This is a genomic window from Mariniflexile aquimaris, from assembly GCF_042676825.1.
GTDB lineage: Bacteria > Bacteroidota > Bacteroidia > Flavobacteriales > Flavobacteriaceae > Mariniflexile > Mariniflexile aquimaris.
The window spans coordinates 403,328-460,998 of the sequence record NZ_JBHTIB010000008.1; the positions used below are offsets into that span (position 1 = coordinate 403,328).

A 57,671-nucleotide genomic window follows, 5' to 3' on the forward strand; every position below is an offset into this window, starting at 1 on the left:
GAAACGACTGTTGGTCGTGTGCTTTTCAACCAAAAAGTACCTCAAGCAGCTGGATATATCAATCAGGTTCTTACTAAAAAATCGTTAAGAGATATTATTGGTAATATCTTAAAATATACATCCGTTCCTGAAACGGCAGATTTCCTTGACTCTATTAGAGATTTAGGATTTAAGTTTGCATTTCAAGGCGGATTGTCATTCAGTTTAGGTGATATTATTATTCCACCAGAAAAACAAGGAATGATTGATAAAGCGAATACCTTAGTTGATGGTATTATGGGTAACTATAACATGGGACTTATTACCAACAACGAGCGTTACAACCAGGTTATTGATATCTGGACTTCAACAAATGCGGAATTGACTGAATTGTCTATGAAACGTATTCGTGAAGACCAACAAGGATTTAACTCGGTGTTTATGATGCTTGATTCTGGAGCTCGTGGATCGAAAGAACAGATTCGTCAGCTTACAGGTATGCGTGGATTAATGGCGAAACCTAAAAAATCGAATGCTGGTGGTGGTGAAATTATTGAAAACCCAATTCTTTCTAACTTTAAGGAAGGTCTTTCAATCTTAGAATACTTTATCTCTACACACGGTGCTCGTAAAGGTCTAGCGGATACGGCTCTTAAAACGGCCGATGCTGGTTACTTAACACGTCGTTTAGTAGACGTTTCTCAAGATGTTATCATTAACACTGAGGATTGTGGAACTTTAAGAGGTGTTGAAGTTGAGCCATTAAAGAAAAACGATGAGATTGTTGAAACTCTAGAAGAAAGAATCGTTGGTCGTGTGGCATTGAATGATGTTTACGATCCGTTAACAGACGAGTTGTTAGTAGCTTCAGGACAATTAATTGAAGATGATATTGCTAAAAAGATAGAAAATTCTCCAATTGAAAGTTTAGAAGTACGTTCAGCATTAACCTGTGAAGCATTACAAGGTATTTGTGCTAAATGTTACGGACGTAACTTAGCAACTGGTAAAATGGTTCAACGAGGTGAAGCTGTTGGTGTAGTTGCTGCTCAGTCTATTGGAGAACCTGGTACTCAGTTAACACTTCGTACATTCCACGTGGGTGGTATTGCGGGTAACATTTCAGAGGAAAATAAATTAGCAGTTAAATTTAACGGTATTGCCGAAATTGAAGATTTAAAAACTGTTAAAGGTAAAGATAACGAAGGAAATGATGTAGATATTGTTATTTCTCGTACGTCGGAGCTTAAATTAGTTGATAAGAAAACTGGTATTACATTAAGTACTAATAACATACCTTACGGTTCTACGTTATTAATTAAAAACGGTCAAGAATTACATAGAGGCGATGTTGTTTGTACATGGGATCCATATAACGGTGTTATTATTTCAGAATTTGCTGGAAAAATTAAATACGAAAACATCGAGCAAGGTATTACGTATCAAGTAGAGATTGATGAGCAAACAGGTTTCCAAGAGAAAGTAATTTCAGAATCAAGAAACAAAAAATTAATCCCTACGCTTCATATTGAAGATGCTAGTGGTGAAACGATTCGTTCTTACAACTTACCAGTTGGTTCTCACTTAATGATTAATGATGGCGAGAAAATTAGTGTTGGTAAGATTTTAGTTAAAATACCTCGTAAGTCTGCTAAAGCAGGGGATATTACAGGTGGTCTTCCACGTGTAACCGAGTTATTTGAAGCGCGTAATCCTTCAAACCCAGCAGTAGTTAGTGAGATTGATGGTGTAGTTTCTTTCGGTAAAATTAAACGTGGAAACCGCGAGATTGTTGTAGAATCTAAATTAGGTGAGGTTAAAAGATACTTAGTTAAATTATCAAATCAAATTCTTGTTCAAGAAAACGATTATGTTAAAGCTGGTATGCCTTTATCTGATGGTTCAATAACTCCAGACGATATTTTAAATATTAAAGGCCCATCTGCGGTTCAGCAATACTTAGTGAACGAAGTACAAGAGGTATATCGTTTACAAGGTGTAAAAATTAATGATAAGCACTTTGAAGTTGTTGTAAGACAGATGATGCGTAAAGTTCAAATTATTGATTCTGGTGATACGCTATTCTTAGAAGATCAGTTAGTTCATAAAGATGATTTCATTCAAGAAAATGATGCTATCTTCGGATTAAAAGTAATTGAAGATGCAGGAGATTCTATAAATCTTAAACAAGGTCAGGTGGTAACACCGCGTCAATTAAGAGATGAAAATTCTATTTTAAGAAGAGAAGATAAACAACTTGTTACTGCTAGAGATGCACAACCTGCAACGGCAACACCTATATTGCAAGGTATAACAAGAGCATCGCTTCAAACGAAATCATTTATTTCTGCGGCATCGTTCCAAGAAACAACTAAAGTATTAAACGAAGCAGCAGTGGCTGGTAAAGTTGATAGTTTAGAAGGCTTGAAAGAAAATGTTATTGTTGGACATAGAATTCCAGCAGGTACAGGTATGCGTAGATACACTGATATTATTGTTGGCTCGAAAGAAGAGTTCGACGAAATGATGCAAGTGAAGCAAGAATTAAATTATAATTAATTATTACTCCTGCGAAGGCAGGGAAATATAAAAATAAAGCCTTCTTGTAAATTAACTTGAAGGCTTTTTTTATTTAAATTATTAAGATTATGTCAGACGAAAAAGATAAACTAAAACAAGGACAAATAAATATTGAACTTGACGAAAAAGTGGCCGATGGAATCTATTCTAACTTAGCTATAATTAACCATTCGGTATCAGAGTTTGTTATAGATTTTGTAAATATTATGCCAGGTGTTCCAAAAAGTAAAGTGAAATCTAGAATTATTTTAACTCCGCAACATGCCAAACGCTTATTAAAAGCTTTAGGAGAAAATGTGGCAAGATTTGAAAATGCTCATGGTGAAATTAAAGATTACGAGCAACCACCCATACCTTTAAACTTTGGTCCTACGGGGCAAGCATAGTTAATAAAAAGAGAAAAAGTAAGATTCGTTTTTTACTTTAAAAAGGTTGCTCGAAATGTTTTGTAGAGCAACCACCTATACCATTAAACGTGTGTCCTACGGGGCAAGCATAAAAAACAAAAAATCCCTTTGAGCGTTCAAAGGGATTTTTTATTTAATTAAGATGCACGTTTTTTAAAATTTTTCCGATAGGTTAGTGCCCCAGACGGACAACGTTTTATTTGATTAATAATTTTTTTCGTTTCTGTGCCGTCTAAATTTATCCAAGGAATAATACTCAATCTAAAAACTTCGGATAATTCTTTTGCACATTTTTCTGCGTGTACGCATTTACAAGGTTCGTAACAAACGGTTATATCTTTATTACTAAATTCGTTTTTATAAGATTCCATAGGCTTTTAAGTTTGGGGTTCTTAAAATTTAATCAATTTTGAATATCGTAAAATATTACTACGAAAATAATAATTTAATAATATTTCACACATAAAATTATGAATATCTTATTTTCTTAAGAATAAAAATCGATGAATGACTAAAATTCTGAGGTAAAATGGAATTTAACACTCGGATAGGTTTGTTGCGTCATTTGTAATGAAAAGGCAGAATCGGCTAAAAATACCAATTGATTCTGTTTGTCTTTGGCTAAAAATCGCTGTTTTACACGAATAAATTCCTTGTATTCATCAGTTTTAGAATTTTTAGGATCTACCCAGCAAGCTTTGAATACATTTAAATTTTCATAAGTACATTTAGCACCGTATTCATGTTCTAATCGGTATTGTATTACTTCATACTGTAACGCACCAACAGTACCAATTACCTTTCGGCCATTAAGTTCTAAAGTAAATAACTGAGCAACACCTTCATCCATTAATTGGTCGATGCCTTTAAATAATTGTTTAGATTTAAGTGGGTCGGCATTATTAATATACCTAAAATGTTCTGGCGAAAAGCTTGGAATACCTTTATAATTAATAAGTTCGCCTTCGGTTAAGGTGTCTCCAATTTTAAAGTTACCGGTATCATGTAAGCCAACAATATCACCAGGGTAGGAGATATCTACAATCTCTTTTTTTTCTGCAAAAAAAGCATTGGGGCTCGAGAATTTTAATTTTTTACCATGACGAACATGTAAATAGGGTTTATTCCGTTCAAACGTTCCAGAAACGATTTTTACAAACGCCAAACGGTCGCGATGATTTGGATCCATGTTAGCGTGAATTTTAAATACGAATCCTGTAAAATTCTTTTCGTCAGGTTTTACCAATCGTTCTTCACTCTGTTTTGGCCGTGGTTTTGGTGCAATCTCAATAAAACAATCAAGCAATTCTCTAACACCAAAATTGTTTAAGGCAGAACCAAAAAATACGGGTTGTAAATGCCCATCTAAATAGGTTTGTTTGTCAAATTCAGGATAGATGCCTTCCACTAATTCTATTTCATCACGAAGAGTTTTAGCGGCTTTATCGCCCACTAATTTATTCAATTCTGGCGACTGCAAATCAGAAATCTCAATAGTTTCTTCAATATTTTTTCTGCTATCGCCACTAAATAAATTAATGTTTTTCTCCCAGATATTATAAATACCTTTAAAATCGTATCCCATTCCTATTGGGAAGCTTAAAGGCACTACTTTTAATCCTAATTTTTGTTCAATTTCATCCAATAAATCGAAGGCATCTTTACCTTCTCTATCCATTTTATTAATGAAAACAATCATAGGGATGTTACGCATTCTACAAACCTCAACCAGTTTTTCAGTTTGTTCCTCAACACCTTTGGCAACATCAATTACAACAATAACACTATCTACGGCGGTTAACGTTCTAAAGGTGTCTTCAGCAAAATCTTTATGTCCAGGCGTATCAAGTATATTTATTTTTACACCATCATATTCAAAAGCTAAAACCGAAGTAGCTACCGAAATACCACGTTGGCGTTCAATTTCCATAAAATCGCTGGTAGCTCCTTTTTTAATTTTATTACTTTTTACGGCGCCAGCTTCTTGTATAGCACCACCAAATAATAATAGCTTTTCAGTTAAGGTTGTTTTACCAGCATCGGGGTGGGAAATAATTCCAAAAGTTCGTCTACGTTGTATTTCTTTTATAAAACTCATAATTATCTTTCAAATAGTTTGCAAAGATAAACTTATTGTAGAATTTTAAGAGTGCTTATTGCTTATTACTTTTTATCAGTTTTTAATCTAAAATGATCCGTCATTTTTAATAACAAATATTTAAGAAATTTTAAATTAAAAGTGACTTTTTGTTATTAAATGCGTCATATTATATATATCTTGTATATCGATATCGATGTCTAAACCATAGAGTTGTTGAATTGGATATTTATTCTGAATTTTAAGCGGTTATATGTTAAATAAAAAAGGAATTACTAGTTACAGTACTTCATTTATGCTATAGCCATTTCGCTTTTCTCTCAAAATGCAGATCAAATATTTATTTAAAATTTTGTTAATTTTAGAAATCTTACCGATTCTAACTTCAAACAAAATTTTAAATCATACAACTGTGAATAAAATATATGTTACTTTTTTAAATCTCCCTAAGAAATCTTATGAAAAACATTACAAAGCTATTTTTATTTTTTCTGTTATTTTTTGCTTTACTTACTAATTCTTTACACGCACAATTAGATAGTGAACACTTTTTGCCACCATTAAAACAGGCTTTTAATAATGTTGCGATACAGCAACAAGAAATTTATCTATCAACTTCAGAAACAACTCCATTTTCAGTGCAGGTTTATAGAGGAAACAACCCAGTACCCATTGGGACTATAACAGGTTTGGCAAATGGAGCGCCAAAATTGTTTTCATCGTTTATATCATTACCAGACGGTGATAATGATATTACTTTAGTTACAAATGCAAATACTGGTGTGGTGCTTTCTAATAGTGGGTTGCGTTTTTTGGCACCTGGAGGGCAAAAATTTTATGTAAACTATCGGGGAAGAAGTGGCGCGCAGGCGGGGTCTTTAACAGCAAAAGGTAGAAGGGCTTTAGGTTTAGAGTTTAGATGGGGAGGTATACCTAACAGGGCCAGTAATGCAAATTTAACTACGTCGCTAGGTATAATGGCTAGCGAAGACAATACGGTGGTTAATGTGTTTGGTTATAATCCTAACTGTCAATTTAGGGTTGGGAACAATGCCGGAGGAAATACAGCAGATAGTTTTTCAATTACTTTAAATGCAGGACAAACATATGTAATTGAAGCGGCTACAAATCAAACATCGGCGAATGTGGATGGATGGCTAGGTGCCACAATTACTTCTGATAAACCAATAGCAATTAGCAACGGCGGGTTAAATGTTGGAATTAGAAATGGATCTCAATCAAGGGATGTTGGTATCGACCAACCTGTTCCGGTAAGTATATTAGGAAAGGAATATGTTTTTGTTAGAGGAAATGGTAGCGATGAAAGCGAATTCCCAATAATTGTTGGTACAAAAAATAGTACAGATGTTTTTGTTGGAGGAACCTATTTTGCGACTATTAACGACGGTGAATATGTAGAAATCCCGGGATCTAATTATTCAGGATCATCAGCTGGGGCAAATATGTTTGTAAGAACATCAAAAGATGCCTATGCTTTTCAATGTCTTACAGGTTTGCCTAATGCCATTCAAACAATTGGAATGAATTTTATCGCGCCATTAAATTGTTTGCTTCCTAGCATTTTGGATGAAATTCCTGCTATTAATTTAATTGCAGGTTCGGCTACAAATGAATCAGCAATCACAATTATCGCATCATCGGCAACATCTGATGCAAATATTACAGTAACAGATAGTAATGGCGCAGTTGTGTTGCCAGCTTCAAAGCCAGCACTCGGAACTTCAGAATGGAAAACCTTTTTTGTTAATGGTTTAACAGGGCAAGTAAAAGTGAATTCTACAGGTCCTATAGCTGTAGGCACTTTTGGAAGTCAAGGTTCAAATGCCGGTTTTGCGGGTTATTTTTCTGGATTCGATACGGTTCCCACTGTTGGATTAAGTGTTTCAGGTAGTGGGTGTTTTCCTAGTACCATTTTACAAGAAAATTCAGGAACTTTTGACGCGTATCAATGGTATAAAGATGATGTTTTAATTCCTGGAGCAACAGCAAATACCTATACACCGCTAAGTATAGGTGATTATTTTGTTAAAGTAACAAAAGGATCATGTACTTATGATTCAGGTCTTTTAGAAGTTTATAACTGCGATCCGGATATTTTAATTACCAAAACAGATAATCAAGATCCTATTGATGAATTAGAAAATGTTACTTTCACTATTAGAGTTAAGAGTTTAGGCGTTAACCCAGTAACCAACGTAGTTATTCAAGATGTGTTGCCAGCCGGTTTTACACTTGTAAGTGCTACACCAAGTTCTGGAACGTGGACAAATCCAAATTGGACAATCGGAACCATGACAGCGGGCCAAATCCGAAATTTGGTTATTGTAGCGAAGGCTGATTATGGAACTGGTGGAACAACAATAACAAATACGATTACAAATACTCAAGATCAGGTTGATAGTAATGCTTCTGTCGATGATCCTAACGAACCCGTTACCATTCTTATAATTGACAATGATGGCGATGGCGTAACCAATGCGGATGAAATTTCAAATGGTACAGACCCTAATGACTCATGTAGTTTTGTATTAGCTAATGCCACGGTGCCGCCAAGTGCTGCGTGGAACGCTGGAGATTGTGATGGTGATGGCGTAACTAACCAGCAAGAAATTACCGACGGAACAAATCCATTAAATGACTGTTCTTATGTTTCAATAAATATAAGTTTAACAGTAACATCTTCCGCCGATTGTGATGGTGATGGTGTAACTAATGCCAATGAAGCAACAGACGGAACAGATGGCCAAAATCCATGTAGTTTTGTACTAGCAAGTGCAACTGTGGCTCCAAATGCAACGTGGATTGCAGCCGATTGCGATGGAGACGGCGTAACTAACGGTCAAGAAGTAACAGATAATACAAGTCCATTAGACGATTGTTTGTTTGTCACAGCCAATATCACAGCAACTGTAACTTCAACAGCCGATTGTGATGGCGACGGTGTAACAAATGCCAATGAAGCCACGGACGGAACAGACGGTCAAGACCCATGTAGTTTTGTGTTAGCAAGCGCCAGTGTAGCCCCAAGTGCTGCATGGAACGCTACCGATTGCGATGAAGATGGCGCAACTAACGGACAAGAAATTACAAATGGAACCAACCCATTAATTCCAAACACATTACCAGATAGTTTAATTGTTACTGAAGGATTTAATGGTACAGTAAATGTATTAGCTAATGATGATTTTTTACCAGGAGCAAACACAAGTTTGGTAGATGCAGGAACAGGAACAGCAGGTGGGACCATAAGTTTTGATTCCTCAACTGGAGTATTGACTTACACACCGTTGGCGGGAGAAGAAGGCACTACAGTAACAATTAATTATACAGTATGTAATACAGCAGCTCTTCCGCAAGTATGCCGCACTAATACCGTTACGATTACCGTGTTAGATGATTCTGATAATGATGGAATCCCCGATGTAACAGACCTAGATGACGACAACGACGGAATACCAGACACCTATGAAGCTGGAGGAAATAATCCGAATACCGATGCTGATAACGATGGTGTTCCCGCTTATTTAGATGAAGACGATACTAATAATACCATTGGTAATGATACGCCTGGAATAGCAAAATTATACGATTTCGATGGCGATGGCATACCAAATCACTTGGATTTAGATTCAGACAATGATGCCATTCCAGATGTTATTGAAGCAGGGTATTCAGACACTAATAATGATGGTTTATACGATTCAGTAAATTACGGTACAAATGGTTTAATTAACGAGGTGGAAACAGCGCCAGATAGTGGAATATTAATTTCAAGCCCTATAAATACGGATGCAACATCCGATGTATCTCCTGGGTATACCTTATATAATTTTCTAGATGTCGATTCAGATAACGACGGAATCACAGATACTACCGAAGCATTTTCGAATAATTCAAATTATAATGATGTTAATAATGATGGTCAAGTTGATGGTTTTTTAGTAGATTTTACAGATGCTGATAGAAATGGTTGGTACGATCCAATGGATGCAGAAGCTGTTTTTCCAACGCCTTTAAATTCAGATGCAGATGCCCTTCCAAATTATTTAGATTTAGATTCAGATGGCGACGGATTACCAGATACATTCGAAGGAAATTTTCAGGTAACTGATGGAGACAATGATGGGATTGTAGGGACGGGTATACCAGCAGATTCAGATGGTGACGGTTTAGCAGATACAAACGATCCGAATGCTGTAGGGAATTTTGTTTGTGCAAATCCTTCTTGTTTTGGTTTTAACCAAGACAGAGATAACGATGGCTTCAAGAATTATTTAGATATCGATATTGATAACGATGGCATTTTAGATAATATAGAAGGTCAATCAACATTTTCCTATAGACCACCTACTGGTTTAGATACAGATGGAGACGGAATTGATGATGCATATGATGTAAATAACGGTGGGGTTGGTATAGGTTATACGAATACAGATGGAGGAAGCGCACCAGATTATGCCGATACAAATTCAGATGGCGTTGATGGGGTTGGAGATGCCTTTGATATTCTTGAAAATGCTACAGCTAATGCTATAGATGGCCCATTAGATTTGGTAGATAATGGGAATGGTTCTGCAGTGCCAGACGGGATGGTAGATCCAGCACAATTTGTGGATGCTGATGGTGATGGTCTGCATGATGATTTTGAATATGCAAATCCTGCAACAGATTTAACGAATAACACTTCTAATCCGTTAAATGCAACAAACAATAATCAATTACCAACAAATCACCCGGATTCTGATCCTGTAGGAGGCGATAGAGATTGGCGTGAATTATCAGCTCAAGATAAAGACAATGATGGAATTCCAGATGTTACAGATTTAGATGACGATAACGATGGGATACTAGATACTGTTGAAGATGAAAATCTCGATTTAGACGGAGATCCCAGAACAAATCCAACAGATACTGACGGAGATGGAATACCAGATTATTTCGATTTAGATTCAGATAATGATGGTATTCCAGACTATACCGAAGCTGGAGGAACTAACGATCCGGATGGTAATGGACAGGAAGGTTCTGGGGTTCTTGGGAGTGCAGATGTAGATGCTCAAGGGAGACCTTTAGATACAGCACCTGGAGGATTGATTCCTATCGATACAGATGGTGATGGTATACCAGATTATAAAGATTTGGATTCAGACAACGATGGTATTGCCGATGTAATTGAAGCTGGTGGAATTGATGGTAACGGAAACGGACAATATGGATCAGGAATTGCAAATGACGCCGATGCCGATGGATTAATTGATGCTATTGATCCATCTTTAGGAGGAACTCCTCTTATTATTTTGGATACCGATGGTGATGGTAAATTTAATTATGTTGATTTAGATTCAGACAACGATACAATTCCTGATAATGTGGAAGGACAATCAACGGTTGGTTATTTAGCTCCAAGCGGAATAGATACAGATAAGGATGGTTTAGATAATACCTATGATACTAATAATGGCGGAACCGCTTTAGTTGTTGTTGATACAGATGGTGATACCACACCAGACTATTTAGATTTAGATTCAGATAATGATGGTGCTTTTGATATTGTAGAAGCTGGAAATGGAGTAGCGGATACCAATACTGATGGTAGAACAAACAGAGCAGTTGGTAACAATGGATTAGATAACTTAATTGAAACTATAGATAACTTTTCAGATCCAAATGGTAATTATAATAATCCAAAAGTAGATTTCCCTGATGCAGATGGCGATGTACTAATTGGCGGCGATGTAGATTATCGTGATAACACGTTTACCGATACAGATGGTGATGGTTTAGGAGATGGAAACGATTCAGATCCAAATAATCCATGCGATCCGGTACAGGTCGCGGGTTATACTGGTTATGATAGCACGAATGCTATTTGGCAAGCAGCCGATTGTGATGGCGATGGTGTAACTAATGGTAATGAATTTACTAATGGTACCGACCCGTATGCAACCACAGATACTGATGGAGATGGGGTGAGTGATGAACTGGAAGATGCAGGACCTGATGGTAATCCAGCAACTACTGTTGATAATACAGATAAAAACAATCCATGCGATCCAGTGCAAGCTGCAAGCTATACAGGTTTCGATAACACGAATGCCATTTGGCAAGCCGCCGATTGTGATGGCGATGGCGTCATTAATGGTAACGAGTTTACTAATGGTACCAATCCGTATGCGACTACAGATACTGATGGTGATGGGATAAGTGATGAGCTGGAAGATGCAGGGCCTGATGGTAATCCAACAACTATAAGTGACAATACCGACAAAAATAATCCATGTGATCCAGCACAAGCAGCAGGCTATACAGGCTATGTTGCTACCAATGCCATCTGGCAAGCGGCGGATTGTGATGGTGATACAGTAACCAACGGTCAAGAAGTAACCAACGGCACGGATCCATATTCGAATGTAGACACCGATGGAGATGGTATAAATGATGATTTAGAAATCCAAAATGGCACGGACGAGACTAATCCATGTGATCCAGTTCAAGCAGCAGGCTATACAGGCTATGTTGCTGCCAATGCCATTTGGCAAGCAGCGGATTGTGACGGTGATACAGTAACCAACGGTCAAGAAGTAACCAACGGTACCGATCCATATTCGAATATCGATACTGATGGAGATGGTATAAATGATGATTTAGAAATCCAAAATGGCACGGACGAGAACAATCCATGTGATCCAGCACAAGCAGCGGGCTATACAGGCTATGTTGCTACCAATGCCATCTGGCAAGCAGCCGATTGTGATGGTGATACTGTATTTAATGGCGATGAAGTAACCAATGGTACCGATCCATATTCCAATGTAGACACCGATGGTGATGGTATTAATGATGATTTAGAGAATAGCGACGGTAATGATGCAGCTAATCCATGTGATCCAGCACAAGCAGCGGGCTATACAGGCTATGTTGCTACCAATGCCATCTGGCAAGCCGCCGATTGTGATGGCGATGGCGTTCCCAACAGTCAAGAAGTAACCAACGGTACCGACCCATATTCGAATGTAGACACAGACGGAGATGGTATAAATGATGATCTAGAAATCCAAAATGGTACGGACGAGGCCAACCCATGTGATCCATTACAATCAGCAGGCTATACAGGCTATGTTGCTACCAATGCCATTTGGCAAGCCGCCGATTGTGATGGCGATGGCGTAAACAACGGTCAAGAAGTAACCAACGGTACCGATCCATATTCCAATGTAGACACCGATGGTGATGGTATAAATGATGATTTAGAAATCCAAAATGGTACGGACGAGACCAATCCATGTGATCCGGTTCAAGCAGCAGGTTATACAGGCTATGTTGCTACCAATGCCATCTGGCAAGCCGCCGATTGTGATGGCGATGGCGTAAACAACGGTCAAGAAGTAACCAACGGTACCGATCCATATTCGAATGTAGACACAGACGGAGATGGTATAAATGATGATTTAGAAATCCAAAATGGTACGGACGAGGCCAATCCATGTGATCCATTACAAGCAGCAGGCTATACTGGCTATGTTGCAAGCAATGTGATTTGGGCAGCCGCCGATTGTGATGGCGATGGCGTAAACAATGGTCAAGAAGTAACCAACGGTACCGATCCATATTCGAATGTAGACACAGACGGAGATGGTATTAATGACGATTTAGAAATTCAAAATGGCACGGACGAGACCAATCCATGTGATCCAGCACAAGCAGCGGGCTATACAGGCTATGTTGCTACCAATGCCATCTGGCAAGCCGCCGATTGTGATGGCGATGGCGTTCCCAACAGTCAAGAAGTAACCAACGGTACCGACCCATATTCGAATGTAGACACAGACGGAGATGGTATAAATGATGATTTAGAAATCCAAAATGGCACGGACGAGGCCAATCCATGTGATCCATTACAAGCAGCGGGCTATACAGGCTATGTTGCTACCAATGCCATCTGGCAAGCCGCCGATTGTGATGGCGATGGCGTAAACAACGGTCAAGAAGTAACCAACGGTACCGACCCATATTCGAATGTAGACACAGACGGAGATGGTATAAATGACGATTTAGAAATCCAAAATGGCACGGACGAGACTAACCCATGTGATCCATCACAATCCCCAGGCTATACAGGCTATGTTGCTACCAATGTTATTTGGGCAGCAGCCGATTGTGATGGCGATGGCGTAAACAACGGTCAAGAAGTAACCAACGGTACCGACCCATATTCGAATGTAGACACAGACGGAGATGGTATAAATGATGATTTAGAAATCCAAAATGGCACGGACGAGGCCAATCCATGTGATCCATTACAAGCAGCAGGCTATACAGGCTATGTTGCTACCAATGTGATTTGGGCAGCAGCGGATTGTGATGGCGATGGCGTAAACAATGGTCAAGAAGTAACCAACGGTACCGATCCATATTCAAATGTAGACACAGACGGAGATGGTATAAATGATGATCTAGAAATCCAAAATGGTACGGACGAGACTAATCCATGTGATCCGGTTCAAGTAGCTGGTTATACAGGCTATGTTGCAAGCAATGCCATCTGGCAAGCCGCCGATTGTGATGGCGATGGCGTAAACAACGGTCAAGAAGTAACCAACGGTACCGATCCATATTCGAATGTAGACACAGACGGAGATGGTATAAATGACGATTTAGAAATCCAAAATGGCACGGACGAGGCCAATCCATGTGATCCAGCACAAGCAGCAGGCTATACAGGCTATGTTGCAAGCAATGCCATTTGGCAAGCCGCCGATTGTGATGGTGATGGCGTAAACAACGGTCAAGAAGTAACCGATAATACAGATCCATTAGACGACTGTTCTTATGTAACATCCAGTATCAGTGTGGTAGTAACATCCACTGCAGATTGCGATGGCGATGGTGTAACCAATGCCTATGAAGCAACCGATGGCACCGACGGACAGGACCCATGTAGTTTTGTGTTAGCAAGTGCTACCGTAGCACCAAGTGCTGCTTGGAATACTGCGGATTGTGATGGCGATGGCGTTACTAACGGACAAGAAGTCACCGATAATACAGACCCATTAGATGACTGTTCTTATGTAACAGCGAGTATTACTTCACCAGTAAACTCAACAGGTGATTGTGATGGCGATGGCGTTATCGATGCTACAGAAATAGCGAATGGAACCAATCCAAAAGATGCTTGTTCTTATAATGTAGCCGATATTACAGAGCCAGTAACGGCAGCCACAGATTGCGATGGCGATGGTGTTATTGATGCTACAGAAATAGCAAATGGCACAGATCCTAAAGATTCATGTTCCTATAATGTAGCAGATATTACGGAGTCAATAACTTCAACTTCAGATTGCGATGGGGATGGTGTTATCGATGCTACAGAAATTGCAAATGGCACCAATCCAAAAGATGCTTGTTCTTATGATGTAGCAGATATTACAGAGCCCGTAACAGCAACCTCAGATTGCGATGGCGATGGCGTTATTGATGCTACAGAAATTGCAAATGGCACAGATCCTAAAGATGCTTGTTCATACAATGTATCGGATATCACAGTACCTGTAACCACAATCGCTGATTGTACAGCTGAAATTGAAGTAACAAAAATAGCCGATTACTTTGGAGTTCGATTAGGAGATGTTATTAATTACACCATTACAGTTGAGAATATTGGAAACGTTAGAATTACAAACTTGTTTTTAGTGGATAATTTTATAGATGCTCAAGGTAATGTAATCAGTTTGTCAACGCCTGTAACTTTTGAAAGTTCAGATTTAGATAGTCCAGAAGGTACATTGTTAGTTGGAGAGACTGCTACGTATACCGCTTCTTTTGTTATTTCACAACAAGCAATTAATGCAAGTGGCGTGAGTAATAGTGTAGTTGCAACAGGTAATGCTCCAAACGGAGATACCGTAAGCGATATTAGTGACGATGGAGATGACTTTGATGGAAATACTTTTGATGACCCGACTGAAACACAATTAGGGTGTTTAATTACTTATAATGAGTTTTCACCAAATAATGATGGTGTGAATGATACGTTTGTAATTGGTTGTATTGAAAATTATCCAAATAATAAACTTGAAATCTATAATCGTTGGGGTAATATCGTGTATTCAAAACGTAATTATAACAACGAATTTGATGGCACATCTAATGGTAGAGCCACAGTGAATACTTCTGAAAAACTTCCAGACGGTACGTATTATTATGTTCTGGATTTAGGAGACGGTTCGAAACCTAAAGTAGGATGGTTATACATAAATAGATAGTAAAAAGACTAAAAAGAAATTAAAATGATACAAAAATCATCGTTCATAAAAAGTTTAATTTTAGTGTTTATTACACTAGTAAGTATAAACGTTTGCGCACAGCAAGATCCGCAGTATACGCAGTATATGTATAATACCATGAGTGTGAATCCTGGGTATGCTGGTCAAAGAGAGGTGCTCAGTGCCACGGCACTGTATAGAACCCAATGGGTTGGAATAGATGGAGCTCCCAAGACGGTTACATTCGGAATTCATTCGCCATTAGAAAATAACCGGTTAGGACTGGGATTGAATATTGTAAGTGATCAAATTGGTCCAGCGGTTGAAACCACCATGGATGCCAATTTTTCATATACAATCCCAGTCGATCCTTTTGGTGAAACCGAATTATCATTCGGTATTAAAGGAGGTTTACATGTTCTTGATACCGATTGGAGTAAAGGAATATATAGAAATCCAGATGCGGCTTTTAACGAAAATGTTAATTTGATTTCCCCAACCTTAGGAGCTGGTTTGTACTTGCATTCCAACAGTTGGTATGTAGGGCTGGCAATTCCTAACTTTTTAAATACTAATCATTATGATGATTTTCAAGAATCCTTAGCAACCGAGCGGATGCACTATTTTCTAATTGGAGGTTATGTGTTTGATGTTAGTAATGATCTCAAGCTAAAACCAGCATTTTTAGCGAAAGCTGTAAAGGGTGCGCCCATGATTGCAGACCTATCCATAAATGCATTAATTAAAGAATCCTTAACACTAGGGATGGCATACAGATGGGATGATTCAGTGAGTGGGTTGTTAGGGTTTCAAATTAATGATGGGTTATATATTGGCTATGCCTACGATGTAACCACAACCAATTTGAACAATTACAATAGCGGATCGCATGAAATTATGCTCCGCTTCGAATTAAGGTCGGCTGGCAAAATATTATCACCAAGGTTCTTTTAATACAACAGGTTATGAAAATTAAATTATACAATATACTTTTTACTTTTTTATCAATTATTGCAATTAATAGTTATGCCCAAAAGGGAACAATAAATAGGGCTTCTCAAGATTACGAGAACTTTTCGTATGTTAAAACTACTGAAATCTTGCTGGACGTAGCTAATAAGGGGTTTAAATCGGTTGAATTGTTTCAGAAACTAGGAAACTCCTTTTATTTCAATAATAAAATGGAAGACGCCGCCAAATGGTATGGTGAATTAATGAAGTTAGAAGAAAGCATCGATCCAGAGTATTATTACAGATATGCGCAAGCTTTGAAGTCTATTCAAAATTACACAGAATCTGATAAATGGATGCAAAAATTTTCAGAATCTAGTAAAAATGATAGCAGAGCAACTAATTTTAAAACGAGTCGTAATTATTTAAAAGAAATTGAATCACAAAGTGAAGCGATCGAATTGGTAAATTTACCATTCAATTCGCCACAGTCAGATTTTGGTACTGCCATTAATGCTTCTGATTTCGTGTTTGCATCTGCTAGAGAGTCGGGTAAAAATCATTTATGGAATAATAAGCCTTTTTTAGAGTTGTATGCTATTTCAATTGCAAATGATGGTACTTTCGAAAATCTGAAAAAATTTAATAGAGACATAAATACAAAATACCACGAGTCGTCTGTCGCGTTTACACCAAATAGCCAAATGATGTATTTCACAAGAAATAATTTCTTTAAAAGTAAATTAAAGAGAGATAAAGATGGCGTAAACAGGTTACAATTATATGCTGCCAAAAAAGGCGCTGACAATACTTGGGAAGCGATTAAGCCCGTTCATTTTAATGATAAATCATATAGTGTAGCGCATCCAACCATTAATTCTAAAGGCGATAAATTAATTTTTGCTTCAGACATGCCTGGAAGCTTAGGGCAATCAGATTTATATATTGTTGATATAAACCAAGATGGAACCTTAGGCACGCCTATTAATTTAGGAGCTGCAATCAATACAGAAGCTCAAGAAACCTTTCCGTTTATAAATGAAAAAGGCGATTTGTATTTTTCTTCTAATGGCTATGCGGGCTTAGGTGGACTAGATATTTATAGAATTCATGATTTTGAAAATAGATTTAAAACTAACCAGTCACTTTCCGTAGAAAACGTAGGGAAACCTATTAATAGTCCGAACGATGATTTTGCTTATTACGAAAATTTAAATACTAAGGAAGGGTATTTTTCTTCCAATAGAGCAGGAGGACAGGGCGATGATGATATTTATTGGTTTAAAGTTACAGATTGCACACAAAAATTAGCTGGTAAAGTTTTCGACGAAAAATCAAATCAGCTATTAAAAGGAGCCAAAGTAGTGTTGTTAAATAATGACGGCGAAATAGTAGCAGAGCAAATAGTTGATGATGCGGCCATATATAATTTTGAAGCATTGCGTTGCGATAGTCAATATTTGGTTCGTGCTTCAAAAGACTACTACGAGACTTCCGAAAAGCGCATTGTATCAACGTCTAAAAGAAAAGAACAATTGCAACTAGATATACCACTTGCCATGGCGGAAGTTGTGATAGTAGAAGGAACAAACTTAAGAGATGCGTTTAATCTAAGTCCGATTTATTTTGATTTAGATAAATCGAATATACGTCCTGATGCTGCCGTAGAATTACAAAAAATTGTAGCGGTGTTAAATAAATATCCTACCATGAAACTAGATGTAAGGTCGCATACAGATAGTAGAGCATCGGCCGCTTATAATAAGGCGCTTTCTACACGACGTACCAATGCAACAATTAAGTATTTGGTTAAAGTTGGAAAAATTAATGCCGATAGACTTACAGGAAAAGGATACGGAGAAAGCGAACTAATTAATAAATGTAAAGATGGCGTACCATGTACCAAAGAAGAGCATCAATTAAACAGACGAAGCGATTTTATAATAATTAAAATGTAAAATAATTGAGAAGATTATAAGAGGCTATCGCGAGATAGCCTTTTTTATTATGCTATAATTTAGATTTAAGTTAGTATTTTTGTTGTCTATGGAAGAAGAAAGGGTCATTCTTGTTAACGAAAACGACGAGCAAATAGGCACCATGCCAAAAATGGAGGCGCATGAAAAAGCATTGTTACATCGTGCATTTTCAGTATTTATTTTCAATAAAGCAAATGAATTAATGTTGCAGCAACGCGCTGCACATAAATACCATTCCCCTTTATTATGGACCAATACATGTTGCAGTCATCAACGCGTAGGAGAATCTAATATCGAAGCAGGGAAGCGTCGTTTAATGGAAGAGATGGGTTTTGTGGTAGATTTAGAAGAATCAATTTCATTCATTTATAAAGCACCGTTCGATAACGGTTTAACAGAACATGAATTCGATCATGTTTTAATTGGCCATTATGATGATGTTCCCAATATAAACCTTGATGAGGTTGCCAGCTGGAAATGGATGCCAATTGAAAAAGTAAAAGCAGATATTAAACAGCAGCCAGAATTATATACCGAGTGGTTTAAAATTATTTTTGATAAATTCTACGAACATATAAATATCTTGAAAAAATGAAAGTAACCGTGAGTAGAAAAGCGCATTTTAATGCAGCACACCGCTTGTATAGAAAAGATTGGACGCACGAAAAGAACGATGAAATTTTTGGTAAATGTAATAACCCGAATTTTCATGGGCATAATTACGAGCTAATTGTGAGCGTAACTGGCGAAATTGATCAAGAAACAGGCTATGTTATCGATATGAAGGTTTTAAAGGACATCATTAAAGAAGAAATTGAAGATGCTTTCGATCATAAAAACTTAAATGTTGAAGTGCCCGAGTTTAAAGATTTAAATCCAACTGCAGAAAATATTGTGGTTGTAATTTATAATAAAATTAAAACAAAACTAAGTGCCGACTTAGATTTAGAAATCACCCTTTTTGAAACACCACGTAATTTTGTAACATATTCAGGAAAATAATTATACATGATTAATAACTTATACCCATTAAAATTTACACCCATATTAAAAGATAAAATTTGGGGCGGACAAAAATTAAAAACTATTCTTAATAAAAACAGCGATTTACCAAACGTTGGTGAAAGTTGGGAAATTAGTGATGTTGAAGGCGACACTTCAATAGTTAACAATGGTAGTTTAAAAGGGAAGTCGCTTAAAGATCTTTTAGATGTATATAAAGAAGAACTAATAGGCAAACACAATTATAAAACGTTTAAGAATAAATTTCCTTTATTGATTAAATTTATAGATGCTAAAGAAGATTTGTCTATACAGTTACACCCTAACGATGAATTAGCTGCCAAAAGGCACAATTCCTTTGGAAAAACCGAAATGTGGTACGTTTTTCAGGCAGATCCAGGGTCTAATCTTATTGTTGGGTTTAATCAAGAAATGACTCCCGAGAAGTATTTAAAACATTTAAATGATAAAACGCTAACTCAAATATTAAATTTCGATGAAGTTAAAGAGGGCGATACTTATTTTGTTGAAGTGGGACGCGTTCACGCCATTGGTGCGGGCGTTATGGTTGCCGAAATTCAGCAAACAAGCGATATAACGTATAGAGTTTATGATTGGGATCGTGTAGATTCAGAAGGAAATGAACGCGAATTGCACAACGATTTAGCTATTGATGCATTCGATTTTGATATGCCAGATAACTTTAGAGTTACGTATGATAAAACGCCAAATCAATCCAACGAAATGGTAAGTTGTCCTTATTTTACAACAAATTATTTAAGAATTAATCAAACACTTCAAAAGGAAAATAATCACGATTCTTTCATTATTTATATGTGTGTAGATGGCGATGCCGAAATAACCGCAAATGGTAGTTCAGAACACATTAAAAAGGGAGAAACCATGTTACTTCCAGCCGCTATAAAGCAGTTTGAAATAAGTTCTAAAAACGCAACACTTTTAGAAGTATATGTATAAAAAAAAATTCCCAAGAAAAACACTTGGGAATTTTATTTAACAAGCAGTTCTGTTTGTTTTATAGTATTTGTTTTCTAGAGGAAATTCAAATAGTGCACTACATATCCGCTCCTGGTGGTTTGTAGCATGTTTAGACTTTGTAACGGTTATATTTACCCAATAACTTTCTGTATTTTGTTTTACTAATTGGGCTTGAATGGTAAGCTTATCGTTTACAAAACCATTTTTATACATTTTAAATTTGTAACCTCCAATATCAGGAATGTCTTGTAAATAAAATTCTCTTATAGGGTAAGTCGCGACAGTTTTAATTTTGTCGAATAGGGCATGAGGCAATAAAAAGCCATTGGCATTACTTATTTCTTTTGTTACTAAAAAGGGAACGTTTGTGTTTATAGCGTTTTTCATGAGTTAATAATTTAAGGGTACAACAATAAGGGCATTAAAATAGGGTGGTGATAAGTGTCGTTTATCGCTTTCGAGCAAAAAGTGACATTTACAAAAAGTTGAATTTTCTGGGTAATCGATTTAAGTGTTTTCATAATTTTTAAAGATTAAATGTTAAATATTAAATGGTTTAAAATAAAAAAGGTGCCTTAAAAAAGCACCTTTATTGTTATAGTTATAATTGTATTATGTAACGTTTATTCAAGATGCGTATAGGTTTTGGTTGTAACCACAAAAATTGTTGCCGACTGGTCCTGTTGAAAGGTTCGGTTACACTTTTGCTTATATGACATCTTTATTGCATTCATTTAAAACCAAATATAATAATATTTTTTACAAATTAGTATGCTTTTATGTGAATTTTGTTTAGGATTAGTGTAATTTTGCATGAAAATAAATTATTTGAATTATGGCAAATGTTAGAAACCTAAAAAAGGATATTAATTACGTTTTAGGGGATATTATTGAAGCAGTTTACGTTTGGGAATTAACCAACGCAAGCAAAGACAACAAAAAAAGTGAAGCAATTATTGATGAAGCCATTGCTACATTTGATGAATTAATTACTAAGGTGAATGCAAAAAACGTAGACAACGTAAAAGCGCACTTTAAAGCTATTAATAACGAGCTCGAAGCAAAAGGAAATGCACTAATTGAAAAAATTAATCAATTAGGATAAAATTTTTTATCGGAGTGTTTGGTAATTTCATTTTTGCGATTATATTTGCACCCGTTAAAAACGCCGATGTAGCTCAGCTGGCTAGAGCAGCTGATTTGTAATCAGCAGGTCGTGGGTTCGAGTCCCTCCATCGGCTCTTCATTTAAAAAAAAGACTTTTCATTTTTGAAAAGTCTTTTTTGTTTCTATCCATGGAGTTGCTAATTACACAAATATACGCAACTATTATAGCTAGAATAATAACTATTAATACTCATGAATAGTTGGATTATATAGTTCAATATCCAAAGAAATAATAACCACTGTTGTTAAGGGAGATGAAGCTATTATGAAGTTCACAAAGGATCTTATGACATTAATTTGGTGTGGCGATGTTATGTCTATGTGTAAGGTTGATTTAAAATAAATTCACAGCATAAAAAAAGGATTGTATTAAATACAGTCCTTTTTTATTACTGCTTTTCGCTTTTCTTGACCTCATCAATATACGTTTGTAATTCTTTACCGTATTTAGATGCCTTTACTTTGGGTGTTAAGGTGTTGTTTATGGTGTCTAAATAACTTGTTTTGGCGTCATAAATTTCTGTTAAGGCCAAATAAGGAGCCACTTCACTGTCTTTATTATTTAAAGCGAAATTTACCGTAAACAAATAGCGTCGTTTTATGAGATTATTATATTTTTTTTGAACATTGTTATAAGCCGCAGTATCATCTTTTTGTAGGGCTTCCATGTTTTCCTTAATTAAGTCTAAATTTTGTTCGTTAAAACGCGACATCATTAATTTATAGTCTTCAAACACTTTTTGTTGCGGAGACCCATTAATCTTAGCATCGAAGGCAAAGTGTTTAGCCGTTGTTTTAATTTCGGTAGTGCCTTTGTCTGCAAAAAACACAATTTTATCATTTTCAGAACTTTTTTTATCTAAAAATAAATAAAACACTTCAGCAGATTCTAAAGGGCCATGTAATTCAACTTCAGAATTTCCATTGATTGCCACCGTGTCGATCGTAATCAAATTATTGTTTTTAATTTTTTTCAGATATAGAACCCCTTTTTTCAATCCATCTACGGATACTTTTACCGTTAGGTCGTGTTGTTCATTGCTACATGCCAGAATAAAAAAGGCTAAGAATACTAATGAAATATGTTTCATGAAATTTTTATGTTTTAAAAAAGCAAATATCTTATAATTATAGTTTAAAAGCTATAGGTAAATACAATTTTTACGTTAGTAATTTCATCACTAAATTAAAGAATGAAATTTTTTTATAATATTTTAATTTTTGGCATAAAATTTGGTTACTAAATATAAGTTGCATTTTACAATGTAGTTTATTGAGTGGTTACTTTAAACTTTAAAAATGTAATTCATATTTTAGTTGGTTAGTTAGTAAAAAAGCATCCTTTTTCGGGATGCTTTTTTAGGTTTTATACTATAGTAATTTGTGTGTTTTATCGATGAAATACACAAATTCGACGTTAAGTGTTAAAGTATAGTGTATTTCATCGAAATAATTTGTAGTTAGTCGTTAATATTCAGTTATAATTCTATCTTTGAAGTGTACTAAATAACATACTTTTTAGTTCAATGGATTAATTAATTAATATTTGCATTATGTTGTTGGTATAGAGACCCTAAATCTACATCATAATAGAAAAGCAAATTGAAAGAAAACCGAGTTTGAGGGAACTCGGTTTTTTTGTTTTTATACTTTTTTAAATCTCCTATTTCGGCTTAAAAACCTGAGTTTGTCTTCAAATGTTAAAATAAAGTGTATTTTATCGAAATATTATGTATTTAAACGTTATTATTCAGTTATAATTCTATCTTTGAAGCGTACTAAATAACATACTTTTTAGTTCAATGGATTAATTAATTAATATTTGCATTATGCTGTTGGTATAGAGACCCTAAATCTACTTCATAATAAAAAAAGCAAATTAAAAGAAAACCAAGTTTGAGGGAACTTGGTTTTTTTGTTTTTATAATTCAGGTTCTTAAAAATGAACTTCGATTTTTTACTCTTATCCTAACACATTAAAGCTTCTTGTTTCTTAATTAAATTTCTTATTATTCTAAATAGCTGTAAGCCCAATACATAAGTATAAACTGTAACGGAATTCTTAAAACAACAAACCACTGGGGTATGCCTTCTGATGCTTTTTTATTGTTCAACATATAAATATGTACTAACAAAAACGCTAGTAACATGCCAATTATGGCGCAAAGTGCAAAGTTGTGTAATAAAGGAAGGCATATGCCTACGCCTAAAGCAATTTCAATAGCACCACTTAAATACACCAATAATGTATGATTTGGTAAATAATTAGGCATGATGCGTAGGTAGAGTTTCGGCTTAATAAAATGCATCAAGCCCGCTATTATATAGAGGGCTGCCATGGTGTATAAATGCCAAGAATAGATCATTTTTAAACTTAATTTTCTCTAATTTAGCATAATTTGAATAGTTTATGAAATTAAATGTCGCAATTTTCTTTTTTCTACTTTATGGTTCTGTCTTCGCTCAATTGCCCGATGGCTTTGTTTATGTAAAAACTATTGCACCAGATTTAGATGTAGAATTACGCTATAATACCACTAATAATTTTGTTGGTAAACGTATTGACGGCTATAAATCGAATAGACTTATTTTAACTAAAGAAACAGCGCTCGCATTAAAGAACGTGCAACAAGATTTGCAAAATCGAAATTTGTGTTTAATGGTTTATGATGGGTACAGACCACAGCGCGCTGTTAATCATTTTATGCGATGGGCTAAAGATTTAAACGATACCATTAATAAGAGACTTTATTATCCGTATGTAGATAAAATAAATTTGTTTGCAGAAGATTATATTGCAGTGAGATCTGGACATAGTAAAGGCAGTACGGTAGATGTCACCATTATTGATGGCAATTCAGGTATTCCATTAGATATGGGAAGTAATTACGATTTTTTTGGGGAAGCATCGTGGGTTGATTATAAAAATATAACCGAAAAACAAAAAGCAAACAGGCGCCTTTTACAGGAAGTGATGCTTAAATACGGATTTAAAAATTACCCAAAAGAATGGTGGCACTTTACATTAAAAGATGAACCTTTCCCAAATACTTATTTCGATTTTCCTGTAAAATAAAAACCAGCTTTCGTTGAAACAGATTTTTATTTCATTGTTGAATTTTGTGAAACGCTTGAGACAGCTGATTTCTATTCATTTCGCATTTGTTTGATAGTTAAAGTACTTCCATCATGACTCCATCCAGGTGGTCCAAAGGCATACATGAATTTGTGATATATATTAGAGCTCTTTTTCATGTCATTCCAAATATCTTTGTATTCATGGGTTAGTATCACTAACGGGTTATAGGAATTCGGTGGTTTTGTAACACCATATTCAATAGTAATATCTTCATCTAATTCTTTCCAGGTTCCAAATAGTTTATCAAACATATTTAAAAATCCACCATGGTTTTTATCCATGTATTCTAAATTTTTAGCATGATGTACTTGGTGCATGGTGTGAGTATTGAATACTTTTTCAATAATGCCCAATTTTGGAATATACGTAGAATGTAACTGAAATTGCCAAAGTGCCTCTATGCCTAAGCATACTATCACCATCTCTGGCGGAAAGCCAATGGCGGGTAACCACATATAGAATAAAGGTTTATATAGGATTGTGAACCAGCCATTTCTAACCGCAGTTCCCAGATTAAAATTATCGGAAGAATGATGTACTATATGTGCCGCCCATAAAAAGCGAACCATATGGTTTTGTCTGTGAAACCAATAATAGGTAAAATCGTCTAAAAACTGGCATAATATCCAAACAGGCCAAGAATAACCAAAAGATTGCCAGCCCAAAATATTTGTGCGTATCCCATCAACCATAGGATTACACAATTCATACAAATAATTAAATATGATTATGGCTGAAATAGTTTTAATCAAGGGTGCTAAAACTACCGAACCAACGCCCATAAATAGGCTAGAACCTAAATCTTTCCATTCGTATAGATTTTTCTGTTTATGGGTTTTACTATAAGTAAGCTCCAATAAAATAAGACCTAAAAAACAGGGAATACCATAGACTAACGGGTTTGTAAAATTCATTTATTGTTTAAATGTTGGAAGCGTTAGAATGGATTTTAGAATTTTGATGACGTAAAGTGTTTTTGTGAAAGTTCTTAATGATATAACGGAATTACTAAAGTTTTAGTACCAGCGTTTCTTTTTCTTTTTAGAACCTTCACTTTTTCGGCCTTTTCTATGTTTACTTTTTCCTGGAGTTCTGTGTACTTCTTTTTTAGCTTTCGGGTCTAAAGGATACGGATGGTCTTCAATTACATCTAATTGCAATTGAATAAGTTGCTGTATAGTTGTCACATAAGCTTTTTCGTCGGCAGAACAAAAGGAATAGGAGGTTCCTGTATTTCCAGCTCTGGCGGTTCTCCCTATGCGGTGTACATAAGTTTCCGGCACATTGGGCAAATCAAAATTAATTACGGCATCTAGTTCGTTAATATCAATGCCACGAGCCGCAACATCGGTAGCTATTAAAATATTTACCTTGTTCGATTTAAAATTATTTAAAGCTTCTTCTCTTAAATTCTGACTTTTATCGCCATGTAGACTTTCAACCTTATACCCATTTTTTTTAAGGGTTTGTTCCAATTTGTCAACGCCAAATTTGGTGCGTCTAAAAATTAGGATACTTCCTTTAATGGTGTTTCTTAACAAATGTAAGCACAGTTCAATTTTGTTACGTTTAGGTACATAATATAAAACCTGATTTACGTTTTTTGAGGTTGACGAATTGGGAGCCACTTCAACGCGCTCGGGGGCATTTAAAATCGTGTTGGCAAGTTGTTCTACTTTATAAGGAATGGTTGCCGAAAAGAGTAATATCTGTTTTTCTAAGGTGCAAAGGCGCTCAATTTTCTTTACATCATCAATAAAACCCATGTCTAGCATTAAATCGGCTTCGTCTAAGACTAGAGTTTCAACATAATCGAGGTTTGCAACATCTTGCTTGTGCAAATCGAGTAAACGTCCTGGAGTCGCAATTAAAATATCAACGCCTTTTCTCAACACATCAATTTGTGGTTCAATAGACGCGCCTCCAAACACAACCGCAGTTCTTAAATTCGTGTAGGTGCTATATTTTTTAAAATTTTCATTTATTTGAATTGCCAGTTCGCGGGTAGGACTTATTATTAAGGCTTTTATTTTTTTTCCTTTTTTAGCCGTGTCTTGTTTATCAAAAAGCAATTGTAAGATAGGCAAGGCAAAGGCAGCTGTTTTTCCTGTTCCTGTCTGTGCAGAAACAATAACATCTTTTTTTGCTAATACAAACGGAATGGTTTTTTCTTGAACCAAAGTAGGATTATCGTATCCTGCCTCGGCAACGGCTCTTAAAATGGGTCTGTTAAGTTGTAAGTCTTTAAACGACATGTAATTTATTTTGATGCAAAGATAGTTTAAAATGTTTTGAGAATATTTAGTACAAGTGTAAAGTCCTTTCAGAGTGATTTTTAGCGTTGCTTAAATAAACCAATTAGTTAATTAAAATTGATTGTATACAGCTGTAAATCAGGTGTTAGTAGGCTGAAATATATGACAAATGTCATAAAAAATACAGCTTATTTTATGTAAATTTAATATACTAAATCATGTAGTCATGTCAGCTAAAAAAAATCCAAAAACAGACATTGCCAGAAATAGTGGAATTTATTTTGCTATAGGGCTGAACTTAATGTTACTTTTATCTTGGCAGCTTTTAGAATATAAAACATATGATAAAGACGATGTAGCTATTGATATTTTACACATGGAGGCCGAGTTAGAAACTGATATTCCGGTTATTAACATTAATACACCGCCACCACCACCACCACCAGCGCCTGCGGTTATAAGCGAAACCATTAAAATAGTTGATGATGTTAAAGAAGTCGAAGAAACTATGATTGTGAGTACTGAAACAAATCAAACTGAAGCTATTGCAGAGCGTCCCGTTCAAGTGGTGGATGTGAAGGTGAAAAAAGTTGAAGAAGAGGTAGAAGTTGCTTTTGCTGTTATCGAAGATGTACCAATATATCCGGGTTGTGAAGGGTTATCTAAGCAGGAATCCAAAGATTGTTTTCAAAGAAAGGTTCAGGAGCATGTGGTTAAAAATTTCCAGTACCCCGAAACAGCGCTTCAAATGGGAATACAAGGTCGCGTGTCGGTAATATTCGCCATCGATTCTAAAGGATATGCTACTGGAATTCGTTCTAGAGGTCCTGATAAAATTTTAGAAAAAGAAGCAGAACGTATTATTGCGTTATTGCCCAAAATGCAACCGGGTAAACAACGCGGCAAACCTGTAAAAGTAACTTATGCCGTGCCTATATTCTTTAAATTTGAATCACAATAGGCTATTTTAAAATTGAAGTATTCTAGTAAAATAAAAAATCAAGGGTGTTTTAGCTCTTGATTTTTTTTATGTATTAACTTCAATCGTATTTTATATCCACATTTCATCCATGAAAAATAACAATTGAGTTTATCACTTTTTAAAAACCTGTTGTTCTAATATATCTTTGTGTCATCATTAAAACAGTTATTTATGCAATCAACATTTAAAATAATTTTCTTTTCTCTATTTGGAATACTGGTTTCTCATGCCCAACAAGCAAAAGGGAACGATGTAACGGTTACCGTTTCAAATCTTAAGAGTAATAAAGGAAAAGTGTTTTTTGCCTTGTATAACGAAGAATCACATTTTTTAAAGAAAGAACTAAGAGGTGAAATTAGTGCTATCGAAAATAATACCTGCACAATAACATTTAAAGATGTTAAAAACGGCATTTACGCCATTTCTTTATTTCATGATGAAAATGATAATAACATAATGGATACTAATTTTTTGGGAATTCCGAAAGAACCCTATGGCTGCTCTAATAATGCCAGAGGATTTATGGGACCACCAAAATGGGCCGATGCCAAATTTCAAATTAATAATAAATCAATCAATCAACATATAAAACTTTAATCCAATGAAAAAATTAATCATCATCACAGCATTTTTTGTTACCGCAGTTTTTACGGCACAATCAGATTACGAACAAGGGATGCAAAAAGCCTTTCAATTATGGGGAAGCAACCCTAGCGAAGCATCAAATTTATTCGAACGTATCTCTAATGCAGAACCCGATAATTGGTTGCCGGCATATTATGCAGCTCAGGTTAATATTGTTAGTAGTTTTGGAGAAAAAAATGAAGACAAACTTAGAGCACAACTTAAAAAAGCACAAGATTTAATTAATGATGCCACAGCCATTTCAAAAAACAATCCCGAAATTTTAGTGCTTCAGGCTTTATTGCATACCGCTTGGGTAGCATACGATGGCGCAACCTATGGCATGACCTTATCTGGTAAAGTGGTAGAGTTGTATACAAAGGCAGAAATGTTAGCACCAGAAAATCCGCGTGTGGTGTATTGCAAAGCAGAATGGAATATGGGCAGTGCGCGTTATTTTGGGCAAGATATAAAGCCCTTCTGTAAGGATCTAGAGCGTGCCTTAGAACTTTTTGCTAACTTTAAACCAGAAACAGCGTTTAGTCCTAATTGGGGTAAGGAGCGCGCAGCAATGTTGTTAGAATCTTGTAAATAGTCTAAAGATATAGTTTCAAATTAAAGTCATGAACCTTCCATAACGAGTTCACTATACAGCGAAAACTAAATATATGGAAGCAACAAGTGTCCTATAAAAAACAAATATTACAACCACATGAAAAAATTAAGAAAAGCCATTATTTTAAGTTTTATAATGGGTGCTGCTATTTTTGCTATTGGTAATGCGCTGTCATCTAACGGCTTTAATTTTAAAACTATAAACGAATTTTTAATCAATTTTGGGCTTTACCAATTGTATTCGTTTGTATTAGGCTTTTCAAATATGTATTTTTTCGATTTTATGGATACGCGTCCATGGAAAAAGAACGATACCATTAAGCGCATTATAATTGGCATTGCTGGCTCCACCATTATCACATTAATCGGGCTGTTTTTTCTTAGAGCATTTACTTCTGTAGCGTTATACGGAGCATCGTTTCAGGATTTTATAGCAAACGAAAAATTTCAATACTATCAATTTGGGTTGTGGATAACGCTTACCATAGTAATCATTTTTCACTTTGTTTACTTTTATAATAAGTACCAGCAAAACAAAATAAAAGAACAAAAAGTAATTGCAGGAACGGCCAGTGCAAAGTTCGATGCTTTAAAAAACCAGTTAGATCCTCATTTTCTTTTCAACAGTTTAAATGTGTTAACTAGTTTAATTGAAGAAAACCCAGAAAATGCTCAAAAGTTCACCACCTCATTATCTAAAGTATATCGTTACGTTTTAGAACAAAAAAATAAAGAATTAGTATCGGTAGACGAAGAACTGGAATTCGCCAAAACCTACATGTCGTTATTAAAAATGCGTTTCGAAGACAGTATTATTTTCGATATTCCAGAAAAAGCAAGCAATCCAGAAAGCAAGGTAGTTCCCTTATCATTGCAATTGCTTTTAGAAAATGCCGTAAAGCATAATACCGTAACACCAAGCAGACCATTACACATAAAAATTTATGAAGAAGGCACTAGTTTGGTAGTCGAAAATAATCTACAACCCAAGCAAATAATTAAAAAGAGTAGTGGCGTAGGCTTAAGTAACATAATGCAGCGTTACGACCTACTAACCAATAAAAAAGTAACTATTAATAAAGAAGCAAACAGGTTTGCAGTAGCCATACCTATGCTTACAAAACAAAAAAGTATCATGGAAACAAGAGAACATTATAACGAACAAGATGCGTATTACAAGGCAAAAAAACGCGTAGAAGAAATAAAAGGATTTTACGGTAATTTAATATCATATTGCATGGTAATCCCGTTTTTAATATTTATTAATTACAGAACTTATTGGGGTTTTCAATGGTTTTGGTTCCCGTTATTAGGTTGGGGCATGGGTTTAGTGTTTCACGCTTTTGGCGTATTTGGTTATGGAAAATCGTGGGAAGAGCGTAAAATTCAAGAAATATTAGAAAAAGAAAAATCGTCTAACCATAAAACTTGGAACTAATGGAACAAAACGAAATCAACAACGATCGCTACGAGCGCGCTGCCAAACGTGTAAAAAAAATTAAAGGATTTTACACACACGCCATAGTTTATGTAGTCATAAATTTAATGATAGTCGCCATAAATGTTCAAAACTTAGATCCCGGCGAAAGCTATTTTGTCTGGTACAATTTTAGTACGCTGTTTTTCTGGGGCATCGGGCTACTGGCCCATGGCGTTACCGTTTTTACGCCAAGCTTTTTATTTGGAAAAGATTGGGAAGAACGCAAAATAAAAGAACTTATGGACAAAGATAAAAAGCGATGGGAATAGAAGTAGGGCGTTACCCTTTGGGTCGCGCTTTACGTTAAATCTTTTTCTCGTACCTCAAAAAAGGATACCACTCCAATCGCTAACGCAATAACCAACACCAAATGAACATTATAATTATAGAAGACGAAAAACCGTCTGCACGACGCTTACAACGCATGCTAAAAGGGTTAAATCTCGAAGCCGAAACCATGTTGCATTCCGTAGAAGAATCAATAAACTGGTTTCAAAATAATCCGCATCCCGATTTAATATTTCTTGATATACAATTAAGTGACGGACTCTCGTTCGAGATTTTCGAAGCGGTCGAAATAAAATCTGCAGTAATATTCACCACAGCCTTCGATGAGTACGCGCTGCAAGCCTTTAAATTAAACAGTATCGATTATTTATTAAAACCAATAGACGACGATGCCTTAGCAAAAGCCGTAACAAAATACCAGGAACGTTTACCACAAAAACAAGCCGTTACCCTCGATTTTAACGACATAAAAAAACTGCTTATAAACCCTATAGACCGCGAGTACAAAAAACGTTTTGCAGTAAAAGTTGGGCAACATTTAAAACTTATTAATATAGACGAGATAGAGTGTTTTTACAGCGAAAATAAAGGCACGTATTTACATACTAACGAAGGGAGAAATTATCTTTTAGACACTACTTTAGATAATTTAGAAACCGAACTGGAACCACAAACCTTTTTTAGAATAAACCGTAAATTCTTTGTAAACATACACGCCATAAAGGACATGATAAGTTATACCAATTCGCGCTTGCAAATAAAACTAAACTCCTTTAACAACGATGAGGTTATTGTGGCCCGAGAGCGTGTTAAAGATTTTAAAGAGTGGTTGGAGTGATTATTTTTTATGTAGTGCGATTATTTTAAATAGTAATGGCGTTTTCCTGTTAGTAATTGTTACTTGTTTTTTTCAACTTTAATTCAATTTCACCAAAAAATTCGTAAATCACTATAAGTTCATTATTTGTTAATTTCTTTATATATACAGCATTATACTTATCTAAAACTATAGAATCACCTTCTATGCTCCAAGCATATTCAATATGCGAGTCAACGTAAACAGAGTCAGGTTTAAATACTACAACATGTTTTTGATCATCTTCTGGCCAATTGTTTTCTCCAGTTTCAATTTCGGTTGCATAAACAACTTCCCAAGTTCCTATTAGTGTTTCCTTTTTTTTAAGGTTTTGTTTACAACATGATATTGCAAACGCTAACAAAATAAAAATTAATTTTTTCATTTAATTGTAATTAACGTGTTTTACAATATCTGGTTGCCCCACGGCAGGTGAAGGAGGTAAACTTAACTATGCAAATTTAATATAAATTGATTATCTCTGAGGATTTTCAGAAGGAAGCAAGAATAATTACTCACTTATAATATACTATACGCTTTTTTTCTTCCTTAATATTTTTATAATACGGTTATATTCAACTTCCGATAAATTCCAATTGTAGCCTTCAAAATTCACCGTATTTGTAAATTGAATAACTACCGCATCAATGGCTTTATGATATTTCGCTATCGTTTGGTAACCAGGAATTAAGCCAGTATGTTCATATTTGTAAATTGAAGAATAAATTTCCTGTTCGTTTTTGTTCTTGAATGCTAAGCCTTCGTTTAAAGCTCTTATAAATTTGCCCAAGTCCTCTGCTGTAGCCAACATAGAGCCAACATCATCTGTTTTTAAATCGGTATCATAGCCAACATAGTAACCACTCATAACGTCATCTATGTTTACATCATTAATAGAGCCGTATGTGTGGTTTAGTTTCAAGGGTGTTAAAATCTCTTCTTGAATGTATTGGAAGGTGGTATATCCAAGAACTCGGTTCATTATTCTGTCTAATAATAAATAGTTTGTGTTGGAATATTCATAATCTTCGCCGGGTTTAAAATTTGCAGGTAAATCTAAAACCAATGCAAGATTCTCATCTGCAGTTTCTTTTGGTGCCGCCCAATACATATAAGTGTCGGTATAATTTGGAATACCACTGCGGTGTTGCACCATCATTCTTATGGTTATGCTGTTGGCATATTCAATTCTGTCTTTCAATTCTGGTAAATAATCTGCGAGCGTTTTATCCAAAGAGAGCTTACCACTAGTCACTAATTTTGTGATAGCTAGGGCGTTATAGAGTTTGCCTACACTGGCAATTTTGAATAAGGCATGAGGGTCGGCTGGAATTTTGTTTTCTCTATTTTTATAACCAGCGGCAAAATAGGCGGGTTCTTTATCTCCCATATCTACATACACAACTATTCCGTCAAAGCCCATATCTAAAGCGGCATTTACTTGCTCCTGAACCATATCGGGTAATGGTTTTATCCATGCTTTTACTATGGGCCATGGAACAAAATATAAAGAGATTATGGTTCCAACAAGCAGTAATAGTCTTATGATATTTTTTGTCTGCTTCTTTGTCATGGTTTTAAATTATTTTTATAGCTATTACTGGTCTAATTCTTTGTTTATTAGATTTATTATAGTCTCTAAATCTTCCATCAAAGGCTTAAAATGAGCTTTTTCTGTAGCATAACTTGTAAAAATAAACATCAATACATTATTCTCAAACTCTGTGGAATTTAATAAATCTAAATTACTCATCTCCGTTTTGGCCTCAGGCAGCGCAAGAATTTCGTATACTCCTGCTTGTTTAAAAATAGTACTTAAGCTGGTGTTATTGGTTCTAAACATATCGAGTACTTTCACTCTTTGATTTGCAAGTTCAGCTTCTTGTTTTGAGACATCTTCTATTGTGGAAACCCAATTGGTAAGTTGTTTTCTTAAATCAGTATTCGAGAGGTTTTTTAGGTTGCCTGAATTAATCATTTCATACAAAAGGGAATTGTTCGGATTAAAAGCAATATCGTCTGAAAATGTTTGGTATAATATTTTTGAAAACAGTGCTTCCGTAGGCCGTTCTTTTTTCGAGTTTGTATATTCTAATATTTTTTTGGCACCCGAATAATTTTTTTGATTTACAGACCTTAGTTCCTTTAACTTTAAATTACTTATTTGAAATTCTTCTTTTAGTCCAAGTAAATAGATTTGTTCATTTTTATCCAGTATTCGGTTCTGATTCCAATTATTGATTTGCAATGCAATCAAGATTCCGATTACCACAAGTACAATTTCGCCTATGGCATACTTAAGGTATTGGGTGGTTTTTCCTTTGGAAAGTAAATTTTTCCTAATATTTCTAAAGAACTTTATCATTGTGTTGAACTTTTTTCTGAATTTTTACCGCCTTCTACAAGTAACCATGCAGCTAAAGACATTTCACCAATAATACTGGGAATAGCAACTAATCCTAAAAATATGGAAGCATATGCGTTGTAATTAGAGAGTAGAAAGTGTGCTCCAGTATCAATCATATACATGGCGCCTGCAATCATAAGAAAAATTGCGATTGCCTTTGGTTTTTTAATTATTCTACCCAAAAGGATTAAGTGTATTCCAAAAAAGAACAATCCTATAAGCCAAATAGTTGTGAATGTTTCTGCCTGTTGTAGAATTTCATGACCTGTAGTTAAAGATAGGCTATTTACTAGCGCGAAGATCGCAACACCCATTATGGCAGCATGCATCATCCTAAAAAGCGTACTAAGACCAGATATAATATGGTCTTTGTACAATTCATATAATGCCCAAGCAACAACTACATCAAATACCACCGTAATTAGAAATGCGATTATTCCGAATCTAACCATCAATGGATTCTGTTGTATTGTAATAAGGGGTTCATTCTGAATAGCATCTAGTACTAGGAAGTTAGCAAATATAGCCGCGAAGAAAATAAGCAGATAACTTACACCTGCATATAATGATAATAATCTTGGATTCATAACTTTTCTTTTTTTTGAGTTATTTATACCAAATTCTTTACAATCAGATGGTTAATAAGCGAAAGTAGTTATTTTTTCGTACAAAGCCAAGTGGTTTTCTTTCATTTAATTAATTTACATCCATAATTAACAGCTTCTTTTATATTTTTGGTAAAAGAAAATTTGCGTGCAGTCTAACTCATTTTCAAATTTTATAGGTGGTATTAGTAACCAACCGTTGTTGGTACTTAATCCTGTTTTTAAAGCAACAGATTACGTGCCTTTAAATCTGTCTGTAACCAATACCGACTTACAAAACATTAATGTAAGTGCTTCGGCGCAATTAGAGGCGTATATTGTAAAGTATATTAAAAAACATAAAGCAGCAGTTGCCTATGGCGGTTATAACGAAACCAGAGCTATTTATAAGCGAAGTAATTATTTTAACGCTAGCAACGAGACCGAACGCAACATTCATTTAGGTATCGATTTGTGGTGCGAAGCGAATACGGCTGTTTTTACACCATTGGACGCTACAGTTCATAGCTTTAAAAACAACACCAATTTTGGTGATTATGGTCCTACCATCATTTTAAAACATGTTGTAAATACGGTCTGTTTTTATACGCTTTATGGGCATTTAAGTGCAAATTCTATAATAAACTTACGCGTTGGGCAATCTTTTAAACAAGGCGAACAAATCGCTACTTTAGGAGATGCTTCAGTTAATGGTGATTACCCACCGCATTTGCATTTTCAAATCATTAAAGATGTGGGCAATTATTTTGGCGATTATCCCGGGGTTTGTAATAAAAAGGACTTAGATTTTTATTTAGAAAATTGCCCCGACCCTAATTTGTTACTTAGGTTAGTTTCATACTGAAATAAGAGCATTGCTTCATACCTCATAGTTCAAATGGCAATTGTATAACACAAACTAAAATATATGTAATTTTATTTATTGTTGTTGGTTGTACCTTGCACTTATATAAATTTAAAAATTCAATAAGATGAAAAAAGGAACATTAATACTAGGAAATTTTATAAGTTTTGCCATTTTTGCCACTATTATATTATTAGCTTTTACAAGCTGTAGAGAAGAGAAAGCAAAAACGGAAACCGTTATTATAGAAAACCGGTTGAAGCTCCTAAAGCTGAAGAAAACGAAGGAACGTCACTTAAAGTTGATGGTGATGGTGTTGAGTTTTCAACTAAAGACGGAAAGAAAAAAACAGAAATAACCATTAAATAATAAGGTGGTTGTGTAGATTTGGGAAATAAAAAAGCACCTCTTTTGAGGTGCTTTTTTATTATGAGATTTCTGCTTTCGCAGAAATTGGGTTAATCTTCAACTAAAACCCAGTCGCCTTTTGCTAATAAAGGCTCAGCCTGTTTGTATTTTAGGGTTTTATTTTCGGCAGTAATAACGTGTTTAATAGTAACACGGTCGTTACGTCCAATTTTTGGATGATCGCGCACAATGGTTTCTACCACTTGTTGTTGCTGTTGTGTATTACCAGCAGCTCTACTTTGTGCCGAACGCTCATCTAAATTCGGAATTTCGTCTTTCTGAATATTCAATTTTTCTTTACGACGTTCTCTGGCTTCTTGTATGGTGTTTTGAGTTTCTTGTGGTAACTCACCTTTAAACAAGAAGGATATTACATCTTTATTAACCTCGTCAATCATCGCTTTAAAAAGTTCGAATGCTTCAAACTTATAAATAAGTAATGGGTCTTTCTGCTCATGTACGGCTAATTGTACCGATTGTTTTAACTCATCCATTTTACGAAGATGCGTTTTCCAAGCATCGTCAATAATGGCTAAAGTGATGTTTTTCTCGAAATCTGTAATTAATTGTTTACCATTGGTTTCGTATGCTTTTTCAAGATCGGTAACCACATTTAAGGTTTTAATACCGTCGGTAAACGGTACTACAATACGTTTAAATTTATCGCGTTGTGTTTCGTAAACATTCTTAATAACTGGGAATGCAAGGTCTGCATTTCGAGTCATTTTTTCTTTATAATTATCGAATGCCGATTTGTAAACTTTCGACGTTATTTCTTGAGCAGATAATTTGCTGAATTCCGTCTCCGAAATAGGCGAACTCATAGAGAAATAACGAATCAATTCGAACTCAAAATTTTTAAAATCGTTTGCAGCTTTGTTAGTTTCTGTAATGCCTTCCGAAGTATCGAAAATCATATTTGCTAAATCCACACGAAGACGTTCGCCAAATAAGGCATGGTGACGACGTTTGTAAACCACCTCACGTTGCGCGTTCATAACATCATCATATTCTAACAATCGCTTACGAACCCCAAAGTTGTTTTCTTCCACTTTTTTCTGTGCACGTTCAATAGATTTTGAAATCATAGAATGCTGAATCACTTCGCCTTCTTTTAATCCCATTCTATCCATCATTTTTGCAATACGCTCGCTACCAAATAAACGCATTAGGTTATCTTCTAGCGACACGTAAAACTGCGAACTTCCTGGATCTCCTTGACGACCAGCACGACCACGCAACTGTCTGTCTACACGACGCGAATCGTGGCGCTCTGTACCTACAATGGCTAAACCACCTGCTTTTTTAACTTCGTCGGTTAGCTTAATATCGGTACCTCGACCTGCCATGTTGGTAGCAATGGTTACTTGACCCGGTTGACCCGCTTCGGCAACAATGTCGGCTTCTTTTTTGTGAAGTTTCGCATTTAATACGTTGTGCGGAATTTTTCTGATGGTAAGCATTTTACCAAGTAACTCACTTATTTCTACCGAGGTGGTACCAATTAACACTGGACGACCAGCATTCGATAAATTAGTAACCTCTTCAATAACCGCATTGTATTTTTCACGTTTGGTTTTATAAACTAAATCGTCTCTATCATCACGCGCAATTGGTCTGTTTGTTGGAATTTCAACAACGTCTAATTTGTATATTTCCCAAAACTCACCAGCTTCTGTTACCGCAGTACCCGTCATACCAGACAGTTTACGATACATTCTAAAGTAGTTTTGCAATGTAATGGTGGCAAATGTTTGAGTAGCGTCTTCAATTTTTACATTTTCTTTCGCTTCAATGGCTTGGTGCAACCCGTCGCTATAACGACGACCATCCATAATACGCCCCGTTTGCTCATCAACAATCATTACTTTATTGTCAATTACCACATACTGCACGTCTTTTTCAAACAACGCATAAGCTTTTAGTAATTGGTTAAGCGTGTGAATACGCTCAGATTTCACCCCAAAGTCTTTATAAAGTTCTTCTTTTAACTTGGCTTCTTCGGCTAATGGTAAATTCTGACTTTCAATTTTTGCGATTTCAACACCAATTTCTGGCATCACGAAAAAGTTCGGGTTGTCTTTACCAGATAAGTATTCAATACCTTTATCTGAAAGTTCAATCTGATTATTTTTTTCTTCGATAACATAGTATAATTCGGCATCAACCTTAGGCATTTCGCGGTTGTTGTCCTGCATATAAAAATTTTCGGTTTTTTGAAGTAATTGTTTAACGCCTTCTTCACTTAAAAATTTAATAAGTGCTTTATTTTTAGGCATCCCACGATAAACACGTAACAATTGGAACCCACCTTCTTTGGTGTCGCCTTCGGCAATTAATTTTTTGGCTTCGGCTAATACACCTGTTAAATACTTGCGTTGTACGGCAACAATATCGTCTACTTTTGGTTTTAGTTCGTTAAACTCATGGCGTTCGCCCTGTGGTATCGGTCCGGAAATAATTAAAGGCGTACGCGCATCATCAACTAATACCGAATCCACCTCATCTACTATGGCGTAGTGGTGCGGACGTTGTACTAAATCGTTTGGCGAGTGTGCCATATTATCACGCAAATAATCGAATCCAAATTCGTTGTTGGTTCCGTAAGTAATATCGGCGTTGTAGGCTTTAATTCGTGCGGCAGAATTTGGTTGGTGGTAATCAATACAATCAACAGTCAATCCATGAAACTGAAAAATAGGTGCCATCCACGCGCTATCACGTTTTGCTAAATAGTCGTTAACCGTTACTAAATGCACACCTTTCCCCGAAAGGGCATTTAAATACATTGGTAAGGTAGCAACTAAGGTTTTACCTTCACCCGTTTGCATTTCGGCAATTTTACCTTGGTGCAAAGCAATACCACCTATTAGCTGCACATCGTAATGCACCATATCCCAAGTAATGGGTTTTCCAGCAGCATCCCAGGAGTTAGACCAGATGGCCTTGTCATTATCTAAAGTAACATACTCTTTGGAGCCTGATAATTCTCTATCGAAAGGAGAAGCAGTTACTGTAATGCTTGTATTGTTAGCAAAACGCTTAGCAGTTTCTTTAACTACGGCAAAGGCTTCGGGTAAAATATCGTTTAAAACACCCTCGGTAATGGCATAAGCTTCGTCTTTTAGTTTATCAATGTCTTGATAAATATCTTCGCGTCTATCAATATCTTCGGTGTTTTCAGCTTCTTGAAGCAGGTTGTCTATTTGCTGATTAATAGGCTTTATAGCTTCGGCAATTTTCGACTTAAACTCCGCTGTTTTTGCCCTTAACGCATCGTGCGATAAGCTTTCAATGGCTTTTTCGAAGGTTTTAATTTTATCAACTATAGGGGTGATGGCTTTAACATCTTGTTTCGATTTGTCGCCAACAAATACTTTAAGTACAGAATTTAAAAAACTCATTATTTATATGTTATGTTATTCTAGGAAATTCCTAGATTTTTTGTTTGTTTTTGTTGCTTTTAAAAAAGCAATCAAAGATACATTTTGTTATGTGTTATATAAAGTTTAGGACAAAAAAAAAGTCTCAATACGAGACTTTTTAACTTTTCTTTATGCTTTATTAATATTCATCCTCATTCCAAAGGTAATCTTCATCTGTTGGGTAATCAGACCAGATTTCCTCAATTGAATCGTAGGCATCACCTTCGTCTTCAATAGACTGTAAATTTTCAACAACTTCTAAAGGGGCACCAGTTCTAATAGCGTAATCTATTAGCTCGTCTTTCGTTGCTGGCCAAGGCGCATCGCTTAAATAAGATGCTAATTCTAAAGTCCAATACATTTTTTATGCGTTTTAATTTTGTGCAAAAATAAATTTTTAGTTTAAACACACAAGAAAAAAATGAAATATTTAATTATTATTTTTAAGAACGTGGTTTTTTACTATGTAAACAACTGAAATTTAATTTTTTATTTTGGGCGTTTCCCTTCCCGATAACTATCGGGAGGGTCGGGCTTTTCGTTGCAATCTTTTTTGTCTTAATGGTTTCGACTGCGCTCAACCAGACAAAAAAGGATTTTCACTGCAATCCCTAACGCGGACTAAACATTCAAATTAACGTTATTGCGAATCATGCTTTTTTAGAGCATGATGTGGCAATCTGTTTATTTAATTCCTTCAATTAAAAAGATTACTTCGTCCTACGTCCTCGTAATGACATTGAATCCTAATGTTTTTCAGGAATCCACTTAATTTCATTTGCTCGCAAGTCATGAGACAACTTTCGTGCCAACACAAAAAGGTAGTCAGAAAGGCGGTTTAAGTACACCAAGGCGTTAGGTTCTACGTCTTCAATGTCATTAAGCGCCGATGTTAATCGTTCCGCTCTGCGGCACACACAACGCGCTATGTGACAGAATGACACCGTTTGGTGGCCTCCGGGAAGTACAAAATGCGTCATGGGTGGTAAAGCTTCATTCATGGCATCCATTTCAGTTTCTAACAGTGCAATGTTTTCAGCAGAAATTTTAGGAATGTTTAAACGTTCTTTGCCGCTTTTTAAAATCGCTTTCTCGGGGTCGGTGGCTAAAATGGCGCCAACAGTAAAAAGTCTGTCTTGAATCTGGATGAGAATTTCTTTGTAATGCGCGTCAATTTCTTGGTCGCGAATAAGTCCTAAATGCGAATTTAATTCATCTACCGTTCCGTAGCTGTCAATTCTTATATGATGTTTGGGCACACGCGTTCCACCAAATAATGCGGTGGTGCCTTTATCGCCTGTTTTGGTATATATTTTCATATTACGAAGTTAAAAGTTATAAGTTGAAAGTTAAAAGTTTTGTTAGGAATTATTTCGTGATTAGTCGCCACAAAAATGTCTAGGTAATTTTTTTCGATACAAATTCATGAGTGTTTTGTCATATTCGTTTGCACAGGAAACGTCTTTAAGGGTTTAGATTCTGTTTTGTTGTGGAAATTAATTCAAAAAAAATAAGCTCAAATTATTATTTAAAATGATGCTAAAATTGTGGATTCCTGCCTTCGCAGGAATGACAAATCAACAATTAAACAAATCAACAATTAAACCCTAATAGTAAAGTGTTCTTTAACCTGTTCTCTTCTAAAAAACACCAATCCCCAAAAAAAAGTATCGATGGTTACGGTTACTTTCGGGTGTTGCTTTATGGTTTCCCAAGCTTCCGTCATGGATTTTGACCAATAAATGTCATCAAAAATAACAATCGAATCGTTATGAGCAGTTTGCAGGAGTGTTTCAAAATACTGCAATGTGGCTTCTTTTTGGTGATTGCCATCGAAGAAAATAAGGTCGTAGGTTTTTGTCCCGATAGCTATCGGGATTAGGTTTTCTAAGGTATCGTTAAAATTACCAGTTATAAGATTTATATTTTCTAACTGACGCTCTTTAAAATTAGCGTTTGTAAATTCTGAAATATTAGGGCAGCCTTCAATGGTTGTAATCGTCGCTTCAGGATTGCCTAAACTCATGGCATGCGTTGCAATTCCAAGCGAAGTTCCTAATTCTAAAATGGTACTTGGTTTAAAATAAGTTACAAGTCGGTATAAAAGCTGAGCTCTTTTATTGGTGGTTCCTGCATTTTTAGCAATTTCAGAAATAACACGTTTGTGTTGCTTGGTAGCATGAGAACCCACACCTAAATCGGTTACCGATATTTTGTTTTTATTTTGAAGTAATTGATGCTTATATGCTGAAATGTTTTTATAAGCGTCATTGTTTGATTTATTATAAAAACATTTGGTAACTAAATTAAATACAAAAGGGGAATGCACCCCGTGTTGATTGGTGGATTTTAACAGGAATTTTATGTATGATGTAATTTGATGTAGCAAAGTTTCAGAGTTTCAGAGTTTCAGAGTTTCAAAGTTTCAGAGCTTCAAAGTTTCAGAGTTAATGTCTTTGTCGCTTTGCAACTTCGCAACTTTTTTAATTATCTTCCAATTTCTCTTGCAATTCCATCCAGCGCATTTCCTTTGCTTCAATATCATCAATTATTTTTTGCAAAGCTTCCGATAGTTTTGTGATTTCTTCGGGCGTTAAATCTGGATTATGAAATTTAGCTTCCAATTCATTTTTATCAAAGGCTAACGAATTTAATTTGCTTTCAATATTTTTCAGTTCTTTTTCCTCGTTAAACGATAGTTTGGTGTCCTCTGTTTTTTTCCAGGCATTCTTTTCTTTTTTATCGTCTTGCGCGTTCGAAATTACGGGTTGGCTATCTTCATACACCCGATAATCGGTATAATTCCCAGGAAAATCTTCAATCTCACCTTCGCCTTTAAATACAAAAAGATGGTCGATTACCTTATCCATAAAATAGCGGTCGTGCGAAACCACAATCACACATCCCGGAAAATCCAATAAGAAACTTTCTAAAACGTTAAGCGTTACAATATCTAAATCGTTTGTAGGTTCATCTAAGATTAAAAAATTCGGATTTTGAATTAAAACCGTACATAAATAAAGGCGTTTACGTTCGCCACCACTTAGTTTTTCAACAAAATCGTATTGTTTTTTTCTGCTGAATAAAAAACGTTCCAGCAATTGTTGTGCGCTAATTTGTTTTCCTTTTTTCAACGGAATATAATCACCAAATTCTCGAATCACATCAATTACTTTTTGATCTGGTTTAATGGTTATCCCGTCTTGTGTATAGTAGCCAAATTTAACGGTTTCGCCTAAAACAACTTTTCCTGAATCTGGTTTCGTGGTTTGTGTTAACAGATTTAAAAAGGTTGTTTTTCCTGTGCCGTTTTTACCAATAATACCAACGCGTTCGCCATTCTTAAACAAGTATTCAAAGCCATCAAGAATCACTTTGTCTTTAAAAGATTTAGATACTTTATGAAACTCTACTACCTTGCTGCCCAAACGCTCCATGTTCAATTCTAATTGGACTTCGTGGTCGTTTCTGCGCTGACTGGCACGATGTTTTATATCGTGAAAATCGTCTATTCTGGATTTAGATTTGGTGGTTCTGGCTTTTGGCTGGCGACGCATCCATTCTAATTCCTTCTTAAAAAGTTGTTTGGCTTTACCTGTTTCTGTCGCTTCTTGTTCTATTCGGGCTTCGCGTTTTTCAAGATAGTACGAGTAGTTGCCTTTGTAGCTGTAAAGTTGCCCTTCGTCTAATTCTATAATTTCGTTACACACGCGCTCTAAAAAGTAACGGTCGTGCGTCACCATAAAAAGGGTGATGTTTTCTTTGGCGAAAAAGGCTTCTAACCATTCAATCATTTCTAAATCTAAATGGTTTGTTGGCTCATCTAAAATCAACAAATCGGGTTTGTTAATTAACGCGTTAGCCAGCGACAAGCGTTTTTTTTGTCCGCCAGAAAGGGCTGAAATTTTTATGTTTAAATCTTCAAGCTTTAATTTAAAGAGAATTTGTTTGTATTGTGTTTCGAAATCCCAGGCTTGATGCAGTTCCATTTGTTCGAATGCTTTTTGGTAGGTATCTGCATCTTCAGGATTTAAAAGCGCATGCTCGTAGTTTTGTATAACTTTTAAAATAGGATTGTCGCTCGCAAAAATGGTTTCTTCAATGGTTAAATCTTTGTCAAGTTTTGGATCCTGCGATAAGAAAGCAACTTTAATGTCTTTTCTGTAAATAACGTTGCCAGAATCGGCTTCATCATCACCAGAAAGAATATTTAAAATAGATGTTTTTCCTGTGCCGTTTTTAGCAACAAAGGCTATTTTTTGATCTTTATGGATGCTAAAAGAAATGTTTTCGAAAAGTGTTAACTCTCCGTAAGATTTCGATATATTTTCAACTGTTAAATAATTCAATGGCTATTTTTTTTGCAAAGAACGGATAAAAAACCAAAAACTACGTTATAAGTTTTATTGTTCATTTTGAAAAGTTATATTTGTGACAAAACTATGACCCCTATAATGAAACAGCATTTCTTACTTAGTTGTATAGCATTTAGCGTTTTGTGTTTATCGTGCATTACCAATAAAGATGTTGTTTATTTACAAGATAAAGGAACGGTGCCTATCGATTCTTTGGTGCTTAAAGAGTCTTCAAAACCTTACAGGGTGCAAGTTAACGATATTTTAAGTATTAATGTAAAGGCTTTAGACGACGAACTTACCAAAATATTTAATCCGGTAGAAACGACCGTTGGCGCTGCAACTCAAGGGCAATCCTCATTATATTTTAACGGTTTTACTATCGATTTACACGGTAATATTAAATTCCCCATTTTAGGCGAAATCAATGTTTTGGGCTATACGATTCAGGAAATTGAAAATAAAGTAAAGGCCGAATTATTAGCACAATATTTTAAAGAAACCGCCGAATTATTTGTTACGGTAAAATTGGCTGGATTGCGCTATACCGTTACAGGAGAAGTTGAAGGAACTGGTGTTTACACGCTGTTTCAAGACCGTGTAAATATTATTGAAGCCTTGGCAAATGCCGGCGATATTAGTTTAACGGGCGACAGAAAAGACGTTTTAGTGATACGACAATATGCCGACGGACAAAAAATACATCACATCGATTTAACCGATATAGCTGCTATGCAATCGCCGTATTATTACATACAGCCTAACGATATGATTTTGGTAAAGCCCTTAAAACGCAAAGCTTTAGGAGCAGGACAAACAGGTATTCAAAATGTTACTACTATTGCTTCCATTCTTTCGGTTTTAGTGTCGACGTACTTTTTAACTAAAAATCTTTAATTTAAAATTATGATTGAAGAATTTGAAGTTTCAGAATCATCAGGTGCGAGTTTCGATATTAAAAAGTTCCTGTTTCGAGCGTTAAGCTATTGGAAGTTTTTTGTGTTGCTTTTTGCGATTGGGGTTTTCTTTGTGTATCAAAAAAATATACGCGAAGAGTTTTCGTATCAACTAGGAACCAAAATTTCTGTTGAAGATGATAGCAATCCCTTATTTACTTCAAATGCGAGTTTAACCTTTAACTGGGGCGGCGTTACATCTAAAGTACAAACCATGGTGGTTACGCTTAAATCGCGTTCGCATCATGAAAAAGTGGTGGATCGCTTGGAGTTTTACAAAAGTTATTTAAAACAAGGCAGGTTTAGATTGCAGGACATTTATAAAGCGGCACCTTTTAGGTTTAGCCATGATTATAATTTTCCACAACTTATAAATACACCTATAAAAATATCGATTTTAGATACCGATTCTTATGAGCTGGAAGTTGAATTCCCTTCATCTGTAGTAACGGCGCAAAATTATTTTACCAAAGAATTATCAAACGTAGATGTAAACTCGGGTCTTTTTAAAAGGCAATTTAAGTTTGGAGATTCTGTAGAATTGCCATTTTTAAAAGGGGTGATTAATGTGGCCGAAAAAAGAAAAGCCATAGCGGGTGAGGTCTATTTTATTCAGTTTAGTGATTTTAATAGTATTGTGTCTAGTTACCAAGGACGAACAGCTGTTTCTAACACCAACAATTCCCCCATTCTTGATATCTCGCTTATTGATAAAAATACCGAGAAGATTGTGGACTATTTGAATATGATTGTAACCGTTTTAAGCGAAGATCAGTTAAATAGAAAAAACCAATACGCTACCAATGCTATAGCTTTTATTGATGAACAGATTTCTAGGGTAAAAGGAGAATTAACTAGCAATGCCGAAGAATTGAATGATTATAGAAAGAAGAATAAAATTTATAGTCTTGATGAAGAAAGTACGGCACTTAATGACAAGCTAAGCAAGTTTGATGCTGATAAGGAGTCTATAAACAGACAGCTAAATTATTATTCTAATCTTAAAAATTATTTGTTAACGAGTAGTTCGTTTACCGAAATTCCTGCGCCATCTATAGCAGGTATTGGCGACGGTAATATTTTGGCCAACGTAGCGAGGATTAATGAGTTGTCGGTACAAAAATCGAAACTGCAATATTCTGTCCGCAGCGATGCTTCGGTTTTTAATGATTTGAATAGGCAGATTCAAGGATTAAAAAATGTGTTGTTAGAAAATATAAGTTCTGCAACAAATGGCCTTAATAGGGAATTACAAAATGTAAATAGTTCCTTAAGTCGTATCGAATCGCAATTCAATAAGTTGCCCGAAGATCAGCAAAAGTTAATCACCATCGAGCGGCAATATTCGTTAAGCGAGCAAACCTACAATGTGTTTTTAGCAAAACGTGGCGAAGCAGAAATTATAAAAGCTTCCAATGTATCGGATATTCTGGTCATCGATTCCGCAAAAAATACAGGCGCCACTGTTTTAGGAAGAAATTTAAATATTAGGTATGTCTTTGCCTTATTTGCAGCATTGCTAATTCCGCTATTGTTTGCATTCGTTTTAACTTTTATAGATAATAATATTCACAGTCCAATGGATGTGGAACAGCTATCCTCAATTCCTATTTTGGGTGTGGTTGGTAAGAATGTATTAGATAATAATTTAGTGGTTCACAGAAAACCAAAATCGGCTGTAGCAGAATCGTTTCGAGCCATTCGATCTAATTTGCAGTATTATTATAAATCGAAAGACTTAGATGGTACTAAAACCTTGTTGGTCACTTCGTCTGTGAGTGGCGAAGGAAAAACATTTTGTTCTATTAATGTGGCTACGGTTTTTGCTTTAAGTGAAAAAAAGACCATTTTAGTAGGCTTAGACCTCAGAAAACCTAAGATTTTTGGAGATTTTGGGATTAAAAATGATATTGGGGTTGTTAATTACCTTATTGGTCAAGAATCTATAGAAGCTGTGATACAGGCAACGGGTATTGAGAATTTAGATGTAATAACCTCAGGTCCTATTCCGCCAAACCCTTCAGAATTATTGATAAATGATAAACTGGGGGAACTCATAGCTTATTTAAAGACGAAATATGAGTATATTATTTTAGATACGCCGCCTATTGGGTTAGTGGCAGACGCACTAGAATTGTTAGAACATGTAGATGCGTCTTTATATGTTGTAAGACAAGATTATACCAAGAAGGGTATGCTCAACTTTATCAATGAAAAATATAAAACCAAACAAATTAAAAATATAAGTTTAATATATAACGGTTACGACCAAAAGGCAAAATACGGCTATGGTTATGGTTACGGGTACGGTTATGGCTATGGGTATGGGAATTATGCTAATGGCTATCATGATGATGCAAAGACCAACACAAACTTTTGGTATAAACTAATGGCGTTGTTGCGTAAATCGGATACTTAATGTAAACGTACTGTGCCAAGAATCTATCCATTTTTAAGAATGCTGTAAAATCTGGAGATTCTGTATGTTTTAGTGGTTTTAGGAATTTTAACAGTCGCACGCTTTATCTACGACGTATCTACGAGGGATCTACAAAGGAACCCTACAGTAAACATGTTATAAAATTGAAAATGGAATTGTAATTACATCAAAATTTGAATAAACAAACACACCATACCGATTGGCTCTATACCATCTCACCAAAAAAGAGTGTCATCAATTTAAATTTTAAGGAGATTTGGTACTATAGAGATTTGCTTTTGTTATTCGTAAAACGCGATGTAATCACACTATACAAGCAAACCATATTAGGACCGCTTTGGTATTTTATTCAGCCGCTTTTTACCTCGGTCATTTTTACCTTGGTTTTTAATAATATAGCAGAAATTGACACGGGCGATGGTGTGCCAGCATTTTTGTTTAATCTAGCGGGCATTAGTGCCTGGAATTATTTTAGCGCTTGCCTTACCGGAACGAGCGACACGTTTAAACAAAACCAAGGCATCTTTGGGAAAGTGTATTTTCCACGGGTTATTATGCCTATGTCTATGGTGTTATCAAACCTTATTAAGTTTGGCATTCAGTTACTCGTGTTTGTCAGTTTTTATGTTTATTTTGTGTTTTTTACCGATTTGGCTTATAATGTGTCCATATCCGTTTCAATCATTTTATTACCAATATTAGTCATTATTATGGCGATTTTAGGATTGGGATTCGGGATGATTATTTCCTCTATGACGACCAAGTATCGCGATTTAAGTTTTTTGGTGGCATTCGGTGTCCAATTGCTGATGTACGGATCGGCGGTTATGTATCCTATTTCTTTAATACAAAATAAAGTTTCAGAAGGTGTTTTGCCAAATTTTGTAGGGTATTTGATAGAATATAATCCGATGACCACCGTTATAGAATTGTTTCGATATGTAACTTTAGGAGCAGGTGAATTCTCGGTTGTTAAACTAGCTTATGCCTCCATAATAAGTGTTATTGTGTTTTTGATGGGGTTAGTTGTTTTTAATAAGACCGAAAAAACGTTTATAGATACGGTTTAGCATGGGTAGAGACGTAATATTAAAAGTTGAAAACATTAGCAAGCAATACCGATTAGGATTAGTGGGTACAGGCACCATTAGTCATGATTTAAACCGTTGGTGGCATAAGGTACGAGGCAAAGAAGACCCCTATTTAAAAATTGGAGAAGTTAACGATCGAAGTACCAAAGGAACATCCGATTATGTTTGGGCGTTACAGGATATTAATTTTGAAGTGGAACGTGGTGAAGTTCTTGGCATCATTGGGAAAAATGGTGCAGGAAAATCGACCTTGTTAAAAATTTTATCTAAAGTAACCAGTCCAACAACTGGGGAAATTAAAACCAAAGGACGTATTGCTTCGTTGTTAGAGGTAGGAACGGGTTTTCATGGTGAAATGACAGGACGAGAAAACATCTTTCTCAATGGTGCAATTTTAGGAATGACCAAAAAAGAAATCGCTTCTAAAATAGATGAGATTATTGAGTTTTCAGGATGTGAGCGTTATATTGATACGCCAGTAAAAAGGTATTCGTCAGGGATGACCGTACGCTTAGCTTTTGCTGTCGCCGCTTTTTTAGAACCCGAAATCTTAGTTATAGATGAGGTATTAGCGGTGGGTGATGCCGAATTTCAAAAAAAAGCCATTGGGAAGATGCAAGATATTAGTAGAGGTGAAGGGCGAACGGTTTTGTTTGTGAGTCATAATATGGCGGCGGTTAAGAGTTTGTGTACGAGAGGCATTTTGTTGGAAAACGGTAAAGTTAAGTTTCAAGGAAGCATAGATAGAGTTTTGAATAGATATTTAGATGATGGTCAAATAAAAAAGAATTTTAAATTTGTTGGAAATAATATAATTAAAAGTGTATTTCTATCTGAAAACAGAGTTATTTATAACTCTAAAATGACAATAAATGTTTGTTTTGATTCTAATATTGAAATTCATAATTTAATTTTAGGAATTGTAATTAAAGATATTAACGAAGTTGAATTAGTAGGAATTAATAATAGACATTATTCATCTAAAAAAATTAATAATAAATGTGTGTCTAAGGGGTGTGTTAAAGTTGTAATAGGTAAGTTAAAACTTCTTCCTGGGAATTACAAATTAGATGTGTTTTTAGGGGATTCTAATAGAGATTTAGAGGAAATTCGAGATGTGATAGGATTTACTGTGTTAGCCGCTTCAAAATTTGAATCAATAGGAGTCTTAAATTTAAAGTTAAATAAAGTTTATCATAAAAATGTTAAGTGGAATATGGAGTATAAATTAAAATGAAGTTTTGATAAAAAAAGTATTAAAGAAGATAAAGGGTTTCATTAAAGTTATTTTGCCGTCAAAGGTAGTTGAAGATAATTATTATAAGAAATTATTTGTTAAGAATGATAAATGGAACAAAGCAATACCTAATAATGATGAGTTAAGAAGGTGGGAATCAATTGAGGCTTTTATAAAAGAAATAGGATTTAGTCAAGAATCTTTAATTTTAGATTTAGGATGTGGAAGAGGTTGGCTATCTAATTTGCTCTCAAAATATGGTGATGTAATTGGCATAGACCCGGTAAAAGTTGTTGTTAATTATGCTAGAGAATTGTTTCCACACATTAAATTTTTAAAGGGAACAACAAAAAATATATTACCAAACTATTCAGAAAAGTTTGACTTAATAGTGTCATCTGAAGTTTTTGAACATATCGAAGATTCTAAAAAAGAAGCTTTTGTTAAAGATATTTTCAATTTACTTAAACCCAATGGAACGGTAATAATTACTACTCCTAGAAAAGAGGTTTTTAATGAATGGGCTAAAGTTACTGGTATTAAACAACCTGTAGAAGATTGGATTTCAGAACAGCAGATTGAAGATATGTTTAAGAAAAATGGTGGTAAAAACCCAAAATTGAAAAGAATTCCTGTTCAGTTTAATGAACAAACAGTTATTGAAATATACCAAGTTTGGTTATTTAAAAAAGATGAAAAATAATCTGGTTTCTATAATAATTCCGTGCTATAATCAAGCTTGTTTTATTGAAGAAGCTTTATACTCAGTATTAGAACAAACTTACACCAATTGGGAATGCATTATTGTTGATGATGGTAGCACTGATGATACAAAAAAAATAGCCCAGTATTGGGCAGAAAAAGATTCGAGATTTATTTATTTTGAAAAATTAAACGGGGGTTTAAGCAGTGCTAGAAATGTTGGAATAAGTAAGTCGAAAGGAACTTTTATTTTACTTTTAGATTCGGATGATAAGTATGATTTTAGTTTTATCTCTAAAGCAATAAATATTTTAGAAAAAGATCCAAATTGTGGTGCAGTTTCTTGTTGGGGACAGAAATTTATAAAAACCAAAAGGTTAGAGATATTTAAACCTACAGGGGGTGTTATTGAAGATTTCTTATTTCAGAATTCTGCTATAGGAACTTCAATGTTAAGGAAATTATGTTGGCAAGAAATTGGAGGTTATGACGAAAAAATGAAAAAAGGTTATGAAGATTGGGAGTTCTATATTCGGTTAACTCAAAAATGGAAAGTTCATGTAATTCCGGAAGTCCTATTTTTTTACAGACAAAGAGATGATTCCATGAGGAAAATTGCTATTAAAAACTATGATAAAGTAATAAAAGAATATATTTTTAAAAAGCATAAAGATTTATATGTATTGCACTATGATGAAACTATAAAACATTTTTTAGAAGAGATTGAAATTAATAAATGTAGCAGATTGAAATTGCTTAATTCTTTAGATTACAAAATTGGACACTTTATTTTAAAACCATTGCGATGGGTAAAATCCAAAATATCATAAATGAACTTAAGGGTAACAATACTATTATCAACCTACAATAGAGCGCATTTTGTTTTAGAGACCTTACAATCCATCAAAAATCAAACTTACGCTAATTGGGAATGTATAGTTATTGATGATTATTCTGTTGACAATACGAAAGTAGTTATAAATGAATTTATTAAAGATGATAGTCGATTTAGTTATTTCTTAAAAACCGAAAAATACAACAAAGGTTTGTCTGGTTCACGAAATCAAGGTTTAGATATTGCAGAAAGTAGAAATGCTGAATTTATTCAATTTTTTGATGACGATGATATTATGCATCCGAGAAAACTTGAATTGCAAATAAATCCTTTTTTAGAAGATGAAACCTTGGATGTAACCTTCTGCAAGTACAGAAAGTTTGGAGATTTTAAAACTATCAATTTTGATTTAGAATCAGCAGAAGATAATTCTACTAATATATTAACTAATGATTTGTTTTGGGATTTTTTATATAATAATATTAGTCTAAATTCATTAGGGCCAATTTGGAAATTAAGCAGCATCAAAAATTATAAATTTGATGAGCGATTGTTTACGGGAGAAGAAAGAGATTTTTATTTAAGAATATTTTTTAAAGAAAACCTTAATTTTAAACCGGTTGACAAAATTCTATTCTGGTATAGAAAACATAAGGAGTCTGTTACAAAAGGCAGTTTTGAAAAAGACAAAGTGTACAGGAAATCGTTGCGATTAATTAGATTTAAAACATATAAGATGATTATATTTTCAAGAAAAGTGAATTTTTCACAAAGAGTTAATTTTCTTATAAGGTTTCTTAAAGAAATTGTTAGATATTAATGAGTTATCGAATAACAAAAATATTAAAAAGTATATTTCCTGAGTTGAAATCATTTAGTAAAAGAGTGGTGAAAGAGGAGAATAAGTTGACACTGTCTATGATAGTAAAAAATGAAGCTGATAGGTATTTAAGAGAAGTTTTAGAGCATGCTATTAAATATGTTGATGAAGTCATAATTATAGATGATGCTAGTACAGATAATTCTGTACAGTTATGTAAAGAGGTTTTAAAAAACACTTCCTTTAAGATTATCCAAAACAAAAAAAGTTTGTTTCATAAAGAATATAAGCTTAGAAAGTTGCAATGGAAAGAAACTTTGAAAATGAATCCAGATTGGATACTTTTTTTGGATGCAGATGAAATTTTTGAAAATAAAATTTTGGATAATATTAAAAGTATAATAAATAATAAAAATATTGATGTATATAAATTTAGATTATATGATATGTGGAACGAAACGCATTATAGAGAAGATAATTTATGGTGTGCGCATTATAAGTATAAAACCTTTTTGATTAGGTATCAACCATATTTTAAATATAAGTTCTTGAAGCAAGATCAACATTGTGGAAGGCACCCAAAAAACTTACACCTTTTACCTTTTGAGAATTCCGATATAAAGCTTAAACATCTAGGTTGGTCTAACGAAAGGGATAGAATATTAAAATACAACCGCTATATTAACCTTGACTTGGATGGTAGATATGGAAATGCGGAACAATATAAATCTATACTAGATACTAACCCTAATTTATTAAAGTTTTAATTTTTGTATTTTATGAAGATTCTCCATTTTTCACCAGTAAAAAAAGAAAATGAAATTGTTGAACTTCATTTAAAATCATTGAAAGATCTACAAAAGGAAGGTCTAAATTTAACATATTCTTTTTTTGATGATAATGATGATTTTAGGAGCTCATTATTATTAAAAAAATTTGTAGGCAATTTTGATAATGGGATTTTATTTACACAAACAGATATTAAGTTAGAAGACAAGAGTAAGAATCAAAAGGAACGATGGGTTATAGATTCTTATAAAAGGATAACTGCGATAAAAAATTTCGCAATAAAATATTTTTTAAATAATGATTATGATTATCTTTTCTTTACTGATAGCGATTTAATTCTACATCCCGAAACTTTAAAAATATTATTACAACAAAATAAACACTTTTGTTCAGAAATATTTTGGACTAAGTTTGATTACACACCTACATATGCCCCCAATGGATGGTATTCTAAGCCTCATGGATATACCAAAGAAGATTTATTGATGTTTAGAGAAAATGGGACTTATAAAGTTGATTTTACAGGGGCATGTACCTTATTATCAAGGCAAATATTACTTGATAATGTTTCTTTTAAAAAAATCTCAAATTTAGATTATCTTGGAGAGGACAAACATTTTTGTATTCGTGCTAGCGTTATGGATTATGATATTTATTTAAATACAACTTACCCTGCATTTCATTTATATGATATTAATCTTATTAATCAAGGAAAAGAATTTATTCGATTAGGTTATGATTTGACTTACCTAAAATTTTGGTTAAATGATGAATGGGAAAAGAAAATTGATCCTTGGTTATATCCTGCAAAAAAAACTTTCTATATGAAATTTTTAAGTATTTTAAAAAAGTTAATGCATAATAAATAAATGTTTGTTAAAAATGAGAGATGGAGTAAATCCGGAGAAATATAAAGGAGAAAAAAACAAATGTTATTTTCATAGAATAATTATTCCTGTATACATACCAAATAATCAAGAAGAATATTATTCAAATAGTATTGAGGTTTTAGATGCATGTCTAAATTCTCTAATCCAAACAATTAATTTTGAGACAACAGCCATTACATTAATAAATAATAATTCCAGCGAGTTCTTAATCCAGCCAATTATGGTTAAGTATAAAGCGTATATTGATAAATTTGTAATTTATGGTGAAAATAAAGGTAAGGTTTATCCGGTGTTTAGTGAAGCCAAAGCAGCTTATGAACCTTTTATAACAATAGCAGATGCAGATTTATTATTTTTTAGTGGGTGGGAATCAGCAGTTTTTGAAATTTTTAAAGACATAAAAAAAGCAGGGGTTGTATCTCCTCTTCCTCTTCAGTCACTGGCTTTGAATAAAAATAATTCAGTATTTTTTGATAATTATTTTTTTGGAAGAATTAAATATGACAAGATTGTGTCAGACAATGATAATGATTTGTATTTAAAAGGGTTGTTTAATCCAGCCTTATTTAATAGGCGGAATAGAACGTTTTCTTGGAAAGAAAAACAATATTATCTAAAAAATAATGTTACAGCAGTATTGGGTGCTGGACATTTTTGTGCAACATATAGGAAGGCTATTTTTAATTTTGAAACTGAATTTCCGGAAATGAAGTTTATTAATGGATATGAAGATATTTATCTAGATGAACCAGCGGATAGGAATGGGTGGTATCGTTTATCGACTGCAAAGTCATATGCGTATCATATTGGTAATAAAATTGATGATTTTGTTTTAAAGGCGAACTTTGACAATGAACTATTATTAAATTCAAAAATATTTAAAAATATAAAAAACCCATCCAAGTCAATTGTACCTTATAGAATTAAAATTATTTTTTTTAAGATAATTAAAAAACTTATGAAACTTTAGGTTTATGAAACTACTTATTTGTTTTGGTACACGGCCCGAAGCCATAAAAATGGCACCAATATGTTTAGAGTTAAATAAAAGACAAATTGCTTTTAAACTCTGTGTAACAGCACAACATAGGGAAATGCTCGATCAAGTATTAGACTTTTTTCAATTAGTACCGGATTACGATTTAGATCTGATGCAACCCAATCAAAGTTTGAATATGTTAAGCTCTAGAATATTGTATGAAATGGATGCTATACTAAAAAAAGAACAGTTTGATTTGGTATTGGTACATGGTGATACTACCACATCAACATTAGTAGCTTTAGCAGCATTTCATGGAAATTACAAAGTAGCCCATGTAGAAGCTGGGTTAAGAACTTATGATAAGACATCTCCTTTTCCTGAAGAACTCAATAGACAAATAACAGGTCGAATATCAGATTTTCATTTTGCACCGACTCAAAAAGCAAAAAATAATCTTTTAAAAGAAAATGTATATGAAAGTAACGTCATTGTTACTGGCAATACTGTTATTGACTCACTTAATATTACTTTAAAGAAAATTGAACATGGATATAACAATGCATTTATTGAAAGTTTAAACGAAACAATCAATTTTAATAAAAGAGTTATTTTGGTAACGGGCCACCGAAGAGAGAGCTTTGGGGCTGGGTTTGAGAATGTATGTGAGGCAATTTTAGAGATTTCAAAAATTTATGAAGTTGAAATTGTGTTTCCTGTACATTTAAACCCAAATGTTCAAAGGGTCGTTTATGAAAAATTATCGAGTATTAAAAACATTCATTTAATAGCACCTTTAGATTACCCGTCATTTGTGTGGTTAATGAATAAAGCTGTTTTAATAATTTCAGATTCAGGAGGTATTCAAGAAGAAGCTCCATCTTTAAATATACCGGTTTTAGTAACTCGAGAGACGACTGAACGGGAAGAAGGTATAACATCAGGATGCTCTATTTTAGTTGGCACCAACACAACTAAAATAATTCATGAAGCATATAGAATATTAACTACACATAAAGGAAATGATAAAATGACCAACCCTTATGGAGAAGGGCTTGCGGCAATTAAAATAGTCGATTTCATTCAAAATAATATTTTGATAAATGAATAAACAAATTCTAATAGTAGTAGATTCAATTAATGTGAATGATAGTAGTGGTTCTAAGGCCAATGTAGCATTAATTAAAAATTTAGCAGCTGTTGGTTATGTCGTTACGGTTTTGCATTTTACACAAAAAAAAATTCAATTAGAGGGTGTTGAGTGTATTTCAATAAAAGAAAGAAAGTATAACATATTGTATTTTTTAAGTAGAACGCAGCGTGTTATACAACGTTATTTTAAAATAAATTTAGCAACCAATTTAGAGTCTGTTTTCGGGTTTTCTTTCACATTCTTTAATGATGTAAATAGTATTGAATTAGCAGTAAAAAAACTCAATACTTCTAAATTCGATTTAATTATTACTTTAAGTAAAGGCGCTAGTTTTCGACCGCATTATGCAGTCAATAAAATTCCAAATTTATATAGTAGGTGGATGGCTTATGTACATGACCCATTTCCATTTAGTTGTTATCCAAATCCATATGATTGGAAGGAACCTGGACATAAAAAAAAGCAATTTTTTTTTAAATTGGTTTCAGAAAATGCTAAATTTTCTGCGTTTCCAAGTTTACTTTTAAGGGATTGGATGGGGAATTACTTCCCGAACTTTGTTAGGACAGGAATTATAATTCCACATCAGAGTTTTGAAGAATTATCAACTTATATTGAAAAGCCTAACTATTTTGATGAGACTAAGTTTAATATTTTACATGCAGGCAATTTAATGAAACAGCGTAATCCAGTAGGTTTAATTAGAGGGTTCGAATTATTTCTAAAAAATAAACCTGAAGCAAAAATGGATTCAAGATTGTTATTATTAGGTAATGCCGATTTTCATAAAGAGTCTATTAATAAATTTGTGCCTAATTTACCTGAGCTATTTATAAAACTCACTAATGTACCTTTTAATGAGGTGTATTGGTTGCAAAAACATGTGTCGGTGAATGTTATTTTAGAAGCGAAATCAGAGATTAGTCCATTTTTGCCAGGTAAGTTTCCTCATTGTATATCAGCAAATAAACTAATACTACATTTAGGACCTAAACACAGTGAAACCATGCGTTTACTAGGTGAGAATTATGAATACTGGGCAGAAATTGATAATGTGAAAACCATTTCTATTATATTAGAAAAACTTTATAATAAATGGTTAAATTCGGCTAAAACAATGCGTTTAAATAGGCCGGATTTAGAAAGCTATTTAGGGAAAAAGTATTTAAAAGAACAACTAGAAAAGGTTTTTGATAATGACTAAATTTTCCATATTAATCACAACAAAAAACAGACTTCCTGATTTAAAAGAAACTTTAAATCAACTATCCAGTTTTATTGAAAACAAGAATATAGAGTTTATTATTTGCGATGATGGGTCGTCCGATGGAACTTCAAATTTTATCGAAACAAACTACAATTCCATTCAATTAATAAAAAACCAAAAAAGTAAAGGGCTTGTATATAGTAGAAATAGATTACTTAATTTAACAAAGGCAAAATATGCAATCACATTAGACGATGATGCACATATACTGTTTCAGAATGCTTTAGAAATAATTGAGAATTATTTTGAATCCAATAAAAAATGTGCTGTTATTGCTTTTCGGATTTTTTGGGGTAAGGTTTTACCCGAAAATTTGAGCCATTCGCAAACTAATAGTAAAGTTAAAAGTTTTGTAGGTTGTGGGCATGTTTGGCGAATGGAAGCTTGGAGAACAATACCAAACTATCCAGATTGGTTTGTATTTTATGGAGAAGAAGCATTTGCATCCTTTCAATTATTTAAAAATAACTTGGAAGTTCATTACACACCAGATGTTTTGGTGCATCATCGCGTAGATGTAAAAAGCAGAAAAAATCAAAATGATTATCAAATACGTTTAAGGCGTTCGTTGCGTTCGGGTTGGTATCTATATTTTTTATTTTATCCTTGGGAATTGATTCCAAAACGATTTTTTTATACTTTTTGGGTTCAGCTTAAAACTAAAGTATTCAAAGGTGATTTTAAAGCATTTTTGGCCATTATACAAGCATTGGTTGACGTTTTTATTAATATACTTCGATTAATGAAATACGCCAATAGATTGTCAAAAAAAGAATTTTTGGAG

At 34.4% G+C, this 57,671-nt stretch carries 47 protein-coding genes and 1 tRNA gene (2 of these 48 running past the window's edge); 32 read left to right on the top strand and 16 right to left on the bottom strand.

All coding sequences use genetic code 11. The annotated features are described in order from the left end of the window. Window positions 1-2,538 carry the 3' portion of a DNA-directed RNA polymerase subunit beta' gene (rpoC, locus tag ACFQ0I_RS06750; protein ID WP_379940620.1) on the top strand. The gene continues 1,764 nt to the left of window position 1, outside the view, so 2,538 of the gene's 4,302 nt are visible here — the last part of the coding sequence; its start codon lies beyond the left edge, outside the window; its stop codon occupies window positions 2,536-2,538. A gap of 89 nt (window positions 2,539-2,627) precedes the next feature. Then, the gene (locus tag ACFQ0I_RS06755) at window positions 2,628-2,945 is read left to right on the top strand and encodes a DUF3467 domain-containing protein (RefSeq protein WP_379940623.1); all 318 of its coding nucleotides are present in this window, start codon (window positions 2,628-2,630) and stop codon (window positions 2,943-2,945) included. 158 nt (window positions 2,946-3,103) lie between these two features. Here the strand turns inward: ACFQ0I_RS06755 and ACFQ0I_RS06760 are convergent, their stop codons facing one another. After that, window positions 3,104-3,337, bottom strand: a complete 234-nt coding sequence (locus tag ACFQ0I_RS06760; protein ID WP_379940625.1) for a (4Fe-4S)-binding protein — start codon at window positions 3,335-3,337, stop codon at window positions 3,104-3,106. A 140-nt stretch (window positions 3,338-3,477) separates the two neighbouring features. After that, entirely contained in the window at window positions 3,478-5,064 is a 1,587-nt protein-coding gene (locus ACFQ0I_RS06765; protein WP_379940627.1) for a peptide chain release factor 3, read from the bottom strand. Window positions 5,065-5,522: 458 nt separating this feature from the next. On the opposite strand from ACFQ0I_RS06765, the gene ACFQ0I_RS06770 reads away from it, so the two are divergent. From ACFQ0I_RS06770 to ACFQ0I_RS06795, 6 genes are all read left to right on the top strand, one after another. Then, entirely contained in the window at window positions 5,523-15,347 is a 9,825-nt protein-coding gene (locus ACFQ0I_RS06770) for a T9SS type B sorting domain-containing protein (protein WP_379940629.1), read from the top strand. A 24-nt stretch (window positions 15,348-15,371) separates the two neighbouring features. Next, window positions 15,372-16,301, top strand: a complete 930-nt coding sequence (locus ACFQ0I_RS06775) for a PorP/SprF family type IX secretion system membrane protein (RefSeq protein ID WP_379940632.1) — start codon at window positions 15,372-15,374, stop codon at window positions 16,299-16,301. Window positions 16,302-16,312: 11 nt separating this feature from the next. Further along, entirely contained in the window at window positions 16,313-18,256 is a 1,944-nt protein-coding gene (locus tag ACFQ0I_RS06780) for an OmpA family protein (protein ID WP_379940634.1), read from the top strand. A gap of 88 nt (window positions 18,257-18,344) precedes the next feature. Beyond that, window positions 18,345-18,872 carry an isopentenyl-diphosphate Delta-isomerase gene (idi, locus tag ACFQ0I_RS06785; protein ID WP_379940636.1) on the top strand — a complete coding sequence of 176 codons (528 nt, stop codon included), beginning with the start codon at window positions 18,345-18,347 and terminating at the stop codon, window positions 18,870-18,872. After that, complete coding sequence (locus ACFQ0I_RS06790) at window positions 18,869-19,279, top strand: 6-pyruvoyl trahydropterin synthase family protein (protein WP_379940637.1); 411 nt, start codon at window positions 18,869-18,871, stop codon at window positions 19,277-19,279. The genes idi and ACFQ0I_RS06790 overlap by 4 nt, the downstream gene beginning before the upstream one ends. Before the next feature lie 6 nt (window positions 19,280-19,285). Next, entirely contained in the window at window positions 19,286-20,257 is a 972-nt protein-coding gene (locus ACFQ0I_RS06795) for a type I phosphomannose isomerase catalytic subunit (protein WP_379940638.1), read from the top strand. A gap of 36 nt (window positions 20,258-20,293) precedes the next feature. Here the strand turns inward: ACFQ0I_RS06795 and ACFQ0I_RS06800 are convergent, their stop codons facing one another. Further along, a complete protein-coding gene (locus tag ACFQ0I_RS06800) occupies window positions 20,294-20,665 on the bottom strand; it encodes a hypothetical protein (RefSeq protein ID WP_379940640.1) in 372 nt (123 codons plus the stop codon). A gap of 448 nt (window positions 20,666-21,113) precedes the next feature. Between ACFQ0I_RS06800 and ACFQ0I_RS06805 the strand changes: the two genes are divergently transcribed. Both ACFQ0I_RS06805 and ACFQ0I_RS06810 read left to right on the top strand, forming a co-directional pair. Continuing rightward, the gene (locus ACFQ0I_RS06805; protein WP_379940642.1) at window positions 21,114-21,383 is read left to right on the top strand and encodes a hypothetical protein; all 270 of its coding nucleotides are present in this window, start codon (window positions 21,114-21,116) and stop codon (window positions 21,381-21,383) included. 62 nt (window positions 21,384-21,445) lie between these two features. Continuing rightward, window positions 21,446-21,519, top strand: a tRNA-Thr gene (locus ACFQ0I_RS06810). 315 nt (window positions 21,520-21,834) lie between these two features. Here the strand turns inward: ACFQ0I_RS06810 and ACFQ0I_RS06815 are convergent. Beyond that, the gene (locus tag ACFQ0I_RS06815) at window positions 21,835-22,536 is read right to left on the bottom strand and encodes a DUF4369 domain-containing protein (protein WP_379940644.1); all 702 of its coding nucleotides are present in this window, start codon (window positions 22,534-22,536) and stop codon (window positions 21,835-21,837) included. A gap of 918 nt (window positions 22,537-23,454) precedes the next feature. Next, window positions 23,455-23,811 carry a DoxX family protein gene (locus ACFQ0I_RS06820; RefSeq protein WP_379940646.1) on the bottom strand — a complete coding sequence of 119 codons (357 nt, stop codon included), beginning with the start codon at window positions 23,809-23,811 and terminating at the stop codon, window positions 23,455-23,457. A 44-nt stretch (window positions 23,812-23,855) separates the two neighbouring features. Here ACFQ0I_RS06820 and ACFQ0I_RS06825 point away from each other — a divergent pair, with 44 nt between their 5' ends. After that, window positions 23,856-24,521: a M15 family metallopeptidase gene (locus tag ACFQ0I_RS06825; RefSeq protein ID WP_379940648.1), complete on the top strand. Its 666-nt coding sequence runs from the start codon at window positions 23,856-23,858 to the stop codon at window positions 24,519-24,521. A gap of 71 nt (window positions 24,522-24,592) precedes the next feature. Here ACFQ0I_RS06825 and ACFQ0I_RS06830 read toward each other — a convergent pair whose 3' ends face one another. Then, window positions 24,593-25,498: a sterol desaturase family protein gene (locus ACFQ0I_RS06830; RefSeq protein WP_379940649.1), complete on the bottom strand. Its 906-nt coding sequence runs from the start codon at window positions 25,496-25,498 to the stop codon at window positions 24,593-24,595. 102 nt (window positions 25,499-25,600) lie between these two features. Beyond that, complete coding sequence (locus tag ACFQ0I_RS06835) at window positions 25,601-26,839, bottom strand: DEAD/DEAH box helicase (RefSeq protein ID WP_379940651.1); 1,239 nt, start codon at window positions 26,837-26,839, stop codon at window positions 25,601-25,603. A gap of 226 nt (window positions 26,840-27,065) precedes the next feature. Between ACFQ0I_RS06835 and ACFQ0I_RS06840 the strand changes: the two genes are divergently transcribed. The 6 genes from ACFQ0I_RS06840 to ACFQ0I_RS06865 all read left to right on the top strand — a co-directional run bounded on the left by ACFQ0I_RS06840 (window position 27,066) and on the right by ACFQ0I_RS06865 (window position 31,666). Continuing rightward, window positions 27,066-27,800, top strand: coding sequence for an energy transducer TonB (locus ACFQ0I_RS06840; RefSeq protein ID WP_379940653.1), 735 nt, complete (start codon window positions 27,066-27,068; stop codon window positions 27,798-27,800). A 192-nt stretch (window positions 27,801-27,992) separates the two neighbouring features. After that, a complete protein-coding gene (locus ACFQ0I_RS06845; protein ID WP_379940655.1) occupies window positions 27,993-28,418 on the top strand; it encodes a DUF2141 domain-containing protein in 426 nt (141 codons plus the stop codon). 4 nt (window positions 28,419-28,422) lie between these two features. Next, a complete protein-coding gene (locus tag ACFQ0I_RS06850; protein WP_379940657.1) occupies window positions 28,423-29,040 on the top strand; it encodes a hypothetical protein in 618 nt (205 codons plus the stop codon). 117 nt (window positions 29,041-29,157) lie between these two features. Beyond that, the gene (locus ACFQ0I_RS06855) at window positions 29,158-30,498 is read left to right on the top strand and encodes a 2TM domain-containing protein (RefSeq protein ID WP_379940658.1); all 1,341 of its coding nucleotides are present in this window, start codon (window positions 29,158-29,160) and stop codon (window positions 30,496-30,498) included. Continuing rightward, window positions 30,498-30,809 carry a 2TM domain-containing protein gene (locus ACFQ0I_RS06860; protein ID WP_379940660.1) on the top strand — a complete coding sequence of 104 codons (312 nt, stop codon included), beginning with the start codon at window positions 30,498-30,500 and terminating at the stop codon, window positions 30,807-30,809. The genes ACFQ0I_RS06855 and ACFQ0I_RS06860 overlap by 1 nt, the downstream gene beginning before the upstream one ends. A gap of 101 nt (window positions 30,810-30,910) precedes the next feature. Further along, complete coding sequence (locus tag ACFQ0I_RS06865) at window positions 30,911-31,666, top strand: LytR/AlgR family response regulator transcription factor (RefSeq protein ID WP_379940662.1); 756 nt, start codon at window positions 30,911-30,913, stop codon at window positions 31,664-31,666. A 49-nt stretch (window positions 31,667-31,715) separates the two neighbouring features. Here the strand turns inward: ACFQ0I_RS06865 and ACFQ0I_RS06870 are convergent, their stop codons facing one another. The 4 genes from ACFQ0I_RS06870 to ACFQ0I_RS06885 form a co-directional block, all read right to left on the bottom strand. Further along, window positions 31,716-32,069: a lipocalin family protein gene (locus ACFQ0I_RS06870; RefSeq protein ID WP_379940663.1), complete on the bottom strand. Its 354-nt coding sequence runs from the start codon at window positions 32,067-32,069 to the stop codon at window positions 31,716-31,718. 144 nt (window positions 32,070-32,213) lie between these two features. After that, the gene (locus ACFQ0I_RS06875) at window positions 32,214-33,257 is read right to left on the bottom strand and encodes a serine hydrolase domain-containing protein (protein ID WP_379940665.1); all 1,044 of its coding nucleotides are present in this window, start codon (window positions 33,255-33,257) and stop codon (window positions 32,214-32,216) included. Window positions 33,258-33,281: 24 nt separating this feature from the next. After that, window positions 33,282-34,049 (bottom strand): DUF6090 family protein, encoded by a 768-nt coding sequence (locus ACFQ0I_RS06880; protein WP_379940667.1) that lies wholly within the window; start codon window positions 34,047-34,049, stop codon window positions 33,282-33,284. Beyond that, window positions 34,046-34,678: a DUF4386 domain-containing protein gene (locus tag ACFQ0I_RS06885; RefSeq protein ID WP_379940669.1), complete on the bottom strand. Its 633-nt coding sequence runs from the start codon at window positions 34,676-34,678 to the stop codon at window positions 34,046-34,048. Before ACFQ0I_RS06885 ends, ACFQ0I_RS06880 begins: the two co-directional genes overlap by 4 nt. A 166-nt stretch (window positions 34,679-34,844) precedes the next feature. Here ACFQ0I_RS06885 and ACFQ0I_RS06890 point away from each other — a divergent pair, with 166 nt between their 5' ends. After that, window positions 34,845-35,540 (top strand): peptidoglycan DD-metalloendopeptidase family protein, encoded by a 696-nt coding sequence (locus tag ACFQ0I_RS06890; RefSeq protein ID WP_379940671.1) that lies wholly within the window; start codon window positions 34,845-34,847, stop codon window positions 35,538-35,540. Between the two features lie 127 nt (window positions 35,541-35,667). After that, complete coding sequence (locus ACFQ0I_RS06895) at window positions 35,668-35,898, top strand: hypothetical protein (protein ID WP_379940673.1); 231 nt, start codon at window positions 35,668-35,670, stop codon at window positions 35,896-35,898. Window positions 35,899-35,998: 100 nt separating this feature from the next. Here the strand turns inward: ACFQ0I_RS06895 and secA are convergent, their stop codons facing one another. The 5 genes from secA to ACFQ0I_RS06920 form a co-directional block, all read right to left on the bottom strand. Beyond that, window positions 35,999-39,352: a preprotein translocase subunit SecA gene (gene secA / locus ACFQ0I_RS06900; RefSeq protein ID WP_379940675.1), complete on the bottom strand. Its 3,354-nt coding sequence runs from the start codon at window positions 39,350-39,352 to the stop codon at window positions 35,999-36,001. Window positions 39,353-39,512: 160 nt separating this feature from the next. After that, window positions 39,513-39,734 (bottom strand): DUF2795 domain-containing protein, encoded by a 222-nt coding sequence (locus tag ACFQ0I_RS06905; protein WP_027136925.1) that lies wholly within the window; start codon window positions 39,732-39,734, stop codon window positions 39,513-39,515. A 385-nt stretch (window positions 39,735-40,119) separates the two neighbouring features. Then, window positions 40,120-40,692 (bottom strand): cob(I)yrinic acid a,c-diamide adenosyltransferase, encoded by a 573-nt coding sequence (locus tag ACFQ0I_RS06910; protein WP_379940676.1) that lies wholly within the window; start codon window positions 40,690-40,692, stop codon window positions 40,120-40,122. A 281-nt stretch (window positions 40,693-40,973) separates the two neighbouring features. Continuing rightward, entirely contained in the window at window positions 40,974-41,762 is a 789-nt protein-coding gene (locus ACFQ0I_RS06915; RefSeq protein ID WP_379940678.1) for an O-methyltransferase, read from the bottom strand. Between the two features lie 94 nt (window positions 41,763-41,856). Then, window positions 41,857-43,722, bottom strand: coding sequence for an ABC-F family ATP-binding cassette domain-containing protein (locus ACFQ0I_RS06920; RefSeq protein ID WP_379940680.1), 1,866 nt, complete (start codon window positions 43,720-43,722; stop codon window positions 41,857-41,859). Window positions 43,723-43,827: 105 nt separating this feature from the next. Between ACFQ0I_RS06920 and ACFQ0I_RS06925 the strand changes: the two genes are divergently transcribed. From ACFQ0I_RS06925 to ACFQ0I_RS06985, 13 genes are all read left to right on the top strand, one after another. Then, the gene (locus ACFQ0I_RS06925) at window positions 43,828-44,625 is read left to right on the top strand and encodes a polysaccharide biosynthesis/export family protein (RefSeq protein ID WP_379940682.1); all 798 of its coding nucleotides are present in this window, start codon (window positions 43,828-43,830) and stop codon (window positions 44,623-44,625) included. A gap of 9 nt (window positions 44,626-44,634) precedes the next feature. Next, window positions 44,635-47,103 (top strand): exopolysaccharide transport family protein, encoded by a 2,469-nt coding sequence (locus ACFQ0I_RS06930; protein WP_379940684.1) that lies wholly within the window; start codon window positions 44,635-44,637, stop codon window positions 47,101-47,103. A 194-nt stretch (window positions 47,104-47,297) separates the two neighbouring features. Then, on the top strand, window positions 47,298-48,194 hold the full coding sequence (locus tag ACFQ0I_RS06935; RefSeq protein ID WP_379940686.1) for an ABC transporter permease: 897 nt from the start codon (window positions 47,298-47,300) through the stop codon (window positions 48,192-48,194). Window position 48,195: 1 nt separating this feature from the next. Beyond that, a complete protein-coding gene (locus tag ACFQ0I_RS06940; RefSeq protein ID WP_379940688.1) occupies window positions 48,196-49,452 on the top strand; it encodes an ABC transporter ATP-binding protein in 1,257 nt (418 codons plus the stop codon). Window positions 49,453-49,456: 4 nt separating this feature from the next. Beyond that, window positions 49,457-50,155, top strand: a complete 699-nt coding sequence (locus ACFQ0I_RS06945) for a class I SAM-dependent methyltransferase (RefSeq protein ID WP_379940689.1) — start codon at window positions 49,457-49,459, stop codon at window positions 50,153-50,155. Continuing rightward, window positions 50,145-50,984, top strand: coding sequence for a glycosyltransferase family 2 protein (locus tag ACFQ0I_RS06950; RefSeq protein ID WP_379940691.1), 840 nt, complete (start codon window positions 50,145-50,147; stop codon window positions 50,982-50,984). The genes ACFQ0I_RS06945 and ACFQ0I_RS06950 overlap by 11 nt, the downstream gene beginning before the upstream one ends. Next, window positions 50,985-51,809: a glycosyltransferase family 2 protein gene (locus tag ACFQ0I_RS06955; protein ID WP_379940693.1), complete on the top strand. Its 825-nt coding sequence runs from the start codon at window positions 50,985-50,987 to the stop codon at window positions 51,807-51,809. Further along, window positions 51,809-52,576 carry a glycosyltransferase family 2 protein gene (locus tag ACFQ0I_RS06960; RefSeq protein WP_379940695.1) on the top strand — a complete coding sequence of 256 codons (768 nt, stop codon included), beginning with the start codon at window positions 51,809-51,811 and terminating at the stop codon, window positions 52,574-52,576. Before ACFQ0I_RS06955 ends, ACFQ0I_RS06960 begins: the two co-directional genes overlap by 1 nt. 12 nt (window positions 52,577-52,588) lie before the next feature. Beyond that, complete coding sequence (locus ACFQ0I_RS06965; RefSeq protein WP_379940697.1) at window positions 52,589-53,467, top strand: hypothetical protein; 879 nt, start codon at window positions 52,589-52,591, stop codon at window positions 53,465-53,467. 13 nt (window positions 53,468-53,480) lie between these two features. After that, the gene (locus tag ACFQ0I_RS06970; RefSeq protein WP_379940699.1) at window positions 53,481-54,458 is read left to right on the top strand and encodes a glycosyltransferase family A protein; all 978 of its coding nucleotides are present in this window, start codon (window positions 53,481-53,483) and stop codon (window positions 54,456-54,458) included. Between the two features lie 4 nt (window positions 54,459-54,462). After that, the gene (wecB, locus tag ACFQ0I_RS06975) at window positions 54,463-55,578 is read left to right on the top strand and encodes a non-hydrolyzing UDP-N-acetylglucosamine 2-epimerase (protein ID WP_379940700.1); all 1,116 of its coding nucleotides are present in this window, start codon (window positions 54,463-54,465) and stop codon (window positions 55,576-55,578) included. Continuing rightward, window positions 55,571-56,824 carry a UDP-glycosyltransferase gene (locus tag ACFQ0I_RS06980; RefSeq protein WP_379940701.1) on the top strand — a complete coding sequence of 418 codons (1,254 nt, stop codon included), beginning with the start codon at window positions 55,571-55,573 and terminating at the stop codon, window positions 56,822-56,824. The genes wecB and ACFQ0I_RS06980 overlap by 8 nt, the downstream gene beginning before the upstream one ends. Next, window positions 56,817-57,671, top strand: partial view of a glycosyltransferase family 2 protein gene (locus tag ACFQ0I_RS06985; protein ID WP_379940703.1) — the 5' portion only. It continues 51 nt past the right edge of the window; the window shows 855 of its 906 coding nt (coding positions 1-855); it begins with the start codon at window positions 56,817-56,819; the stop codon falls past the right edge of the window. The genes ACFQ0I_RS06980 and ACFQ0I_RS06985 overlap by 8 nt, the downstream gene beginning before the upstream one ends.

Excerpts from the sequence above, each read along its gene's own strand:
- ACFQ0I_RS06755 (WP_379940623.1), top strand. The coding sequence starts at position 2,628 with ATGTCAGACGAAAAAGATAAACTAAAACAAGGACAAATAAATATTGAA.
- ACFQ0I_RS06760 (WP_379940625.1), bottom strand. The coding sequence starts at position 3,337 with ATGGAATCTTATAAAAACGAATTTAGTAATAAAGATATAACCGTTTGT.
- ACFQ0I_RS06765 (WP_379940627.1), bottom strand. The coding sequence starts at position 5,064 with ATGAGTTTTATAAAAGAAATACAACGTAGACGAACTTTTGGAATTATT.
- ACFQ0I_RS06770 (WP_379940629.1), top strand. The coding sequence starts at position 5,523 with ATGAAAAACATTACAAAGCTATTTTTATTTTTTCTGTTATTTTTTGCT.
- ACFQ0I_RS06775 (WP_379940632.1), top strand. The coding sequence starts at position 15,372 with ATGATACAAAAATCATCGTTCATAAAAAGTTTAATTTTAGTGTTTATT.
- ACFQ0I_RS06780 (WP_379940634.1), top strand. The coding sequence starts at position 16,313 with ATGAAAATTAAATTATACAATATACTTTTTACTTTTTTATCAATTATT.
- idi (WP_379940636.1), top strand. The coding sequence starts at position 18,345 with ATGGAAGAAGAAAGGGTCATTCTTGTTAACGAAAACGACGAGCAAATA.
- ACFQ0I_RS06790 (WP_379940637.1), top strand. The coding sequence starts at position 18,869 with ATGAAAGTAACCGTGAGTAGAAAAGCGCATTTTAATGCAGCACACCGC.
- ACFQ0I_RS06795 (WP_379940638.1), top strand. The coding sequence starts at position 19,286 with ATGATTAATAACTTATACCCATTAAAATTTACACCCATATTAAAAGAT.
- ACFQ0I_RS06800 (WP_379940640.1), bottom strand. The coding sequence starts at position 20,665 with ATGAAAAACGCTATAAACACAAACGTTCCCTTTTTAGTAACAAAAGAA.
- ACFQ0I_RS06805 (WP_379940642.1), top strand. The coding sequence starts at position 21,114 with ATGGCAAATGTTAGAAACCTAAAAAAGGATATTAATTACGTTTTAGGG.
- ACFQ0I_RS06815 (WP_379940644.1), bottom strand. The coding sequence starts at position 22,536 with ATGAAACATATTTCATTAGTATTCTTAGCCTTTTTTATTCTGGCATGT.
- ACFQ0I_RS06820 (WP_379940646.1), bottom strand. The coding sequence starts at position 23,811 with ATGATCTATTCTTGGCATTTATACACCATGGCAGCCCTCTATATAATA.
- ACFQ0I_RS06825 (WP_379940648.1), top strand. The coding sequence starts at position 23,856 with ATGAAATTAAATGTCGCAATTTTCTTTTTTCTACTTTATGGTTCTGTC.
- ACFQ0I_RS06830 (WP_379940649.1), bottom strand. The coding sequence starts at position 25,498 with ATGAATTTTACAAACCCGTTAGTCTATGGTATTCCCTGTTTTTTAGGT.
- ACFQ0I_RS06835 (WP_379940651.1), bottom strand. The coding sequence starts at position 26,839 with ATGTCGTTTAAAGACTTACAACTTAACAGACCCATTTTAAGAGCCGTT.
- ACFQ0I_RS06840 (WP_379940653.1), top strand. The coding sequence starts at position 27,066 with ATGTCAGCTAAAAAAAATCCAAAAACAGACATTGCCAGAAATAGTGGA.
- ACFQ0I_RS06845 (WP_379940655.1), top strand. The coding sequence starts at position 27,993 with ATGCAATCAACATTTAAAATAATTTTCTTTTCTCTATTTGGAATACTG.
- ACFQ0I_RS06850 (WP_379940657.1), top strand. The coding sequence starts at position 28,423 with ATGAAAAAATTAATCATCATCACAGCATTTTTTGTTACCGCAGTTTTT.
- ACFQ0I_RS06855 (WP_379940658.1), top strand. The coding sequence starts at position 29,158 with ATGAAAAAATTAAGAAAAGCCATTATTTTAAGTTTTATAATGGGTGCT.
- ACFQ0I_RS06860 (WP_379940660.1), top strand. The coding sequence starts at position 30,498 with ATGGAACAAAACGAAATCAACAACGATCGCTACGAGCGCGCTGCCAAA.
- ACFQ0I_RS06865 (WP_379940662.1), top strand. The coding sequence starts at position 30,911 with ATGAACATTATAATTATAGAAGACGAAAAACCGTCTGCACGACGCTTA.
- ACFQ0I_RS06870 (WP_379940663.1), bottom strand. The coding sequence starts at position 32,069 with ATGAAAAAATTAATTTTTATTTTGTTAGCGTTTGCAATATCATGTTGT.
- ACFQ0I_RS06875 (WP_379940665.1), bottom strand. The coding sequence starts at position 33,257 with ATGACAAAGAAGCAGACAAAAAATATCATAAGACTATTACTGCTTGTT.
- ACFQ0I_RS06880 (WP_379940667.1), bottom strand. The coding sequence starts at position 34,049 with ATGATAAAGTTCTTTAGAAATATTAGGAAAAATTTACTTTCCAAAGGA.
- ACFQ0I_RS06885 (WP_379940669.1), bottom strand. The coding sequence starts at position 34,678 with ATGAATCCAAGATTATTATCATTATATGCAGGTGTAAGTTATCTGCTT.
- ACFQ0I_RS06895 (WP_379940673.1), top strand. The coding sequence starts at position 35,668 with ATGAAAAAAGGAACATTAATACTAGGAAATTTTATAAGTTTTGCCATT.
- secA (WP_379940675.1), bottom strand. The coding sequence starts at position 39,352 with ATGAGTTTTTTAAATTCTGTACTTAAAGTATTTGTTGGCGACAAATCG.
- ACFQ0I_RS06905 (WP_027136925.1), bottom strand. The coding sequence starts at position 39,734 with ATGTATTGGACTTTAGAATTAGCATCTTATTTAAGCGATGCGCCTTGG.
- ACFQ0I_RS06910 (WP_379940676.1), bottom strand. The coding sequence starts at position 40,692 with ATGAAAATATATACCAAAACAGGCGATAAAGGCACCACCGCATTATTT.
- ACFQ0I_RS06925 (WP_379940682.1), top strand. The coding sequence starts at position 43,828 with ATGAAACAGCATTTCTTACTTAGTTGTATAGCATTTAGCGTTTTGTGT.
- ACFQ0I_RS06930 (WP_379940684.1), top strand. The coding sequence starts at position 44,635 with ATGATTGAAGAATTTGAAGTTTCAGAATCATCAGGTGCGAGTTTCGAT.
- ACFQ0I_RS06940 (WP_379940688.1), top strand. The coding sequence starts at position 48,196 with ATGGGTAGAGACGTAATATTAAAAGTTGAAAACATTAGCAAGCAATAC.
- ACFQ0I_RS06950 (WP_379940691.1), top strand. The coding sequence starts at position 50,145 with ATGAAAAATAATCTGGTTTCTATAATAATTCCGTGCTATAATCAAGCT.
- ACFQ0I_RS06955 (WP_379940693.1), top strand. The coding sequence starts at position 50,985 with ATGAACTTAAGGGTAACAATACTATTATCAACCTACAATAGAGCGCAT.
- ACFQ0I_RS06960 (WP_379940695.1), top strand. The coding sequence starts at position 51,809 with ATGAGTTATCGAATAACAAAAATATTAAAAAGTATATTTCCTGAGTTG.
- ACFQ0I_RS06965 (WP_379940697.1), top strand. The coding sequence starts at position 52,589 with ATGAAGATTCTCCATTTTTCACCAGTAAAAAAAGAAAATGAAATTGTT.
- ACFQ0I_RS06970 (WP_379940699.1), top strand. The coding sequence starts at position 53,481 with ATGAGAGATGGAGTAAATCCGGAGAAATATAAAGGAGAAAAAAACAAA.
- wecB (WP_379940700.1), top strand. The coding sequence starts at position 54,463 with ATGAAACTACTTATTTGTTTTGGTACACGGCCCGAAGCCATAAAAATG.
- ACFQ0I_RS06980 (WP_379940701.1), top strand. The coding sequence starts at position 55,571 with ATGAATAAACAAATTCTAATAGTAGTAGATTCAATTAATGTGAATGAT.